Annotated in this window: 57 protein-coding genes and 1 tRNA gene (1 of these 58 running past the window's edge); 28 read left to right on the top strand and 30 right to left on the bottom strand. The window is 51.2% G+C overall.

All coding sequences use genetic code 11. The features are described from left to right. On the bottom strand, positions 1–137 hold the 5' end (the start) of the coding sequence (locus NAZ64_RS20685; protein ID WP_001118902.1) for a copper resistance protein. It extends 226 nt beyond the left edge of the window; the window shows 137 of its 363 coding nt (coding positions 1–137); its start codon is at positions 135–137; its stop codon lies off the left edge, out of view. Between the two features lie 235 nt (positions 138–372). Between NAZ64_RS20685 and cbpA the strand changes: the two genes are divergently transcribed. From cbpA to NAZ64_RS20670, 3 genes are all read left to right on the top strand, one after another. Next, positions 373–1,293: a curved DNA-binding protein gene (cbpA, locus tag NAZ64_RS20680; RefSeq protein ID WP_000420603.1), complete on the top strand. Its 921-nt coding sequence runs from the start codon at positions 373–375 to the stop codon at positions 1,291–1,293. Continuing rightward, a complete protein-coding gene (cbpM, locus tag NAZ64_RS20675; protein ID WP_001284251.1) occupies positions 1,293–1,598 on the top strand; it encodes a chaperone modulator CbpM in 306 nt (101 codons plus the stop codon). Before cbpA ends, cbpM begins: the two co-directional genes overlap by 1 nt. A 653-nt stretch (positions 1,599–2,251) precedes the next feature. Continuing rightward, on the top strand, positions 2,252–2,614 hold the full coding sequence (locus NAZ64_RS20670) for an anti-adapter protein IraM (RefSeq protein WP_001542612.1): 363 nt from the start codon (positions 2,252–2,254) through the stop codon (positions 2,612–2,614). A gap of 407 nt (positions 2,615–3,021) precedes the next feature. Here NAZ64_RS20670 and NAZ64_RS20665 read toward each other — a convergent pair whose 3' ends face one another. The 9 genes from NAZ64_RS20665 to hpaG all read right to left on the bottom strand — a co-directional run bounded on the left by NAZ64_RS20665 (position 3,022) and on the right by hpaG (position 12,073). Continuing rightward, complete coding sequence (locus NAZ64_RS20665; RefSeq protein ID WP_000976558.1) at positions 3,022–3,960, bottom strand: MBL fold metallo-hydrolase; 939 nt, start codon at positions 3,958–3,960, stop codon at positions 3,022–3,024. A gap of 13 nt (positions 3,961–3,973) precedes the next feature. Next, positions 3,974–4,870, bottom strand: coding sequence for a 4-hydroxyphenylacetate catabolism regulatory protein HpaA (gene hpaA, locus NAZ64_RS20660; RefSeq protein ID WP_000336602.1), 897 nt, complete (start codon positions 4,868–4,870; stop codon positions 3,974–3,976). Positions 4,871–4,879: 9 nt separating this feature from the next. After that, positions 4,880–6,256 (bottom strand): 4-hydroxyphenylacetate permease, encoded by a 1,377-nt coding sequence (gene hpaX / locus NAZ64_RS20655; RefSeq protein WP_001285795.1) that lies wholly within the window; start codon positions 6,254–6,256, stop codon positions 4,880–4,882. Positions 6,257–6,328: 72 nt separating this feature from the next. Beyond that, positions 6,329–7,120, bottom strand: coding sequence for a 4-hydroxy-2-oxoheptanedioate aldolase (hpaI, locus tag NAZ64_RS20650; RefSeq protein WP_023232797.1), 792 nt, complete (start codon positions 7,118–7,120; stop codon positions 6,329–6,331). A gap of 10 nt (positions 7,121–7,130) precedes the next feature. Further along, positions 7,131–7,934 carry a 2-oxo-hept-4-ene-1,7-dioate hydratase gene (gene hpaH, locus NAZ64_RS20645; protein ID WP_000884795.1) on the bottom strand — a complete coding sequence of 268 codons (804 nt, stop codon included), beginning with the start codon at positions 7,932–7,934 and terminating at the stop codon, positions 7,131–7,133. Between the two features lie 143 nt (positions 7,935–8,077). Then, positions 8,078–8,458 carry a 5-carboxymethyl-2-hydroxymuconate Delta-isomerase gene (locus tag NAZ64_RS20640; RefSeq protein ID WP_001119857.1) on the bottom strand — a complete coding sequence of 127 codons (381 nt, stop codon included), beginning with the start codon at positions 8,456–8,458 and terminating at the stop codon, positions 8,078–8,080. Positions 8,459–8,467: 9 nt separating this feature from the next. Continuing rightward, the gene (hpaD, locus tag NAZ64_RS20635; protein ID WP_000516978.1) at positions 8,468–9,319 is read right to left on the bottom strand and encodes a 3,4-dihydroxyphenylacetate 2,3-dioxygenase; all 852 of its coding nucleotides are present in this window, start codon (positions 9,317–9,319) and stop codon (positions 8,468–8,470) included. A 1-nt stretch (position 9,320) separates the two neighbouring features. Further along, positions 9,321–10,787 carry a 5-carboxymethyl-2-hydroxymuconate semialdehyde dehydrogenase gene (hpaE, locus tag NAZ64_RS20630; RefSeq protein WP_000723522.1) on the bottom strand — a complete coding sequence of 489 codons (1,467 nt, stop codon included), beginning with the start codon at positions 10,785–10,787 and terminating at the stop codon, positions 9,321–9,323. Then, entirely contained in the window at positions 10,784–12,073 is a 1,290-nt protein-coding gene (gene hpaG / locus NAZ64_RS20625; RefSeq protein WP_220569275.1) for a 4-hydroxyphenylacetate degradation bifunctional isomerase/decarboxylase, read from the bottom strand. The genes hpaE and hpaG overlap by 4 nt, the downstream gene beginning before the upstream one ends. Before the next feature lie 274 nt (positions 12,074–12,347). Between hpaG and hpaR the strand changes: the two genes are divergently transcribed. The 3 genes from hpaR (at position 12,348) to NAZ64_RS20610 (ending at position 15,098) form a co-directional block, all read left to right on the top strand. After that, positions 12,348–12,788, top strand: a complete 441-nt coding sequence (gene hpaR / locus NAZ64_RS20620; RefSeq protein ID WP_000543922.1) for a homoprotocatechuate degradation operon regulator HpaR — start codon at positions 12,348–12,350, stop codon at positions 12,786–12,788. Positions 12,789–13,005: 217 nt separating this feature from the next. Then, positions 13,006–14,568 (top strand): 4-hydroxyphenylacetate 3-monooxygenase, oxygenase component, encoded by a 1,563-nt coding sequence (gene hpaB / locus NAZ64_RS20615; RefSeq protein ID WP_000801496.1) that lies wholly within the window; start codon positions 13,006–13,008, stop codon positions 14,566–14,568. 17 nt (positions 14,569–14,585) lie between these two features. Continuing rightward, positions 14,586–15,098 carry a 4-hydroxyphenylacetate 3-monooxygenase reductase subunit gene (locus NAZ64_RS20610; RefSeq protein WP_001195556.1) on the top strand — a complete coding sequence of 171 codons (513 nt, stop codon included), beginning with the start codon at positions 14,586–14,588 and terminating at the stop codon, positions 15,096–15,098. A 332-nt stretch (positions 15,099–15,430) separates the two neighbouring features. Here the strand turns inward: NAZ64_RS20610 and hiuH are convergent, their stop codons facing one another. Beyond that, on the bottom strand, positions 15,431–15,841 hold the full coding sequence (gene hiuH / locus NAZ64_RS20605; protein WP_000833182.1) for a hydroxyisourate hydrolase: 411 nt from the start codon (positions 15,839–15,841) through the stop codon (positions 15,431–15,433). A gap of 135 nt (positions 15,842–15,976) precedes the next feature. Between hiuH and hprR the strand changes: the two genes are divergently transcribed. The 4 genes from hprR to NAZ64_RS20585 all read left to right on the top strand — a co-directional run bounded on the left by hprR (position 15,977) and on the right by NAZ64_RS20585 (position 19,875). Next, entirely contained in the window at positions 15,977–16,657 is a 681-nt protein-coding gene (gene hprR, locus NAZ64_RS20600; RefSeq protein ID WP_000698207.1) for a response regulator transcription factor HprR, read from the top strand. Beyond that, the gene (locus NAZ64_RS20595; RefSeq protein ID WP_115286132.1) at positions 16,650–18,014 is read left to right on the top strand and encodes a heavy metal sensor histidine kinase; all 1,365 of its coding nucleotides are present in this window, start codon (positions 16,650–16,652) and stop codon (positions 18,012–18,014) included. The genes hprR and NAZ64_RS20595 overlap by 8 nt, the downstream gene beginning before the upstream one ends. 172 nt (positions 18,015–18,186) lie before the next feature. After that, the gene (locus tag NAZ64_RS20590) at positions 18,187–19,656 is read left to right on the top strand and encodes a C69 family dipeptidase (protein ID WP_220569276.1); all 1,470 of its coding nucleotides are present in this window, start codon (positions 18,187–18,189) and stop codon (positions 19,654–19,656) included. 108 nt (positions 19,657–19,764) lie between these two features. After that, positions 19,765–19,875, top strand: coding sequence for a hypothetical protein (locus NAZ64_RS20585; RefSeq protein ID WP_000174815.1), 111 nt, complete (start codon positions 19,765–19,767; stop codon positions 19,873–19,875). On the opposite strand, the gene NAZ64_RS20580 is transcribed toward NAZ64_RS20585, so the two are convergent. Further along, positions 19,876–20,046 carry a YlcI/YnfO family protein gene (locus NAZ64_RS20580; RefSeq protein WP_001111006.1) on the bottom strand — a complete coding sequence of 57 codons (171 nt, stop codon included), beginning with the start codon at positions 20,044–20,046 and terminating at the stop codon, positions 19,876–19,878. 331 nt (positions 20,047–20,377) lie between these two features. On the opposite strand from NAZ64_RS20580, the gene sopB reads away from it, so the two are divergent. Beyond that, the gene (gene sopB / locus NAZ64_RS20575; protein WP_483641025.1) at positions 20,378–22,063 is read left to right on the top strand and encodes an SPI-1 type III secretion system effector inositol phosphate phosphatase SopB; all 1,686 of its coding nucleotides are present in this window, start codon (positions 20,378–20,380) and stop codon (positions 22,061–22,063) included. Between the two features lie 16 nt (positions 22,064–22,079). Then, positions 22,080–22,421 (top strand): type III secretion system chaperone SigE, encoded by a 342-nt coding sequence (gene sigE, locus NAZ64_RS20570; protein WP_000444724.1) that lies wholly within the window; start codon positions 22,080–22,082, stop codon positions 22,419–22,421. A gap of 9 nt (positions 22,422–22,430) precedes the next feature. Here sigE and NAZ64_RS20565 read toward each other — a convergent pair whose 3' ends face one another. Continuing rightward, positions 22,431–22,751: a hypothetical protein gene (locus NAZ64_RS20565; RefSeq protein ID WP_483641024.1), complete on the bottom strand. Its 321-nt coding sequence runs from the start codon at positions 22,749–22,751 to the stop codon at positions 22,431–22,433. A gap of 217 nt (positions 22,752–22,968) precedes the next feature. Between NAZ64_RS20565 and pipB the strand changes: the two genes are divergently transcribed. Both pipB and pipA read left to right on the top strand, forming a co-directional pair. Then, entirely contained in the window at positions 22,969–23,844 is an 876-nt protein-coding gene (gene pipB, locus NAZ64_RS20560; protein WP_483641023.1) for an SPI-2 type III secretion system effector PipB, read from the top strand. A gap of 222 nt (positions 23,845–24,066) precedes the next feature. Beyond that, positions 24,067–24,747 carry a type III secretion system effector protease PipA gene (pipA, locus tag NAZ64_RS20555; protein WP_220569278.1) on the top strand — a complete coding sequence of 227 codons (681 nt, stop codon included), beginning with the start codon at positions 24,067–24,069 and terminating at the stop codon, positions 24,745–24,747. A gap of 136 nt (positions 24,748–24,883) precedes the next feature. On the opposite strand, the gene NAZ64_RS20550 is transcribed toward pipA, so the two are convergent. Then, a tRNA-Ser gene (locus tag NAZ64_RS20550) sits at positions 24,884–24,971 on the bottom strand. A gap of 393 nt (positions 24,972–25,364) precedes the next feature. Here NAZ64_RS20550 and yccA point away from each other — a divergent pair. Together yccA and tusE are read left to right on the top strand one after the other, a co-directional pair. Then, positions 25,365–26,024, top strand: a complete 660-nt coding sequence (gene yccA / locus NAZ64_RS20545; RefSeq protein ID WP_000374046.1) for an FtsH protease modulator YccA — start codon at positions 25,365–25,367, stop codon at positions 26,022–26,024. Positions 26,025–26,110: 86 nt separating this feature from the next. Continuing rightward, the gene (gene tusE / locus NAZ64_RS20540; RefSeq protein ID WP_000904446.1) at positions 26,111–26,440 is read left to right on the top strand and encodes a sulfurtransferase TusE; all 330 of its coding nucleotides are present in this window, start codon (positions 26,111–26,113) and stop codon (positions 26,438–26,440) included. On the opposite strand, the gene yccX is transcribed toward tusE, so the two are convergent. Genes yccX through NAZ64_RS20525 form a run of 3 tightly spaced genes read right to left on the bottom strand, consistent with a single transcriptional unit; the run spans position 26,437 to position 28,120 of the window. Beyond that, on the bottom strand, positions 26,437–26,718 hold the full coding sequence (yccX, locus tag NAZ64_RS20535; RefSeq protein WP_000072884.1) for an acylphosphatase: 282 nt from the start codon (positions 26,716–26,718) through the stop codon (positions 26,437–26,439). The genes tusE and yccX overlap by 4 nt on opposite strands. Before the next feature lie 48 nt (positions 26,719–26,766). After that, the gene (locus NAZ64_RS20530) at positions 26,767–27,546 is read right to left on the bottom strand and encodes a helix-turn-helix transcriptional regulator (protein ID WP_080182466.1); all 780 of its coding nucleotides are present in this window, start codon (positions 27,544–27,546) and stop codon (positions 26,767–26,769) included. Positions 27,547–27,571: 25 nt separating this feature from the next. After that, entirely contained in the window at positions 27,572–28,120 is a 549-nt protein-coding gene (locus NAZ64_RS20525; RefSeq protein WP_080182467.1) for a YbhB/YbcL family Raf kinase inhibitor-like protein, read from the bottom strand. Positions 28,121–28,334: 214 nt separating this feature from the next. Here NAZ64_RS20525 and rlmI point away from each other — a divergent pair, with 214 nt between their 5' ends. Then, a complete protein-coding gene (gene rlmI / locus NAZ64_RS20520; RefSeq protein WP_000140480.1) occupies positions 28,335–29,546 on the top strand; it encodes a 23S rRNA (cytosine(1962)-C(5))-methyltransferase RlmI in 1,212 nt (403 codons plus the stop codon). A 57-nt stretch (positions 29,547–29,603) separates the two neighbouring features. Further along, positions 29,604–29,921, top strand: a complete 318-nt coding sequence (hspQ, locus tag NAZ64_RS20515) for a heat shock protein HspQ (RefSeq protein WP_000561983.1) — start codon at positions 29,604–29,606, stop codon at positions 29,919–29,921. Positions 29,922–29,965: 44 nt separating this feature from the next. Here the strand turns inward: hspQ and NAZ64_RS20510 are convergent, their stop codons facing one another. Then, positions 29,966–30,379: a CoA-binding protein gene (locus NAZ64_RS20510; RefSeq protein ID WP_001537782.1), complete on the bottom strand. Its 414-nt coding sequence runs from the start codon at positions 30,377–30,379 to the stop codon at positions 29,966–29,968. 173 nt (positions 30,380–30,552) lie between these two features. On the opposite strand from NAZ64_RS20510, the gene NAZ64_RS20505 reads away from it, so the two are divergent. Next, positions 30,553–31,215, top strand: a complete 663-nt coding sequence (locus tag NAZ64_RS20505) for a DUF2057 family protein (protein ID WP_000847729.1) — start codon at positions 30,553–30,555, stop codon at positions 31,213–31,215. Between the two features lie 94 nt (positions 31,216–31,309). Continuing rightward, positions 31,310–31,768, top strand: coding sequence for a methylglyoxal synthase (gene mgsA, locus NAZ64_RS20500; RefSeq protein ID WP_000424187.1), 459 nt, complete (start codon positions 31,310–31,312; stop codon positions 31,766–31,768). Between the two features lie 35 nt (positions 31,769–31,803). Here the strand turns inward: mgsA and helD are convergent, their stop codons facing one another. Further along, entirely contained in the window at positions 31,804–33,858 is a 2,055-nt protein-coding gene (gene helD, locus NAZ64_RS20495; protein WP_220569290.1) for a DNA helicase IV, read from the bottom strand. Between the two features lie 123 nt (positions 33,859–33,981). Between helD and NAZ64_RS20490 the strand changes: the two genes are divergently transcribed. Beyond that, positions 33,982–34,428 (top strand): YccF domain-containing protein, encoded by a 447-nt coding sequence (locus NAZ64_RS20490; protein ID WP_220569291.1) that lies wholly within the window; start codon positions 33,982–33,984, stop codon positions 34,426–34,428. A gap of 18 nt (positions 34,429–34,446) precedes the next feature. Beyond that, a complete protein-coding gene (gene yccS / locus NAZ64_RS20485) occupies positions 34,447–36,600 on the top strand; it encodes a YccS family putative transporter (RefSeq protein WP_000950879.1) in 2,154 nt (717 codons plus the stop codon). On the opposite strand, the gene NAZ64_RS20480 is transcribed toward yccS, so the two are convergent. Then, positions 36,587–37,192: a TfoX/Sxy family DNA transformation protein gene (locus NAZ64_RS20480; protein ID WP_001202375.1), complete on the bottom strand. Its 606-nt coding sequence runs from the start codon at positions 37,190–37,192 to the stop codon at positions 36,587–36,589. The genes yccS and NAZ64_RS20480 overlap by 14 nt on opposite strands. Positions 37,193–37,408: 216 nt before the next feature. On the opposite strand from NAZ64_RS20480, the gene sulA reads away from it, so the two are divergent. Next, the gene (gene sulA / locus NAZ64_RS20475; RefSeq protein WP_000288730.1) at positions 37,409–37,918 is read left to right on the top strand and encodes an SOS-induced cell division inhibitor SulA; all 510 of its coding nucleotides are present in this window, start codon (positions 37,409–37,411) and stop codon (positions 37,916–37,918) included. A gap of 356 nt (positions 37,919–38,274) precedes the next feature. After that, the gene (gene ompA, locus NAZ64_RS20470; RefSeq protein WP_001562588.1) at positions 38,275–39,327 is read left to right on the top strand and encodes a porin OmpA; all 1,053 of its coding nucleotides are present in this window, start codon (positions 38,275–38,277) and stop codon (positions 39,325–39,327) included. 71 nt (positions 39,328–39,398) lie between these two features. On the opposite strand, the gene matP is transcribed toward ompA, so the two are convergent. Beyond that, the gene (gene matP, locus NAZ64_RS20465; protein WP_000877172.1) at positions 39,399–39,851 is read right to left on the bottom strand and encodes a macrodomain Ter protein MatP; all 453 of its coding nucleotides are present in this window, start codon (positions 39,849–39,851) and stop codon (positions 39,399–39,401) included. A 185-nt stretch (positions 39,852–40,036) separates the two neighbouring features. Here matP and NAZ64_RS20460 point away from each other — a divergent pair, with 185 nt between their 5' ends. Both NAZ64_RS20460 and fabA read left to right on the top strand, forming a co-directional pair. Next, positions 40,037–41,797 (top strand): AAA family ATPase, encoded by a 1,761-nt coding sequence (locus tag NAZ64_RS20460; protein ID WP_000156458.1) that lies wholly within the window; start codon positions 40,037–40,039, stop codon positions 41,795–41,797. 68 nt (positions 41,798–41,865) lie between these two features. Next, positions 41,866–42,384: a bifunctional 3-hydroxydecanoyl-ACP dehydratase/trans-2-decenoyl-ACP isomerase gene (fabA, locus tag NAZ64_RS20455; RefSeq protein WP_000227928.1), complete on the top strand. Its 519-nt coding sequence runs from the start codon at positions 41,866–41,868 to the stop codon at positions 42,382–42,384. 100 nt (positions 42,385–42,484) lie between these two features. Here the strand turns inward: fabA and rmf are convergent, their stop codons facing one another. The 6 genes from rmf to rlmKL form a co-directional block, all read right to left on the bottom strand. Then, positions 42,485–42,652: a ribosome modulation factor gene (rmf, locus tag NAZ64_RS20450; protein WP_001537784.1), complete on the bottom strand. Its 168-nt coding sequence runs from the start codon at positions 42,650–42,652 to the stop codon at positions 42,485–42,487. Positions 42,653–42,908: 256 nt separating this feature from the next. Continuing rightward, a complete protein-coding gene (gene pqiC, locus NAZ64_RS20445) occupies positions 42,909–43,472 on the bottom strand; it encodes a membrane integrity-associated transporter subunit PqiC (protein WP_000759136.1) in 564 nt (187 codons plus the stop codon). Continuing rightward, positions 43,469–45,109 (bottom strand): intermembrane transport protein PqiB, encoded by a 1,641-nt coding sequence (gene pqiB, locus NAZ64_RS20440; RefSeq protein WP_000433412.1) that lies wholly within the window; start codon positions 45,107–45,109, stop codon positions 43,469–43,471. Before pqiB ends, pqiC begins: the two co-directional genes overlap by 4 nt. A gap of 4 nt (positions 45,110–45,113) precedes the next feature. Then, entirely contained in the window at positions 45,114–46,367 is a 1,254-nt protein-coding gene (gene pqiA, locus NAZ64_RS20435) for a membrane integrity-associated transporter subunit PqiA (RefSeq protein ID WP_076935086.1), read from the bottom strand. Positions 46,368–46,381: 14 nt separating this feature from the next. Continuing rightward, a complete protein-coding gene (locus NAZ64_RS20430) occupies positions 46,382–48,289 on the bottom strand; it encodes an ABC transporter ATP-binding protein (protein WP_079827278.1) in 1,908 nt (635 codons plus the stop codon). A gap of 12 nt (positions 48,290–48,301) precedes the next feature. After that, entirely contained in the window at positions 48,302–50,410 is a 2,109-nt protein-coding gene (rlmKL, locus tag NAZ64_RS20425; RefSeq protein ID WP_079944633.1) for a bifunctional 23S rRNA (guanine(2069)-N(7))-methyltransferase RlmK/23S rRNA (guanine(2445)-N(2))-methyltransferase RlmL, read from the bottom strand. A 98-nt stretch (positions 50,411–50,508) separates the two neighbouring features. Between rlmKL and NAZ64_RS20420 the strand changes: the two genes are divergently transcribed. Continuing rightward, complete coding sequence (locus NAZ64_RS20420; protein WP_000224063.1) at positions 50,509–51,618, top strand: YcbX family protein; 1,110 nt, start codon at positions 50,509–50,511, stop codon at positions 51,616–51,618. Here the strand turns inward: NAZ64_RS20420 and zapC are convergent. The 3 genes from zapC to pepN form a co-directional block, all read right to left on the bottom strand. Then, entirely contained in the window at positions 51,615–52,157 is a 543-nt protein-coding gene (gene zapC / locus NAZ64_RS20415; protein WP_001220671.1) for a cell division protein ZapC, read from the bottom strand. The two genes, NAZ64_RS20420 and zapC, sit on opposite strands and share 4 nt — an antisense overlap. Before the next feature lie 165 nt (positions 52,158–52,322). Then, positions 52,323–53,333, bottom strand: a complete 1,011-nt coding sequence (gene pyrD, locus NAZ64_RS20410) for a quinone-dependent dihydroorotate dehydrogenase (protein ID WP_000291723.1) — start codon at positions 53,331–53,333, stop codon at positions 52,323–52,325. A 207-nt stretch (positions 53,334–53,540) separates the two neighbouring features. Next, positions 53,541–56,153: an aminopeptidase N gene (gene pepN / locus NAZ64_RS20405; protein WP_220569293.1), complete on the bottom strand. Its 2,613-nt coding sequence runs from the start codon at positions 56,151–56,153 to the stop codon at positions 53,541–53,543. A gap of 426 nt (positions 56,154–56,579) precedes the next feature. Between pepN and NAZ64_RS20400 the strand changes: the two genes are divergently transcribed. Beyond that, positions 56,580–56,786: a DinI-like family protein gene (locus NAZ64_RS20400; RefSeq protein WP_000497440.1), complete on the top strand. Its 207-nt coding sequence runs from the start codon at positions 56,580–56,582 to the stop codon at positions 56,784–56,786. Positions 56,787–57,017 lie beyond the last annotated feature (231 nt).

Genomic DNA, 57,017 nt, shown 5'->3' with positions numbered 1-57,017 from the left:
GCGCTGACCACCGCAGCAGAGGCCGTCGCCTGCATCTGCAAGGCGTGCAGGCCCGCCATGCGTTGCGCGGTACAAACCATTACCACGACACATGCAAGGCAAAGAAACCACCAGCCCATCCGTTGTTGTTTCGCCATTGCGCCCTCACTGTTTAACGCGAGTTATCTTAGCCACTGGCGCGGTTTTGGCAACCTTTCCCCTGTAAAGTTATGTCGGCGCGCTGCGCAACCTTCTGATAGTCGAACAACGTAATTTATTCTTACTAATGATATAACTGGTGTTTTCATACGCACTTTTCAGGTTTACCCTACACTTAGTGGAGAAACCTTTTTGGGGTCCCTTCTGTATGTATTGATTTAGCGAGATGATGCTATGGAACTTAAGGATTATTACGCCATTATGGGCGTGAAACCGACGGACGATCTCAAGACGATTAAGACCGCCTATCGCCGACTGGCCCGCAAGTACCATCCAGATGTCAGCAAAGAACCCGATGCCGAAGCCCGTTTCAAAGAGGTTGCTGAAGCATGGGAAGTGCTGAGTGATGAGCAACGGCGCGCCGAGTATGACCAGTTATGGCAACACCGTAACGATCCACAATTTAATCGCCAGTTCCAGCAACACGAAGGCCAACCGTATAACGCCGAAGATTTTGATGATATTTTCTCGTCTATTTTTGGTCAGCACGGTCGCCATTCGCACCACCGCCACGCCGCACGCGGTCATGATATCGAAATTGAAGTGGCGGTATTCCTGGAAGAAACGCTGGAAGAGCACCAGCGTACGATTAGCTATTCCGTCCCCGTTTATAACGCGTTCGGTCTGGTGGAGCGGGAAATTCCCAAAACATTGAATGTGAAAATCCCGGCTGGCGTCAGCAACGGGCAACGAATCAGACTGAAAGGCCAGGGCACGCCGGGGGAAAACGGCGGACCTAATGGCGATTTATGGCTCGTTATCCATATTGCCCCGCATCCGCTCTTTGATATCGTCAATCAGGATCTGGAAGTCGTCCTTCCGCTTGCCCCATGGGAGGCGGCGCTCGGCGCGAAGGTGTCTGTGCCAACGCTTAAAGAGCGTATTTTGCTGACCATTCCCCCCGGCAGCCAGGCAGGTCAGCGGCTGCGTATCAAAGGAAAAGGATTAGCCAGTAAAAAGCACACTGGCGATCTCTATGCCATCATCAAAATCGTTATGCCGCCGAAACCTGACGAGAAAACAGCTGCCCTGTGGCAACAACTGGCGGACGCGCAGTCGTCCTTTGACCCACGCCAGCAATGGGGGAAAGCATAATGGCTAACATCACTGTCACCTTTACCATCACCGAATTTTGTTTGCACACCGGCGTGACGGAAGAGGAGCTAAACGAAATCGTCGGACTTGGGGTAATTGAGCCTTACGAAGACGATAACGCCGACTGGCAATTCGACGATCGCGCAGCGAGCGTGGTACAACGCGCGCTACGCTTACGCGAGGAGCTGGCGCTCGACTGGCCTGGGATCGCGGTCGCGTTAACGCTGCTGGAAGAGAATTCACGGCTGCGCGAAGAAAACCGGTTACTGCTGCAACGCCTTTCTCGCTTTATCTCGCATCCCTAATCCACGATAAAGGCAATAAACCGAGGGTGGGCTTTCTGCCCACCCCGGATTTACATGCACCCGGTATAATACCAGAATGCCTCTGACATACTTCCCCCAACGGAAGAAATATAGCCTTTCACCGCGCACAACCCGATCAACGAACCGCCAATGTCAGCCATTAATGCGCCATTGCGAAGATCATCGTTTAAATAAAGACCAGCCACAAGTTCACATTTTTTAGATACGTCGGTTATTTTTACACGTTAGCGATCATTTATTGCCTGAAGAATATATTCTTTCACTGTTTTGTACTCTCTGGTTGATACGTACCTTCTCCCTGTCAATGCCGGGTAAAATGAACCGCTGCGCTTACAGGTTGCAGTATTTATAAATAAGAAATACAACAGTCACTTACAGTTTAATAATTGAGCGTTATAACATCCACTGCCGCCCAATATTTACACCACGTATAAAATACAAAAATGTAATAGAATGTAAACAAAATAAGAGCATAAAATAAATAACTTATTAAAAAATCAATATAAATAGAGTGGTCAATAAAAAACGATCGTTTTCAACGAGTTATGTTTCTCAGATTTTCATCTATCCTGAATAGGCTTGCGGAAAATGTAATTTACACCATTGACTATTTCACTTAAAAGGTTTCTGTAATGGAATGGAAGGTCGTTGATACAGTTATAAGTCCCTCTACCGGAGTATCGTTCTCATGCATACATAGCCTAAAAAATCTTAGATTGACCTTATGGTATCAGGCAGATGTTTACATGCCTCCAGGTAGCATTATCATCCCCTTTAATAAGGGGGTCTTAATAAACGATAAACTTTATCCCGTTACTGTTTACAACGTTACCAGGTTTAATCCTGCTCTATGGAAATCGCTTAAAGAAAATAGCCACTGTCCTGGTAACTGCAATCCTAAACCAGAAGCCTGCAGTTATCCTTTCGAGTGTCTGGTATCCGTTTGTCCATTTGGTTTAACCAGAAATATTCAAATAGATAATAAGAAAGTTTAGGAAATAAAGTATGCATTAGCCATACTACTGATTAAGTGTATTCGCGCACGTTTGCAGTATTTTGCAGTTAAATATGTTTGATATAAAAATTGTACAGTTCGGATATTTTTTGATTCGTTTAATCTAACCTTCACTTTGGCAACGAGGAGCCGGTACAGAGGATATTACTGATGGCCGGCAGACAAAGAAACGCATTGCTTTTAACACTGTATAAATTCCATCCGTGACATTCTTATTTAGTAATATTTCACCAGAGCAATCATCTTACCTTTATTGTGCATAAAAATCAGCAAGTAGTGTTTAGAAAAAATAATGTTTTAGACAAAAGCTCTGCGCGTCATGCTGATCGCCAAAAGCATAACGGGCTGACATCATGTCAGCCCGTGGGTTTACCCCTGCCCTGATACTTACGGTACGCTTATCGTCATATTGTCATGACCGACAATGACAGGGCCCGGGTAATTTTTCATGGCTTCCTGTTGCCAGACGTCATCCGCAACCGTCGCAGGCACCAGATGACTTAACACCAGTTTTTTCACGTGGGCCTCGCGAGCAATCTTACCGACATCTTCAATCGTGGTGTGATGCGACGCAATCGCTTCAGCCAGCGTTTTTCCGTTGCCAATACTATTAGCCAGTTTTGCTACCGAAGGGACATGTACCGCCTCATGTACCAGGATATCCGCCCCTTGGGCAAACGTTGCAAGCGGCGGAAACCAGGACGTATCGCCAGAGAAGACGATTCGCTTACCCTGGGTATCAAAACGGTAAGCAAACGCTTCACCGTCCGGGAAAGGGGAATGAGGCACTTTCAGCGCGCTTATTGTAACCAGTTCATCTTTATAGATGACGCCCTGGCTAATATCGGTCGCCTTAACCAGGTTGCGCGGATCGGGTTTCCCCTCTTCTTCCATGCGTAGCGTGATATCCCTGTCAAAGACCTTCCAGCTAGCCTTCGTCATCGCCTGGGTTCCCGGCGGGCCATACACCTGTATGGTATGGTCTTTCAGACCACTTGCCCAGGCATTCATCAGCAAGGAAGGATAATCCAGTATGTGGTCGCTGTGCAGATGGGTGAGCAAAATAGTATTGATGTTGCGCAGTGGAATGCCGTTTTTCACCAGTTGCAGACTGGCGCCGTAGCCGGCATCTATCAGCCATATTTTATCGCCGATAGTGAGCGCCGTCGCTTGCGGTAGTCTGGCTGTATTGAGCAAAGAAGGCCCGCCTTTGGTGCCCAGTAAAACAATGTTGATCTCTTGAGGCGCAGGAGCACCAGCAGCAATAGCAAGGTGGCTTTGCGCCAGCATACAAACCGCCAGCATAGCGACGCTTTTTTTCATCATGTTTTTACTCTTCTTAGTTGAGAAAAGAGGGAACTTCACGTTGGCGAAACTGCGAAGGAGAACAGCCAGCAAGGCGGTTAAAGAAACGGGCGAAATAAGCCGGATCTTTAAAACCTAATTGCCAAGCGATCTCGTTGACAGCATTGTCGGAAAAAAGCAGCAGTCGTTTCGCCTCGCGTAATTGCCGATCAAAAATCAGGCGTTTAGGCGGGCGATTAGCAAAACGTCGGCAAATATCGGTCAAACGAGATTCGGTAATATGCAACTCGCAGGCATAATCGGGCACCGTCCAGTGCTGATGGAAGTGGTTGTCAATTAACAGGGTAAAGCGCTGAAAAAGTTTCAGTTCACCGCGCATCCCGGTTGCGGCGTGATCGTCCAGCTTCGCATTACGCAACAGCAAGGTAAATACCGCCTGCGCCAGTAGCACCAGGGTATGTTCGCAGCCAGCCAGTTGTTCCGTGGACTCCCGCTCAATTAGCTGCCAGTAATGTTTGAGCGCCGCCAGCTCGTTGGGTTTATCCGCCAGCGACAGACAGATCCCCGGCAAGCCGAAGGCCTCTCTGGTGCCGGGATAAAGCACTTCCAGCAGCGGCCAAACCAGCTCTTCGCGTACCGTCAGAACATGGCCATCGCTATCCGATTCGGTAATAAAAGCATGCGGCACCGAGGGCGGCGTAAGCACAAATAGCGGTGCCTGCACCGAATAGCGATGATCGTCGAGCTGTAGCTCAATCTGCCCGGTATCAAGAAAGTGCATTTGAAAAAACTGGTCGTGGCGATGCGCCTGCATATCACGACCAAAGAAATCCGCCATACGAGCAAACGACTGATAATGCACATCGTTACTGCCCATGCTTTCGTCATACTCTTTGCTGATATCAATATTGGCGATCGCACGTTGGCACATAGTTTCTCCTCAAGGGGTGGCGCGCGGACGCGATGCTTTCATGGGAATAAGCCAGATAATGGCGGCGCCGACGACTAACAGAGAAGCGACAAACCAGAGTCCGCTATTGAAGCTACCGGTGATATCTTTTAGCCAGCCAATCATAAACGGGCTGAGCGCGGAGCCAATATTGCCGGTGGCATTGATGACCGCAATGCCTATCGCCCTGGCGCGTAAACTGATCGACTGATCCGGCGTGGTCCAGAAGATCGCCATCGCGCTAAAGGAACCCGTGGATGCCATCACGATCCCCAAGAGCTGGATCAGGTTATGGTCGGTCGCCGACGCCAGCAGCCAGCCCGCGGCGGCAAACAGAAATGGCAACGCCGTGTGATGTTTACGCTCCTGATGTTTGTCCGAATGGCGGCTCCAGTAAATCATGCCCAGAATAGTACAAATCTGCGGGATCGCCGCCAGCAGGCCGATGGTGATATTGCTGCTGCCTTCATTAAAACTTTTCAGGATTTGCGGCGTCCAGATACTAATGGCGCTAAGCGTATTGGTAAGGCAAAAATAGGCCAGCGTATACATCAGTACAATTGGCGTGAATACTTCGCGCCACAGACTACGCTGCTGCATGGCGTTATGGCTGATGGCCCCCTCCGGCTGAACCAGCGTCAGGCGGTCATTATCCATCATCTCCTGCAAACATTTTTTATCCTCTGCCGTCAGCCATTTGGCTTTTGCCGGGGTATCATCCAGGTAAAACCAGACCATAATGCCTAACAAAACTGACGGAAATCCCTCCAGCAGGAATAACCACTGCCATCCATGCAGATTGAATATGCCGTCCAGCGATAAAATATAGCCGGAGACAATCGACCCCAACGCGGTAGTGGCCGGCATAGCAATCATAAATAATGCGTTGGCGCGGGCGCGGAAAAACGCCGGAAACCAGTAAGTTAAATAGAGCAATATTCCTGGCAAAAAGCCCGCTTCGGTAATGCCCACCAGCATTCGCAGCACATACAGGCTTTTCGGTCCCACCGCGAACATCGTAGCGGTAGATGCAATGCCCCATAGCACCATAATGGTCGCAATCCAGCGGCGGGCGCCGACGATGCTCAACATCACGTTGCTGGGAATGCCGAAAATGACGTAGGTGGCGTAAAACAGCGTCGTGGCAAGGCCAAACATGGTGGCGCTTAACCCCAGATCCTGCCCCATCGTCAACCCGGCAAAACCGATGTTGATACGGTCTAAAAACGAGAAGATAAACAACACGAATAAAAATACGATCAGTCGGCGGAACAGTTTATTTATGACGGTTTGTTGACCCGTGCTGAGCGCGTTGTGCGAACGGACAGACTCGGGGCTTTCCGGAAGTGCAGATGATGTGTCGCTCATTTTTTTTCCTCTGATGGGAATTTTTGTAGGGTACTACGGTTGCCCGGTAGCGCTGCGCTTACCGGGCCAGGCTTAATAGACGCCGGACGCACCGGACAGCTTTTTTTCTGCGCCAAAGCGCGCCGCCAGCGCCTCCGCGCCGCGCGCCAGCAGCGTGGTGTCAACGCCGACGGCGACAAATAGCGCCCCCAGTTCCAGATAACGTTTCGCCAGTGCTTCATTGGCCATCAGAATCCCCGGCGCTTTCCCCGCCGCGCGTATCTGCACGATGGCGTTCTCAATCGCCGCCTGCACTTCCGGGTGCTGCGGATTGCCGGCAAAGCCCATATCGGCGCTGAGATCCGCCGGGCCAATAAACACGCCATCAATGCCATCCACGTCGAGAATTGACGCCAGATTGCTCATCGCCTCACGCGTTTCAATCTGCACCAGTACGCACATGGCGTCGTTGGCCTGGTGGAGATAGTCCGGAATGCGATTCCAGCGCGATGCCCGCGCCAGCGCGCTGCCCACGCCGCGAATACCGGCAGGCGGATAACGCGTAGCCGCCACGGCGTTTCGCGCTTCATCGGCATTCTGCACCATCGGTATCAGCAGCGTTTGCGCGCCGACGTCGAGCAGTTGCTTAATCTGTACCGGATCGTTCCATGACGGACGCACCACCGGCTGGCTGGGATAAGGCGCAATCGCCTGCAACTGGGTCAACACCGTCTGCACATTGTTTGGCGCGTGTTCACCGTCAATCAGTAGCCAGTCGAAGCCGGCGCCCGCTAACAGTTCAGCGCTGTAACTGTTGGCAAGCCCCAGCCACAAACCGATTTGCGGACGCCCCACTTTTAACGCGTCTTTGAAAGCATTTTTCATCGTTTTTTCCTTACACAAACCGGCAACTGATCGCGCCCATGTTGCCGTAATCGACATGGAAAGTGTCGCCCTTGCGCGCCGGCACCGGGCGGGTGAACGAGCCGCCGAGGATGATCTGCCCGGCTTCAAGCTGGACATCGTAGGGGGCAAGCTTGTTCGCCAGCCACGCCACGCCGTTGGCCGGATGATTCAGCACACCTGCGGCGACGCCGGTTTCTTCGATCACGCCGTTGCGATAGAGCAGCGCGGAGATCCAGCGCAGATCCAGCTCGTCTGGTTTGATGGGACGACCACCGAGGATCACCCCGGCGTTGGCGGCGTTGTCGGAAATGGTGTCGAACACTTTGCGCGGGCGCTGGGTTTCCGGGTCGATGTTGTGGCTGCGGGCGTCAATCAGTTCCAGCGCCGGAATCACATAATCCGTGGCATTGTAGACGTCGAACAGCGTGCAGTGAGGGCCGCGCAGCGGTTTCGCCAGCACGAACGCCAGCTCCACTTCAATACGCGGGACGATAAAACGGTCGGTGGGGATATCGCCGCCGTCATGGAAGAACATATCGTCAAGCAGCGCGCCGTAATCCGGTTCGCTGATTTGCGAGCTGGCCTGCATCGCTTTTGAGGTCAGGCCGATTTTGTGGCCTTTGAGCGTGCGCCCTTCGGCAATTTTGATATTGACCCATTCGCGCTGTACGGCATAGGCATCTTCAATAGTGATGTTGGGATAATCCAGCGACACTGCGCGAATCTGTTCACGCTGTTTTTCAGCCTGATTAAGTCGCTGGGCGATCAGGGTATGGGTCTGTTTATCGAGCATAGTTGCTTCCTGTTACGTCATGCGGTGCTGCTGCGCCGGGTGGCGACGCGGGTGCGTCTTACCCGGCCTACGGTTCGGTATTGCTTCGTGCATCGTTTTTTTGTAGGCCCGGTCAGCGCAGCGCCACCGGGCGAAACAGTGTGCTATTTAAATAACGCGTGTACGTTGTTTTGTTTGTAATTGAGCGTCGGATGTAGCTCGGCAATCTCAAACGACAGCGCCAGATAGCGGTTCTCCATCAGGTCGGCGAAGTGGGCTTTAATCAGCCCAAACAGCATTTCGCCAACTTCCTGACGGCTCTCCAGGCTGCGCCCGGCACCGATTTTCAGCGTCATATGCACAAACGCGTAATCATGCTTACCGTCAGCCATCTGCCAGGTATCCAGCCAGTGGGCGCGACTGCGGATACCGCCGATGGGGAAAATCCCGCTGGCGGCCAGCGCCTCGTTTACTTTGCTGAACAGGCTTGGTAAATCAGCCTGCTCGCGAATATTTTCAGTACATTCAGCAATAAAGTGCGGCATAAACACCCCTTACGCAGGCAGCGGGAAAACAGCGTTCACCTGGCCAGTACCGGAGCTGGCGAACAGATCGGTGATGAACTCCACCTTGCCGTCGTATTTGTCCCAACCCAGCATTCCCAGCAGCATGACCGTGTCGTGCATGTTGCCTTCGCCGTAGCAGTAGTCGGCGTACTCCGGCAACATGGTGCAAAACTCCTTGAATTTGCCTTCGCGCCACAGCTTGACCACGCGCTCGTCCATCTGATGATCGAACTCGCGGGTGTAGCTGTTCATCCCCTCTTCCGCCCGTTGGTCATCAATAAAACGGTGCGACAGAGAACCACTGGCGAATACCGCTACGGTACCGTCATATTTCTCAATCGCCTTGAGAATGGCTTCGCCCAGTCTGCGGCTGTCGGCAAAATCATGCACAGTGCAGAACGCCGAGATGGAGACCACTTTGAAGTGCTTGTCGCTGTTCATGTAGCGCATCGGCACCAACGTACCATACTCCAGCTTCAGGCTTGGGATGTTATGCGCTTTAGCGCGCACGCCCAGTTTGACTGCCTCGTCGGCGATCAGGTGGCCGAGCTCCGGATTGCCGTCATAGTCATAGGTCATGTCGCGAATAAAGTGTGGCAATTCGTTGCTGGTATAGACGCCCTGGAAATGGTCGGCACAATTAATGTGGTAAGCGCTATTCACCAGCCAGTGGGTGTCGAATACGATAATGGTGTCAACGCCCATTTCGCGGCAACGCTTGCCAATTTCAATATGCCCATCAATGGCTGCCTGACGACAACCGTGATTTTTTCCCGGCAGTTCAGAAAGATACATCGACGGCACGTGGGTAATTTTTGCTGCTAACGCTAACTTGCCCATATCAAACTCCCCATTTTGGGATAGGATGGTCGCCCATTGAGATGCAGACGTTTTTCATTTCCGCAAACACTTCGAAGCTATATTCGCCGCCTTCGCGCCCGGTACCGGAGGCTTTCACGCCGCCGAACGGCTGGCGCAGGTCGCGGACGTTCTGGGTGTTAACGAAGACCATGCCGGCTTCAATCCCACGCGCCAGGCGTAACACTTTGCTCACGTCCTGGGTCCAGATATAAGAGGCCAGACCGTATTCCACGTCGTTCGCCAGGCGTAACCCTTCCGCCTCGTCTTTGAATGGCAGCAGGCAGGCGACCGGCCCAAAGATCTCTTCCTGCGCAACGCGCATACGGTTGTCGACATCGGCCAGCACGGTTGGGCGCAGGAAGTTACCGCCTTTCAGATGCGCAGGCAGGTCAGTGGGTTTTTCCGCACCGCCCGCCAGCAGCATTGCGCCCTCTTCAATGCCGAGGCGGATATAACCGGAGACTTTTTCCCAGTGCTGTTGGCTAATCAGCGCGCCGACCTGAGTGTTCGGGTCGGTCGGATCGCCGACACGCAGGCGATTCGCGCGTTCGGCAAAGCGCTTCACGAACTCAGGGTAAATGCTCTGCTGGATAAAGATGCGCGACCCGGCGGTGCAGCGTTCGCCGTTGATCGAGAAGATGGTGAACAGCGCGGCGTCCAGCGCGCGCTCAATGTCGGCATCTTCAAAAATCAGCACCGGCGATTTGCCGCCCAGCTCCATCGAGTATTTTTTCAGGCCGGCATTTTTCATGATATTGCGACCGGTGGCGGTACCGCCGGTAAACGACACCGCACGCACGTCATGGTGGCGTACCAGCGCATCGCCAGCAGTGGCGCCATAGCCCTGCACCACGTTCAGTACCCCTGCCGGAATTCCTGCTTCCAGCGCCAGCTCGCCCAGCCTGTCGGCAGTCAGCGGCGACAGCTCGGACATTTTGAGCACCGCCGTGTTACCCAGCGCCAGGCACGGCGCGACTTTCCAGGTCGCGGTCATAAACGGCACGTTCCACGGCGACACCAGCGCGCAGACGCCGACGGGCTGCACCAGCGTATAATTGAGCATTTTATCGTCAACCGGATAGGTCTTGCCGTTCATCTGCTGGCACACTTCGGCGAAGAATTCGAAGTTATGCGAGGCGCGCGGGATCAGCACGTTTTTAGTCTGGTGAATAGGCAGGCCGGTGTCGGCGGTTTCCATCGCCGCGATTTCCGGCACATGCTGGTCAATCAGGTCGCCAAGGCGGCGCATCAGGCGCGCGCGCTCTTTCATCGGCAGGTTGGCCCACTTCGGGAACGCCTCTTTGGCCGCCGCGACAGCCTGGTTCACTTCTGCTTCACCGCCGGAGGCCACTTCTGCCAGCACGTCACCGGTCGCCGGGTTAGTGGTCTGGAAGTAGTCGTTACCTGCAACATTTTTGCCGTTAATCCAATGATTTATTTTCTTCATTTTGCGCTCTCCTCACTGACGATTCGGTTAACCAGGCGACCCACGCCTTCTACTTCCACGACAACTTCATCCCCCGGCACCACATCGGACAGCCCTTTCGGCGTACCGGTGGCAATCATGTCGCCCGGTTGCAACGTCATAAATTCGCTCAGATAAGAAATCAGGAACGGAATGCTGAAGATCAGATCGGCGGTCGTCCCTTCCTGGCGCAGCTCACCGTTGACAAAGGTGCGTAACGTCAGGTTGTGCGGATCAGAAACCGCCTCTTTATCCACAATCCACGGGCCTATCGGCGTCAGGCCGTCGCGGCTTTTTACCCGCAGATTCGGACGGTAGTAGTTTTCCAGATAGTCGCGGATCGCGTAGTCGTTACAGACGGTGTAACCGGCCACATACTCCATGGCTTCGGCTTCGCTCACCTTACGCGCCGTTTTGCCAATCACCACGACCAGTTCGGCTTCATAGTGCATATATTCGACGTTGTTCGGGCGCACCGACGTTTGATGATGTTCGGTAAAGGTGTTTGGCGCTTTGATAAATACCAGCGGCTCTTTCGGCGGCGTAAATGCCAGCTCGCTGGCGTGATCGGCGTAGTTCAACCCCAGCGCAAATAACGTTCCCGTCGCTGACAGCGGCCACGTAAACGTCTGGTGGCGGGCGAATTCATCTTCTGCGACAACCGGATTTTCCAGCGCGGGTAAACCTTTCGCCAGAATACGCACCCGATCGCCGGGACGCAGCGCAACGCGATTCTGCGGCGTACCAAATAAGATCGCATCGCCAGGGTTAAGCGTAGCGAACTCACTTAACGCGCTAAGCAGCTGTGCGGCGCTACGCTGTAAATCGGCAGTATTCCAGTGGTCCGCTTCTCGTCCGTTGATTTCAGTGATAATGGTGAGGTTATCCACATCACTCAGCGGCGCCATTTCACCCAGAGGGCAAAAGCCATCGCGACATTTCGCTTTAATCGCCGGGCGATAAAAGCTCTCTTCCGGCAGGCTGACCTCGTTAGCCAGCGCATACCCGGCGATATAGTCCGCCGCCGCTTCAGGGCGTATCCGGCTGGCGGTTTTCCCCACAATGAGCGCCACTGTCGCGCCGCTCAGTACCTTTTCTCCCTGCGGATAAGGAATGGGTTCGCCGTGACGAATCACCGTATTACGCGGCTTGATGAACCACACTGCGGTTTTAGGCGGCGCATTATAGGGAGGCTGAGAGAAAGCCTCTTGCCAGGCATCAAGCTGGCTGCGATGGTTTAACGCAACGGCGAAAACAGTACCCTTCATACATAAACTCCTCAGGCCGATTTAACGGGCTGTGATTTCATTAATATATTAATGATTAGATTTATGCTTTCGCTGTACATTTAGCAAGCTGAAGTAAAGTATTTGTGATGTGATTAACAATATTTTCACAAATTTATTATCAAATACATATATATCAAAGAGTTAAATAAAACCCCTTGTTTCTGTTAAACTTTGGACATAAAACAGATGTCATAGCTCACATCGGTAAACACGATTATTCAGGTATTAATAATTCTGCAAAAGAGAAACGCTTATGCATGATTCATTAACCATCGCCTTGCTTCAGGCGCGCGAAGCGGCAATGACCTATTTCCGCCCCATCGTTAAAAGCCACAATCTGACCGACCAGCAATGGCGCATTGTGCGAATCCTGGCCGATAGCCCCTCTATGGATTTTCACGAGCTGGCCTTTCGTACCTGCATTTTGCGTCCAAGTCTGACCGGAATATTGACGCGCATGGAGCGAGACGGACTGGTGTTACGACTCAAGCCGGTTAACGATCAGCGTAAGTTATATGTCATGTTGACGGAGCAGGGACAAACGTTGTACGCCCGTGCCCGGAGCCAGGTAGAAGAGGCTTATCGAAAAATTGAGGCCGATTTCACGCCCGAAAAAACACAGCAATTGATGCTGCTGCTGGACGATCTTATTGCCCTGGGACGCCAGCATCCTGATAGCGAAGCGGAAGCATAGTATTCTTTCCTTCCCACGCCGCCGACACGGGAATCCCCTCCCGCTTACAACGTTGACGGCGATCGCATTTTACTCTTCTTCTTCGACGTTCATCTGAAAAGTACCCGCCGTTGTCCTGAAAGTCTCTTCACAGTTTACGCTTCTGCCTATTCAATTAAACAACAAATAAGAAACATATTATTAACAAAACATTCCGATTAACGAGGAAGAGGCCGCAATGAAACCTGAAGATTTTCGTACTGATAACAAGCGTCCGTTAACGGGCGAAGAGTATTTAAAAAGCCTGCAGGACGGGCGGGAAATTTATATTTACGGCGAACGCGTTAAAGATGTTACGACACATCCGGCATTCCGCAATGCCGCAGCCTCTGTCGCACAACTGTATGACGCATTACATAAACCGTCGATGCAAGATACCCTGTGCTGGAATACCGATACCGGCAGCGGCGGTTATACGCATAAATTTTTCCGCGTGGCGAAAAGCGCAGACGATCTGCGCCAACAGCGTGATGCTATCGCCGAGTGGTCACGCCTGAGTTACGGCTGGATGGGACGCACACCGGATTACAAAGCCGCCTTTGGCTGCGCTCTGGGCGCTAACCCAGCCTTCTACGGCCAGTTTGAGCAGAACGCCCGCAACTGGTACACCCGTATTCAGGAGACCGGCCTGTACTTTAACCATGCTATCGTCAACCCGCCTATCGACCGCCACAAACCTGCCGACGAAGTGAAAGACGTCTATATCAAGCTGGAGAAAGAGACGGACGCCGGGATTATTGTCAGCGGGGCGAAAGTCGTCGCCACTAACTCTGCCCTGACTCACTACAACATGATTGGTTTCGGCTCAGCCCAGGTGATGGGCGAAAACCCGGATTTTGCGCTGATGTTTGTCGCGCCAATGGATGCCGAAGGCGTAAAACTTATTTCGCGCGCCTCGTATGAAATGGTCGCGGGCGCGACGGGCTCGCCGTTTGATTATCCACTCTCCAGCCGCTTTGATGAAAACGATGCCATTCTGGTGATGGACAAGGTGCTGATCCCGTGGGAAAACGTCTTGATTTACCGTGATTTCGATCGTTGCCGTCGCTGGACGATGGAAGGCGGCTTTGCCCGTATGTATCCACTGCAAGCCTGTGTTCGTCTGGCGGTTAAACTTGATTTCATTACCGCGCTGCTGAAAAAATCGCTCGAATGTACGGGTACCGTAGAGTTCCGTGGCGTGCAGGCCGATCTCGGCGAAGTCGTGGCCTGGCGCAATATGTTCTGGGCATTGAGCGATTCTATGTGTTCTGAAGCAACCCCGTGGGTAAACGGCGCCTGGCTACCGGACCACGCCGCGCTGCAAACCTATCGTGTGATGGCCCCAATGGCCTACGCGAAAATTAAAAATATTATTGAACGTAACGTTACCAGCGGCCTGATTTACCTGCCTTCCAGCGCCCGCGATCTGAATAATCCGCAAATCGACCAGTACCTGGCGAAATACGTACGCGGCTCTAACGGAATGGACCATGTTGAACGTATCAAAATTCTTAAATTGATGTGGGATGCCATCGGCAGCGAGTTCGGCGGTCGCCATGAGCTGTACGAGATTAACTACTCGGGCAGCCAGGATGAAATTCGTCTGCAGTGCCTGCGTCAGGCCCAGAGCTCCGGCAATATGGATAAGATGATGGCAATGGTCGATCGCTGCCTCTCCGAATACGATCAGAATGGCTGGACGGTTTCGCATTTGCACAATAACGACGACATCAATCAACTGGATAAGCTGCTGAAATAACGCGGCAGGAGGTTCTCATGCAAGTAGATGAACAACGTCTGCGTTTTCGCGATGCGATGGCAAGTCTGGCGGCAGCGGTCAACATCGTAACCACGGCGGGTCACGCCGGACGCTGCGGTATCACCGCAACAGCGGTCTGCTCCGTCACCGATACGCCGCCCTCTGTGATGGTATGTATTAATGCCAATAGCGCCATGAACCCCGTTTTTCAGGGCAACGGCAGGCTGTGCATTAATGTACTTAACCATGAGCAGGAGCTGATGGCGCGCCACTTTGCCGGTATGACGGGGATGGCGATGGAAGAGCGGTTTCACCAGCCATGTTGGCAAAACGGGCCGCTGGGCCAGCCGGTACTTAACGGCGCGCTGGCCGGTCTTGAAGGCGAGATCAGCGAGGTACAAACCATTGGCACGCATCTGGTGTATCTGGTGGCGATCAAAAATATTATTCTTAGCCAGGATGGGCATGGTCTGATTTATTTCAAACGCCGTTTTCATCCGGTCAGACTTGAGATGGAAGCGCCTGTTTAACCGTCACTCATGCCCACAAGCGGGATAACCACCGCTTGTGGGAGAAGAGTCGATACGCTGAAGATTTTTATTCCCGCCGCGATGTTTGCTCGCCATAAATCGCGGCGATTAATACAATCTAAGAGCCTGTCCCACCAGGCGTTATTGGCGCAGCCAGTTTGGACACGGACAGCACGCAAAAACCGGAGCGTACACGTAGTACGTGAGGTTTGACTCGCTACGCTCGCCCTTCGGGCCGCCGCTAGCGGCGTTCAAAACGCTAACGCGTTTTGGCGAGCACTGCCCAGGTCCAAAATGGCAAGTAAAATAGCCCTAATGGGATAGGCTCTAAATTAGCTCCCGCGATAGGTTGAATAACCATACTGACTTAATAACAGCGGCACATGATAGTGCTCATTCGTTTTGCTGATATGAAACTCGACGGGAATCTCCGGGAAAAACGTATCCAGTTTTTTACTTTCAAAATACTGGCCGGTTTTAAAAATAACGCGATAATCCCCCGGCGCGGCAGCTTTTTCGGGCCACAGAGCTTTAATACGTCCATCCTGGTCGGTATGCCCGGTGTTTAATTGCGTCCATCCGTTATCCTTTTTCTGCTCCAGTACCACCTCCACGCCGGGCGCCGGTTTGCCTGTTTGCTGATCGAGAATATGTACGCTGAGAATATTGTTGCCAGCGGCCAGCGCCATTGCCGGGGCTGCAACAAGAGATGCTATCGCGGTAGCCAGTATATATCGTTTCATGCTTCACTCCTTTACGGTATTGATGCAGGAAAATATATCTGGCGCGTCCAGGATTAACCTTACACGGACATGACAATTATGTCATCTTGTTGGAGATTTACAGATTCGCTAACAAGCCTATGGCATACTGCGTCGATGAAGATTTTATTGATTGAAGATAACCAGAAAACCATTGAGTGGGTACGTCAGGGACTCACGGAGGCAGGCTATGTGGTTGATTATGCCTGTGATGGACGAGACGGATTGCACCTGGCGCTTCAGGAACATTATTCATTGATTATTCTTGATATTATGCTGCCGGGGCTTGATGGATGGCAGGTTTTACGCGCGTTACGCACTGCGCATCAGTCCCCTGTTATTTGCCTGACGGCGCGCGACTCGGTTGAGGATCGCGTCAAAGGTCTTGAGGCGGGCGCTAATGATTACCTTGTTAAGCCTTTTTCCTTCGCCGAACTGCTGGCCCGGGTGAGAGCTCAACTCAGACAGCATGTCCCTGTCTTTACCCGACTGACGATCAATGGTCTGGACATGGATGCCACAAAGCAATCGGTGTCACGAAATGGCAAACCGATTTCCCTGACCCGTAAAGAATTCCTGCTCCTCTGGTTACTGGCGTCCCGGGCAGGAGAAATCGTGCCCCGAACCGCGATCGCCAGCGAAGTTTGGGGAATTAACTTTGATAGTGAAACCAACACCGTTGATGTCGCGATTCGTCGGCTGCGCGCCAAAGTAGACGATCCATTTGAAAAGAAGCTCATTATGACCGTCCGGGGGATGGGTTATCGATTACAGGCGGAAACGTCGCAGAATGGTTAAGTTATCAATGACGCTGCGCCTGACAATTTCTTTTATCGCCATACTTATCCTCGCCTGTACCGGCATTAGCTGGACGCTCTATAACGCGCTGAGCAAAGAATTAACGTATCGGGATGATATGACGCTAATAAATCGGGCGGCGCAAATGCAGCAACTGTTACTGGATGGCGCCAGGCCGGAAAATCTGCCGCTCTACTTCAATCGGATGGTGGATACGAAGCAGGATATCTTATTGATCCATTCTGCAACAGGCCACAATGTTGCGATTAATCATAGCGGCATCCCCGACCAACGCTTTAACGAGATTCCGCTGGCTAAAAACATCACCCGCGAAACCTTATTTCGCCAGGCGGTACAAGGCACGGAGCTGACCGCGGTACGAGTAAACGCCAGAAGCGGCGATGACCCACTGACCCTTACTATCGCCAGGCTGGCGACGGAAAGGCGGCAAATGCTGGCGCAATATCGCCGCAACAGTTTGCTGATTAGCCTTATCGCGATCCTCGTCTGTTCGGCGCTCAGTCCATTAGTCATCAGAAACGGGCTGCGGGCCATTACGTCGCTCAGCCGACTCACCGCGGCGACAGATAGCGGCACACTTCGCCAGCCGTTGGCGGAACAGGCGTTACCCGTCGAGCTCAGACCGCTTGGACAAGCGCTAAATACCATGCGCCAGAAGCTTTCCGACGATTTTGAACGCCTGAACCAATTTGCCGACGATCTGGCGCATGAGCTGCGCACGCCGGTTAATATTTTACTGGGGAAAAACCAGGTGATGCTGAGTCAGGAACGCAGCGCCGAAGAGTATCAACAAGCCCTTGTCGATAATATTGAAGAGCTGGAGGGACTGTCGCGACTGACAGAAAATATTCTCTTTCTGGCACGCGCGGAGCACCAGAATATAGCGGTAAAAAAACAGCCTGTTTCGCTCAATGCGCTGGTCGAAAATATGCTGGATTATCTTAGCCCCCTTGCCGAGGAGAAGCGCATCTGTTTTATAAATCAATGTCAGGGAACGGTATGGGCTGACGAAATATTATTACAAAGAGTGCTCTCAAACCTGCTGACGAATGCCATCCGTTATTCTGATGAAAACGCCGTGATACGTATTGAAAGCGCTTATGATGATAACGTTGCAGAAATTCGGGTCGCTAATCCGGGCAGCCACCCCGCCGATGCGGATAAGCTTTTCCGGCGTTTTTGGCGAGGAGATAATGCCCGCCACACTGCCGGTTTCGGCCTGGGGCTATCGTTGGTTAACGCGATTGCTCTATTACACGGTGGTTCGGCATCTTACCGCTATGCCGATGAACATAATATCTTTTCGGTTCGTCTGCCCGATAGCAGTGATAGCTAAGGTCAGTACAGGTTCTGTTTCCCTTCCCTGCCACAGAGCTGTGGTTATCAATACAACCTCAATAAAAAGAAAATAAAGGATGCCGGCAAAGAATATTGCTGGCTCGATCACTTTCTCGGTTTCCAATCCAGGGTCAATTCATCCCATAACGCGTTATTCAGTGGGAACCTTTATGAAAAAGTATCTTGCATTCGCCGTTACGCTGCTGGGTATGGGTAAAGCCATCGCCTGTACTACCCTTTTGGTAGGCAATCAGGCTTCGGCTGATGGCTCCTTTATTATCGCGCGCAACGAGGATGGCTCGGCAAATAACGCCAAGCATAAGGTTATTCATCCCGTCGCGTTTCATCAACAAGGCGAGTATAAAGCACATCGGAACAATTTTAGCTGGCCGCTTCCGGAGACAGCGATGCGCTATACGGCGATTCATGACTTTGATACTAACGATAACGCCATGGGTGAAGCCGGTTTCAATTCGGCGGGCGTCGGAATGAGCGCAACGGAAACCATTTATAACGGCAGAGCGGCGCTGGCTGCCGATCCTTACGTGACAAAAACGGGAATCACGGAAGACGCCATTGAGTCCGTGATCCTGCCAGTGGCGCAATCGGCGCGTCAGGGCGCCAAATTACTGGGAGACATTATTGAACAAAAAGGCGCGGGCGAAGGTTTCGGCGTCGCGTTTATTGATAGCAAAGAGATATGGTATCTGGAGACGGGAAGCGGTCATCAATGGCTGGCAGTACGACTTCCGGCAGATAGCTATTTCGTTTCCGCCAATCAGGGACGTTTACGCCATTACGATCCGAATGATAACGCGAATTATATGGCGTCACCAACGTTAGTAAGCTTTGCGAAAAAGCAGGGATTATATGATCCGGCCCGCGGCGAATTCGACTTCCATCAAGCCTATTCGCAGGATAACAAAAACGATACCACCTATAATTATCCGCGCGTCTGGACGCTACAACACCAGTTTAATCCGCATCTGGATACGGCCGTTAGCGAAGGGGAAACATTTCCTGTTTTTTTAACGCCAATAACGAAGATCAGCGTGGCGGCAGTAAAAAACGCGTTACGCAATCACTATCAGGGTACGTCGCACGACCCTTATGCCAATCATAATCCACAAGAACCATGGCGACCTATATCCGTTTTTCGTACCCAGGAGTCACATATTTTACAGGTCAGACCGAAATTACCGCAGGCTATCGGCAACGTAGAATACATCGCCTATGGAATGCCATCTCTTAGCGTCTATCTCCCCTATTATCAGGGGATGCGTCATTATCAACCCGGAGATGATAAAGGAACCGATCGGGCGAGCAACGACTCTACCTACTGGACATTCCGCACGCTGCAAACGCTGGTTATGCAGGACTACAATGCGTTTGCGCCAGATGTGCAACACGCCTGGAAAACATTTGAACAGCAAACAGCTAAGCAGCAGTATAAGATGGAACAGAGCTATCTGAGATTATATGCGTCGCATCCGAAAGAAGCGCAACGCTTACTGCAAAATTTTGAAGATAAAACGATGCAAAATGCGCAGACGCTCGCCCGTCGCCTGACCAATAATATTATTACGACAATGACTTACCGCACAGATATGAAATATCACTTTTCAAGTACGCAACCATAAATTTAATGACAATCTATTAGCCACTCATACACAATAAGATAAAGCGGCACCAGAATTAGCCAGATATAAAAGACAATAATTATTATGGATTCATAGAGAGGATAGTTTATGACACTCCAGGCAAATATCAGCAGAGAGACAAAAGCGGCAAAAACCCAGGAGGTATATAAGCACGTTGTTCTTTTCAAAATGGCCGCCTCCTCTCGCATAAAACGATAACTACAACTTATGTCCCGTGTTACATAACTTTTCCCGACAGGCCTCTTTTACCCACGCTGAAAAATTCCGCGTCTTTTCAGATTTCAACGCGAATTCTATCTGTTCAAGCATGGAATAGGAAAAACGAATATTCTTCGTCACGGTCTTACTTGTCCGGGGCTTTGCTGGCATACACACACCTGTATAACATTTGATGTAACGCCGTTACTTTACGCAGGAGTAAATCGGTGAATTTGATCTGAGTCAAGAAGGTGGGTTTTCAATAAAAGTTGTGCCCTAAATTGTGAAGTTTGTAGATTTTATGAACATTTGATGCGCCGTTCCCCCCCATGATCGCCACTACGTATGCACGTCAGGACACCTCCCCGCCTGATCAGAAGCGTTTCCTCATTAAAAAGGACATTTTTTTAAAGTTCCTGGCGCATAAAAGTCACATTCTTTTAAAGGGTTGTTAACCCTGTTGAATGTTCCCACTCCCCTATTCAGGAATATTAAAAACGCTATGCAAATACAGAGCTTCTATCACTCAGCTTCACTAAAAACCCAGGAGGCTTTTAAAAGCCTACAAAAAACCTTATACAACGGAATGCAGATTCTCTCAGGCCAGGGCAAAGCGCCGGCTAAAGCGCCCGACGTTCGCCCGGAAATTATTGTCCTGCGAGAACCCGGCGCGACATGGGGGAATTATCTACAGCATCAGAAGACGTCTAACCACTCGCTGCATAACCTCTATAACTTACAGCGCGATCTTCTTACCGTCGCGGCAACCGTTCTGGGTAAACAAGACCCGGTCCTGGCGTCAATGGCAAACCAAATGGAGTTAGCCAAAGTTAAAGCGGACCGGCCAGCAACAAAACAAGAAGAAGCCGCGGCAAAAGCATTGAAGAAAAATCTTATCGAACTTATTGCAGCACGCACTCAGCAGCAAAATGGCCTACCTGCAAAAGAAGCTCATCGCTTTGCGGCAGTAGCGTTTAGAGATGCTCAGGTCAAGCAGCTTAATAACCAGCCCTGGCAAACCATAAAAAATACACTCACGCATAACGGGCATCACTATACCAACACGCAGCTCCCTGCCGCAGAGATGAAAATTGGCGCAAAAGATATCTTTCCCAGTGCTTATCAGGGAAAGGGCGTATGCAGTTGGGATACCAGGAATATTCATCACGCCAATAATTTGTGGATGTCCACGGTGAGTGTGCATGAGGACGGTAAAGATAAAACGCTTTTTTGCGGGATACGTCATGGCGTGCTTTCCCCCTATCATGAAAAAGATCCGCTTCTGCGTCAGGTCGGCGCTGAAAACAAAGCCAAAGAAGTATTAACTGCGGCACTTTTTAGTAAACCTGAGTTGCTTAATAGAGCCTTAGCGGGCGAAGCGGTAAGCCTGAAACTGGTATCCGTCGGGTTACTCACTGCGTCGAATATTTTCGGCAAAGAGGGAACGATGGTCGAGGATCAAATGCGCGCATGGCAATCGTTGACCCAGCCGGGAAAAATGATTCATTTAAAAATCCGCAATAAAGATGGCGATCTGCAGACGGTAAAAATAAAACCGGATGTCGCCGCATTTAATGTGGGTGTTAATGAGCTGGCACTCAAGCTCGGCTTTGGCCTTAAGGCATCTGATAGCTATAATGCCGAAGCGCTACATCAGTTATTAGGCAATGATTTACGCCCTGAAGCCAGACCAGGTGGCTGGGTTGGCGAATGGCTGGCGCAATACCCGGATAATTATGAGGTCGTAAATACATTAGCGCGCCAGATTAAGGATATCTGGAAAAATAACCAACATCATAAAGATGGCGGCGAACCCTATAAACTCGCACAACGCCTTGCCATGTTAGCCCATGAAATTGGCGCGGTACCCGCCTGGAATTGTAAAAGCGGCAAAGATCGTACAGGGATGATGGATTCAGAAATCAAGCGAGAGCTCATTTCTTTCCATCAGACCCATATGTTAAGTGCGCCTGGTAGTCTTCCGGATAGCGGTGGACAGAAAATTTTCCAAAAAGTATTACTGAATAGCGGTAACCTGGAGATTCAGAAACAAAATACGGGCGGGGCGGGAAACAAAGTAATGAAAAATTTATCACCAGAGGTGCTCAATCTTTCCTATCAAAAACGAGTTGGGGATGAAAATATTTGGCAGTCAGTAAAAGGCATTTCTTCATTAATCACATCTTGAGTCTTGAGGTAACTATATGGAAAGTCTATTAAATCGTTTATATGACGCGTTAGGCCTGGATGCGCCAGAAGATGAGCCACTGCTTATCATTGATGATGGGATACAGGTTTATTTTAATGAATCCGATCATACACTGGAAATGTGCTGTCCCTTTATGCCATTGCCTGACGACATCCTGACTTTGCAGCATTTTTTACGTCTTAACTACACCAGCGCCGTCACTATCGGCGCTGACGCAGACAATACTGCTTTAGTGGCGCTTTATCGCTTGCCGCAAACCAGTACCGAAGAAGAGGCGCTCACTGGTTTTGAATTATTCATTTCAAACGTGAAGCAATTGAAAGAGCATTATGCATAATTTAATACGTCAACATACTTTCTTAATGAGATAAAACGCGATACGTATGCCCTTTACAAGAGACAAAACCAGAATCTTTGGTGGAAATGTAAGGGGCAAACATTCCTCTTTCTCATTTTGCTCTGTTTGCAGGAGCATTTTTAGTGTGTAAGTATTCCTGCTCATCAGGTTTTTACGCCATCTACGCACATTTATTCTGCTATAAGTTGAAATGCTGCAAAAAATATTGGTACTTATTATTTTTTCTTTAGGTAAATTTTCGCTCAACAAACTTAATTGTTTATTCAATGATGATGAAGCGTAAGCTATGCTGGAAATGAAGGAAGTCAATAGCAAGGATAATCTTATTATTCACGGGTGATATTACTTCTGCTTCACCGTTATGGCAGATATCATCGCCTCTTGTCAGATGCCAGACACCTACTCATACTCAACCAAAGCTCTAAATACAAAAATCACCTTATATCTTTTTTTATTATTCCTTGTATAAATGTGACTTGACTCACACCTATAAGGAGTCGGCTCACTTCCATAAGAAGGAATCAAAATGCCAATAACTAACGCGTCCCCAGAAAATATATTAAGATATTTGCATGCGGCCGGTACCGGTACGAAAGAAGCAATGAAAAGTGCAACTTCACCACGCGGTATACTGGAATGGTTTGTCAATTTTTTTACCTGTGGTGGAGTAAGAAGAAGCAATGAAAGATGCTTTCAGAAGGTAATTGGAAAACTGACCACATCATTATTATATGTAAATAAAGATGTTTTCCTTGATGGTAATAAAATATTTCTGGAGGACGTCAACGGGTGTGCTATATGTCTGTCATGTGGAGCAGCATCCGAAAATACGGATCCCATGGTCATTATTGAAGTGAACAAAAATGGAAAAACTGTAACGGATAACGTTGATAGCGAGAGATTTTGGAATGTATGTCGAATGTTAAAACTAATGAGTAAACATAATATACAACAGCCTGATTCACTTATAACCGAGGATGGTTTTCTGAACCTGCGCGGAGTAAACCTGGCTCATAAAGATTTCCAGGGGGAAGATTTGTCAAAAATAGATGCTTCTAATGCAGATTTCCGTGAAACAAATCTTTCTAATGTAAATTTAGTCGGTGCAATTTTGTGTTGTGCAAATCTACACGCTGTAAATCTAATGGGTTCAAACATGACTAAAGCAAACCTGACTCACGCAGACCTGACTTGCGCTAACATGTCCGGTGTAAACTTAACCGCTGCAATTCTATTCGGCTCAGACTTAACTGACACCAAACTAAATGGTGCGAAATTAGATAAGATAGCTCTAACTTTAGCGAAATCATTAACAGGAGCCGATCTGACAGGTAGTCAACATACCCCTACTCCACTCCCGGATTACAATGATAAAACGCTTTTTCCCCATCCGATATTTTAGTCGAGATAAAGGGATTTTATAAACAAGGAGTATTCAAACAGAAGCCCCCCTTGTTTTATTACATAAACCCCGCCCCTAAGTTTCATTATAAATAACATTTTCAGCGTATTACTTGTTGGCTTTGTCTGAATCATAGCGTTATCTGTATGTGGCACATTAACTAAAAACACTATTATTGTTTAATTTAAATAATTCATAATTGTAGTCAGGAAATAAGAAGTTATGCTTCCGGTCACCTACAGATTAATACCTCAAAGTGGAGTATCCACATATGGATTAAATACCGCAGATACACCTGTTTTCCCCGATATTCCCGAACATGCACCAAACCCCTCACGGCTACGCCTTGCTCATGACAGCCTTGCCATAAACAGTGAATTCCGTCTGGAGCCAGAGTGTGTGGTGGAGTACCTTATCTCAGGCGCGGGTGGAATAGACCCTGATACAGAAATTGATGACGACACTTATGACGAATGCTACGATGAACTATCCTCCGTACTTCAAAATGCGTATACCCAAAGCGAAACATTCCGCAGACTGATGAATTACGCATATGAAAAAGAACTACATGATGTGGAGCAGCGCTGGCTACTGGGGGCAGGCGAAGCCTTTGAAACTACCGTGGCTCAGGAACACTTCAAACTTTCAGAAGGCAGGAAAGTTATTTGTCTCAATCTGGACGATTCTGATGATTCATATACCGAACATTATGAAAGTAACGAAGGAAGACAACTTTTTGACACAAAACGTTCATTTATTCATGAAGTTGTACATGCACTGAGCCATCTTCAGGATAAAGAAGAAAATCATCCAAGAGGCCCTGTTGTCGAATATACCAACATTATTCTGAAAGAGATGGGGCATCCTTCACCTCCCAGAATGGTCTACATCTTCAATAAATAGACACATCAGGAAACGAAAAGAAACTAAAAACCCACGTAGTCCGTTTTTTCGGGAAATGTTCTAGCAGTATTTTCTAACTATATTCTAAGCGCCCAAAAAACAAAGGGGTTACCTTTCGGTAACCCCTTGTTTAATCTGGCGGAAGCGCAGAGATTCGAACTCTGGAACCCTTTCGGGTCGCCGGTTTTCAAGACCGGTGCCTTCAACCGCTCGGCCACACTTCCGGAATGAGGCGCACTATAAACATCCCGGTGCGTCATGTAAAGACCGAATGTGTTCGTTTGCGTGAAAAACAGGCAAAATTTCGTTAATTGCCTGAAATAGCGGCACATTGACCATTTCTTCAACACAAAAACTGGCTTAATACGTGTTGATCGTCCCCACTGTTTTACCTCTGTGATTATCAATTTTTTATCGGTAGCGCGTAGTTGGCGCTGCCGCCTGTTTTATGGCGTAGCGCCAGGCATGAGCAGACCGTTTTAACGACGGTAATCACCTGAAATCTCTTAAGGAAACTAAACGTAAACGAATGCGTAAAGATGGGTAAAACCACTGGGTGACAGTGACTGTTTTTATTATTCTCCTTTATTAATTACATCTGTCATAAGAGAGTGACTATGGATCGTATCATTACATCATCGCGTGATCGTAGCTCGCTACTGAGTACGCACAAAGTACTACGCAACACCTATTTTCTGTTGAGCCTGACGCTGGCTTTCTCCGCAATTACCGCGACAGCCAGTACGGTACTGATGCTGCCCTCCCCCGGCCTGATTCTGACGCTGGTCGGTATGTATGGGCTGATGTTCCTGACCTATAAAACCGCCAATAAGCCGGTCGGTATCCTGTCTGCTTTTGCGTTTACCGGCTTCCTCGGCTATATCCTGGGCCCGATTCTTAACGCCTATCTGTCAGCAGGCATGGGCGATGTCATTGGCCTTGCGCTGGGTGGTACCGCGTTAGTGTTTTTCTGCTGCTCCGCTTACGTTCTGACTACCCGTAAGGATATGTCTTTCCTGGGCGGTATGTTAATGGCCGGGATCGTCGTCGTGCTGATTGGTATGGTGGCGAATATTTTCCTGCAACTGCCTGCATTGCACCTGGCGATTAGCGCGGTGTTTATCCTGATTTCCTCGGGCGCTATCCTGTATGAAACCAGTAACATCATTCACGGCGGTGAAACCAACTATATTCGTGCGACCGTCAGTCTGTACGTTTCGCTGTACAACATCTTTGTCAGCCTGCTCAGCATTCTGGGCTTCGCCAGCCGCGACTAATCGACATTCCCCTCTTCCAGCCCTGCTTATGCAGGGCTTTATTTTTTGCTACACTGCCGTCCGTGTTGATTACGCAGTGAAACGTTATGTTGATCTTTGAAGGTAAAGAAATCAGTACTGATAGCGAAGGCTATCTGAAAGAGACGACGCAGTGGAGTGAAGCGCTGGCAGTCGCTATCGCCGCCAATGAAGGCATTGAGCTCTCTGCGGAACACTGGGAAGTCGTGCGCTTCGTGCGCGAATTTTACCTGGAGTTTAACACCTCTCCCGCCATCCGAATGCTGGTAAAGGCGATGGCGAATAAGTTCGGCGAAGAAAAAGGCAACAGCCGCTATCTGTATCGTCTGTTCCCGAAAGGCCCGGCAAAGCAAGCGACCAAAATCGCCGGTCTGCCCAAGCCGGTAAAGTGTATTTAATACCGAATACTGAAGCCTGTTAACGTCTCGCGAGGGCTGTGCGGTTCAGTGAGGATTTTGTCCACACGAGCAGAGCGCGGCCCGCCCTCTTTCAGCCACTTGATGAGTTTTTCCACCTGCGCCGCGTCGCCACAGGCCACTACTTCTACGCTTCCGTCATCCATATTCTTCGCATAGCCGGTTAACCCCAGCCGCTGCGCCTCATGCTGCGTGGTATAGCGAAACCCGACTCCCTGAACGCGACCATAAACCCAGGCGATAATGCAGACGTTCGACATGATGGTTCTCCTTTCATAATCAGTGGTGGAGGCTCATACAGGACATACTTAACGTACCTGACTGGGCAGACACCCATAATGCTGGCGGAATCTGGCCGTAAATCGCGACCCCGACAGGTAGCCGCACCGTAGCGCTATTTCGCCGATCGGCAGCGTCGTCGATTGCAGTTGAGAAAGCGCGCAGGACATGCGCACCTCTTCAACAATTTGTCGATAACTCTGCGATTCGCGCTGCAAACGTCGACGCAGCGTCGATGTTCCCATAGCAAGGCGGCGGGCTATCTCCTGGGCTGTCCATAGCTTAGCAGGTGAGAGCATAATCAGTTGCCGCACCTGCTCCGTGAGGGTGTAACGCCGTTCAATAAGCAGCGGTCCCGCCGCGCCATCATGTAAAAGCGCTAACAGTAACCCCATCGCCTGATGTTCCTGTAGCCCAACGGGTAAACCCTGGCGCACAGCATCCAACACGTTCTCCCACATAAATGTCAGGCTACGGCTCATCGGGGTACACAGCGATGTCAGGTTTGCCGGTGGATAATCCTGAACGTACATCGTTTTAAAGCGAGCAATAATCTCCGGTGAAAGTAACAACAGGTCGGAGCGAAAACCGCTCTGCGCAGGCTGATTAATAATCTCCAGCGGCGTGTTCGCCGGAATAATAATCAACTCGCCCGACCCGGCGACAAGGCGGCTATCATCCTGAATGATGACTTTACTGCCCTGCGTAATATGGCAGATAGCGGCGGAAAAAAGCGTAACACGATGCAAACGGTGCAGATGACTGGAACGCACCTCTGCCGTCGTAAGATCCTGATGTCGAATATGCATCTCCTGCACCGTGCCGTCCTCTGTTTTATCTTCCGTATGTGGCCGTGAATTGTGCTTTCGCAATCGCATGCGCGTTCAGCATAAACCCTACCAACGCGCCACTCGATTCACTGTCGAGCGGCAGTGTTGCCGTATTCAGCGCCCACACAGTAAACTGATAGCGATGAGGCTTATCGCCCGGCGGCGGACAGGCGCCGCCAAAGCCAGCATAACCGAAATCATTCCGTCCCTGCACCACTCCAGCGGGTAACGTTTTTTTATCAGCCCCCGTCGGCAGGTCGTGAATCTGCGCAGGAATATTCACCATCGTCCAGTGCCACCAGCCGCTTCCGGTGGGCGCATCAGGATCGAAGACGGTAATAGCGTAGCTTTTGGTTCCGGCAGGCGGATTGCGCCAGCTCAGCTGCGGCGAAATATTTTCTCCGCTACAACCAAATCCTTTAAAGATATGCTGTTGCGTTAAACGAAAATCCGCCGGAATATCCGCACTACTGAGGCTAAACGCCGACGCGGCAGATACGCCGCCACTCAATGCCATCATTGCGGCTGCGGTCAAAGAGAAGACTGTTTTCATTGTATTTCCTTCTTCATGTAAAGAAATAACACTATAAAAAGCGTCCGCTGAAGAAACTGTGCCTTTACGATTCTATTTTGTGCAGAAACGCTCACCGCCATACGCTGGTGATTGCCTCTCTCATCTGTGCTACCCTACGCGCCATTTCGTTTTCACGGTCCCTGGCTGGAGCTATCATCCGGCTCGCGTCACTGTTTGTGAGAGGTTACTCCGCATGACTGAATCTACATTTCCGCAATATCCCCGTTTAGTCCTCAGCAAAGGGCGAGAAAAATCTTTACTCCGCCGCCACCCATGGGTCTTTTCCGGCGCCGTCTCCCGTCTGGAAGGCAAAGCCAACCTCGGTGAAACTATCGATATCGTCGACCATCAGGGAAAGTGGTTAGCACGCGGCGCCTGGTCGCCAGCATCCCAGATCCGCGCGCGCGTCTGGACATTTGATAAAGCAGAATCCATTGATATTGCGTTTTTCACCCGCCGCCTGCGCCAGGCGCAGCAGTGGCGCGACTGGCTGGCGAAAAAAGACGGCCTGGATAGCTATCGTCTGATCGCCGGTGAGTCCGATGGCCTGCCTGGCGTCACTATCGATCGTTTTGGTCATTTTTTGGTGCTGCAACTGCTCAGCGCCGGGGCGGAATATCAACGCGCCGCATTAATTAGCGCTCTGCAAACATGCTATCCGGATTGCGCTATTTACGATCGCAGCGACGTCGCCGTGCGGAAAAAAGAAGGGATGGCGCTGACGCAAGGCCCGGTCACTGGCGAACTGCCGCCTGCGCTTCTGCCAATTGAAGAACACGGTATGAAATTGCTGGTCGATATCCAGGGCGGCCACAAAACCGGTTATTATCTTGATCAGCGCGACAGTCGTCTGGCGACGCGCCGCTACGTGGAAAATCAGCGGGTACTGAACTGCTTCTCTTATACCGGCGGTTTTGCCGTGTCGGCATTAATGGGCGGTTGTCGCCAGGTTGTCAGCGTGGATACCTCACAGGATGCGCTGGATATCGCCAGGCAAAACGTTGAACTGAACCAACTGGACTTGAGCAAAGCCGAATTCGTGCGCGATGACGTGTTTAAGTTGCTGCGCGCTTACCGTGAACACGGCGAAAAATTCGACGTCATCATCATGGACCCGCCCAAATTCGTCGAAAATAAAAGCCAGTTAATGGGTGCCTGTCGGGGCTATAAAGACATTAACATGTTAGCGATTCAACTGCTCAATCCGGGCGGCATACTGCTGACATTCTCTTGCTCCGGACTGATGACCAGCGATTTATTTCAGAAAATCATTGCCGATGCCGCAATAGATGCCGGTCGTGATGTACAATTTATAGAGCAGTTCCGTCAGGCCGCCGATCACCCGGTGATCGCCACCTACCCGGAAGGGCTGTATCTGAAAGGGTTTGCCTGTCGCGTCATGTAACTTGAAAAGTGGAATAGTATCCTCATATAAAGGGTATCTATTTCCCGGGAGGTGACTATGATAGCCAGCAAATTCGGTATCGGCCAACAGGTCCGCCATTCCCTGTTAGGTTACCTCGGAGTGGTCGTCGATATCGACCCGGAATATTCGCTTGATGAACCGTCGCCTGATGAACTGGCGGTTAACGACGAACTTCGCGCCGCTCCGTGGTACCACGTGGTAATGGAAGATGATGATGGTCAGCCAGTGCATACTTATCTGGCCGAGGCCCAGTTGCGAAGCGAAATGCGGGACGAGCATCCAGAACAGCCATCGATGGATGAACTGGCGCGTACCATTCGCAAGCAGCTTCAGGCGCCGCGACTACGTAACTGATTGTATGTAAAAGGCCGGAGAGCGATATCCGGCCATTTAAACTTTTATTTCGCCAGCCCCAGGCGAGGGATCTCAATCGCCGGGCAGCGATCCATCACCACGGTCATGCCTGCATCCCGCGCCAGTACCGCCGCCTGTTCGTTGATCACGCCAAGCTGTAGCCACAGCGTTTTTGCGCCGATGGCGATAGCTTCCTGCGCGACGCCCCATGCAGCTTCAGAGTTGCGAAAAACATCCACCATATCGACTTTTTCGGGAATATCCGCCAGCGTGGCATACCCCTGTTGCCCCAGCAATGTCTTACCCGCGACTTTTGGCGCAACCGGAATCACATGGTAGCCCTGTTCAAGCAGGTATTTCATTACCCGATAACTTGGACGATCGGGTTTATCGCTCGCACCTACCAGCGCGATAGTGCGAGTGGACGTCAATACATCAGCAATATCGGTCTCTTTCATCATCTTTCTCCTGGCTGTTTTGCAAAGTGTACGACAAACCTGACATAGCAACCATTCATCCCATACCGATGTATGAGAGCAAAACGCCAAAATATGTCTATATGTTAGTAAACATGATCTAAGAAAAATTTCGATACATTATTAGCCAGACGGCCTTTGGACAGGAGAACCTTATGAAAACCGGCGCGCTAACCACCTTCCTTGCTCTCTGTTTGCCGGTGACTGTTTTTGCCACAACGCTCCGTTTGTCGAATGAGGTTGATCTGCTGGTGCTGGACGGTAAAAAGGTGTCCAGCTCTTTATTACGCGGCGCAGAGAGCATTGAACTGGAAAACGGGCCGCATCAACTCGTTTTCCGGGTGGAAAAAACCATCCGCCTGCCCGGTAATGAAGAGCGGCTTTATATTTCTCCGCCGCTGGTGATAAGTTTCGATACCCAACTGATAAATCAGGTCAATTTCCAGCTCCCACGGCTGGAAAACGAGCGCGAAGCCTCGCATTTTAACGCGGCGCCGCGTCTGGCGCTTTTGGACGGCGACGCCATGCCCATTCCGGTAAAACTCGATATTCTGGCCATTACTTCTACGGCTAAAGTGGTCGATTATGAAATAGAGACCGAGCGTTATAATAAATCGGCGAAACGCGCCTCGCTTCCTCAGTTCGCCACGATGATGGCAGACGACAGCACATTACTTTCCGACGTCTCAGAGCTTGATACCGTACCGCCGCAATCACAAACTCTGACAGAACAGCGGCTGAAATATTGGTTCCGACTGGCCGACCCGCAGACACGCCATCATTTTCTGCAATGGGCGGAAAAACAGCCGCCCTCTTGATATGAGTTGCCCCAGCGCGCAATTTTTTTGTCTTTCTCTTGCAGCATCAAGCGCTTCCAGTAATCTGTAGACAGGTTAACTACGGAATCGAATTATGGAACTGACGACTCGCACCTTGCCGACGCGCAAACATATCGCGTTGGTTGCTCACGACCACTGCAAACAGATGTTAATGAACTGGGTGGAACGCCATCAGCCGTTGCTGGAAAAACACGTTCTTTATGCAACCGGCACCACGGGGAATCTGATCCAGCGCGCAACCGGTATGGACGTTAATGCGATGCTGAGCGGCCCGATGGGCGGCGACCAGCAGGTTGGCGCGCTCATTTCAGAAGGGAAAATCGACGTGTTGATTTTCTTCTGGGACCCGCTTAACGCGGTACCGCACGACCCCGATGTCAAAGCGCTACTGCGTCTGGCCACCGTATGGAATATCCCTGTCGCCACTAACGTCTCAACGGCGGACTTTATCATCCAGTCCCCGCATTTTAATGACGCTGTAGATATTCTTATTCCGGATTATGCGCGTTATCTGGCCGAGCGCCTGAAATAACCGCTACGCGGGCGGGATGCTGTACCGCCCGCGCTTTAGGGCTTCCTCGCCACCGACACATCCAGCTGTTTAAGCGCCTCCACAAAGCGCGAGGGATTATCTTTATTAAAAAGCAGCCAGACCCGCGCACGCGCGCGCGTCAACGCCACATATAACAACCGCCGCTCTTCAGCGTCCGGAAAATCCTCAACCTGAGGAAGAAGCGCACTTTCCATAATGGACTCTCGCGCCGGGGCGGGGAAACCGTCGTTACCCTCCTGCAATCCGACAAGAATCACGTAATCGGCCTGTTGGCCTTTGCTGGCATGGATAGTCATGAAATCTATCTGTAACTTTGGCCAGCGAGTCGCCGCTTTTTGTAGACTCGCGGGTTTCAGATGGTGATAGCGCGCCAGCACCAGGATACGTTCATCCTCCTTCGCATAGCCGGATAATTTATCCAGTAACGCGTCCAACTGGCTTTCATCCAATAACGTCACCGCTTTTTTATCGCCTGGGGTCAGGCTATTTAACGGTTTTTTAAGCTGGTGCGGATTCTGCTGTACAAAGCGATTGGCAATATCGCCAATCCGACTGTTAAAGCGGTACGTGGTGTCCAGGTGGCAATGCTCGCCCTCGCCGAACGTCTGATGAAACGCCGTCGTTAAGGAGAGCTGCGCCCCGCTAAAACGGTAAATCGCCTGCCAGTCATCGCCAACGGCAAACAGCGTAGTCTGGCTATTCTGCTTGCGCAGCGCCTCTAACAGCGCCGCCCGTTGTGGGGAAATATCCTGAAATTCATCGACCAGAATATGCTTCCACGGGCTGATAAAACGCCCTTTTTCGAGAATCACCATTGCCTGATGGATCAGCCCGGAGAAATCAACGGCATTTTCCGCTTTCAACGCGCTTTTCCAGGCCTTTAGCAGCGGCGCCATCAGCTTAATGCGTTTGCCAAACAGCTCGCGGCACTCCTCTGGCGCGCCAGCAATCATTTCTGCCTGCCCGCCGCCGTGCATACGCATCAAACTGACCCAACGATCCAGGCGGGGGGCCAGACGCCGCTGCAATGTCTCATCGTCCCAGAAATTACCTTCCGACACCGCCCACTGCATCTCCTCTTCCAGCCACTGACGCCAGCCTTTGGCCTGCGCTTTTTTCTCGCTACACTGCTGACGCCAGGTGTGCAGAAATAGCTGATGCCGCGCGGTGGCGTCACTTTCCAGCTTACTGACAACCGGCGCTTTTTTACTGCCTTGCTGAATAATATACAGCGCCAGCGAATGGAACGTACGGGCAGTAATCTCTTCCGTATGTAAGCGCTCGCGGATACGCTCATCCATCTCCTCTGCCGCCTTGCGACCAAACGCCAGTAAAAGAATTTGCCCCGCATCTGCTTGTCCGCGCGCCAACAACCAACCCGCGCGCGCCACCAGCACCGAGGTCTTGCCGCTTCCCGCCCCCGCCAGTACCAGTAACGATGATTCGCCGTTAACCACCGCCCTGGCCTGGGAAGGATTAAGCGGAGAGGATTCTATCTGCGTAAAAAAGTCGGCATGCGCTTCCAGCATGGCATCAGCATACGCCTGATTATGCTGCTGCCGACTTCCCTCGCTATCCTGTAACCAGGCCAGACACTTACGCCATATCTCGCGACAGTGAGCAAACTCCTCCAGACGTGAGACCGGCAGCGGCAAGGCGGCAAACGTCTGGCGAATTTCATGTTCCAGCCCCCGAACGCGTTCACGGGTAAGCCATTGGTTTTCGCCCGTTCGCTCACTAATACGCGCCCATTGCTCCTGTAATGCCTGCGCGGCGACATCACTCATCTCCTGGCTCCAGCGACGCCAGTGCGCGTCCAGATAGCGATGGAATTGCTGGGTTTCCGACCACTCGGTACCGTGCAAACGCACGACTTTATCCTCCGGGAGGACAAACTCCAGCTCGCCCCATACCAGCCCACGTTTGCAGTGAATCGCCAATAACTGATTGAATGGAATAAGATATTCATGCCTGTCGCCAGACACTTTCACCCCAGCGTTGAGGATCACGGCACGATCATACGGGTGTTGCGCCAGACGTTTTCCAAGAGAAGTTGCTTTCAGTTCCATGACTCAGCGAATCCAGACGTAAAGATGTGCTTATCAGTGTAACCGCCAGAGAAAACGTGCTCCAGTCTAAAAAAACGTTACAATTGCCCGCAGTGATAGAAAACCGGAATGAACTGAGGGTTTATGCGTACCGTTCTGAATATTTTAAACTTTGTACTGGGCGGCTTTGCCACTACGCTGGCCTGGCTGCTGGCGACGCTGGTCAGTATTGTGCTTATTTTTACCCTGCCGCTGACCCGCTCCTGCTGGGAGATAACCAAACTGTCCCTGTTCCCTTACGGTAATGAAGCCATTCACGTTGACGAACTTAATCCGGCGGCGAAAAGCGTATTAATGAATACTGGCGGTACCTTGCTGAATATTTTCTGGTTACTTTTTTTCGGCTGGTGGCTATGCCTGATGCACATTGCCTCCGGTATCGCGCAGTGTGTCACTATCATCGGGATACCTGTCGGTATTGCGAACTTTAAAATTGCCGCGATTGCGCTTTGGCCTGTCGGTCGCCGCGTCGTCTCTATAGAAACCGCTCGCGCCGCGCGAGAAGCTAACGCGCGCCGCCGTTTTGAATGATCGGGACAAATAGCCTTTATGTTAAGTCCGTTGATTCGCCGTTATACCTGGAACAGTACCTGGCTGTATTACATCCGCATTTTTATCGCTCTGTGCGGCACCACTGCCCTGCCCTGGTGGCTGGGCGACGTCAAACTTACCATCCCGCTCACGCTCGGTATGGTTGCCGCGGCGCTAACCGATCTCGACGACCGCCTTGCCGGACGCTTGCGTAATTTAATCATTACCTTAATTTGCTTTTTTATCGCATCGGCTTCTGTGGAGCTGCTCTTTCCCTGGCCGTGGCTATTTGCGTTGGGCTTAACGTTATCCACCAGCGGATTTATTCTGTTGGGAGGATTAGGGCAACGCTATGCCACCATCGCGTTCGGCGCGTTACTCATTGCCATCTATACGATGCTGGGTACCTCTTTATACGATCACTGGTATCAGCAACCTCTACTCCTGCTGGCAGGCGCAGTATGGTATAACCTACTGACGCTAACCGGGCATCTGCTATTTCCGATCCGTCCGTTGCAGGATAATCTGGCACGCAGTTACGAACAGTTAGCGCACTATCTGGAACTGAAATCACGTCTGTTTGATCCTGATATTGAAGATGAAAGCCAGGCGCCGCTCTATGATTTAGCGTTAGCGAACGGGCAGTTAATGGCGACGCTGAACCAAACGAAAGTGTCGTTGTTGACTCGCCTGCGCGGCGATCGCGGTCAACGCGGTACGCGCCGCACCCTCCATTACTATTTTGTGGCGCAGGATATTCATGAACGCGCCAGTTCTTCGCATATTCAATACCAGACGCTGCGCGATTATTTTCGCCATAGCGACGTCATGTTCCGCTTTCAGCGTCTGATGTCGATGCAGGCGCAGGCCTGTACGCAGCTGGCGCGCTGTATCTTACTGCGTACGCCGTACCAGCATGATCCGCGTTTTGAACGCGCCTTTACCCACATTGACGCCGCGCTTGAACGTATGCGCGCCAGCGGCGCTTCTTTAGAGCTGTTAAATACGCTTGGGTTCTTATTAACCAACCTACGCGCCATTGATGCGCAACTGGCGACGATCGAGTCGGAGCAGGCCCAGGCAATGCCGCGCAATGAGTCAGAAAACCAGTTGGCTGATGATAGCCTGCACGGGTTTAGCGACATCTGGCTACGTCTGAGCCGTAATTTTACCCCGGAGTCCGCTCTCTTTCGCCATGCGGTACGCATGTCGCTGGTATTGTGCATCGGTTATGCTCTCATCCAAATTACCGGGATGCGCCACGGATACTGGATATTGCTCACCAGCCTGTTTGTTTGCCAGCCTAACTATAACGCGACCCGCCATCGCCTTGCGCTCCGGATTATCGGTACGTTGGTAGGCGTTGCGATCGGCCTGCCGATTTTATGGTTTGTCCCTTCGCTTGAAGGACAGTTAGTTCTGCTGGTGATTACCGGCGTGCTTTTCTTCGCATTCCGTAATGTGCAGTATGCCCATGCGACGATGTTCATCACCCTGCTGGTATTACTCTGCTTTAACCTCCTGGGCGAAGGCTTTGAGGTAGCGTTACCGCGCGTCGTCGACACGTTAATTGGCTGCGCTATCGCCTGGGCTGCGGTCAGCTTTATTTGGCCGGACTGGCGCTTTCGCAACCTTCCCCGGGTACTCCAGCGCGCCACCGATGCTAATTGCCGCTACCTTGATGCGATCCTTGAGCAATATCACCAGGGACGGGATAACCGCCTGGCCTATCGCATTGCCAGACGCGACGCGCACAACCGCGATGCAGAACTGGCATCCGTGGTTTCTAATATGTCGAGCGAACCCGACGTCACGGCCGAAACCCGGGAGGCGGCGTTCAGGCTGCTTTGCCTCAATCACACTTTTACCAGCTATATCTCCGCCCTCGGCGCGCACCGCGAAAAGCTCAGTAATCCGGACGTGTTGGGGCTTCTGGATGACGCGGTCTGCTACGTTGATGATGCGCTTCATCATCAACCTGAAGACGAACAGCGCGTACACCAGGCGCTGGAGGGTTTAAAGCAGCGAGTTCAGTCGCTGGAAACACGTCCGGACAGCAAAGAACCTCTGGTTGTTCAACAAATTGGTTTGCTCATTGCCTTACTGCCCGAGATTGGACGCTTGCAACGGCAAATTTCACCGCCGACTTCTACATTAATTACCCAGCCGTAAGCGAATGAGCCCAGTCGGCAAGCTCCTGGCGACGACTCGCCGGGAGCGCCGCTTCATGTACGCCGACAATTGCGCCTTCCAGGGCATACAAAACTTTCACCGTCAGCAAGGGATTGCTTTGTCGCAACCTTAGCCAGCACATTTTCGCGCCCAGTATGCGTAACATATTTTCGTCCTTTATCCCTGACTCATTGAGCAATGTTTCCAGATGGAAGGTCATATTGGGGAGATCTTTGAGCCTGTGTTGTAAAATACGGCTGTGTTTTTCCTTCATTGCCGCGTCAAGCGAATACTTCGATAAACGTACCAGCTGCTGCTGATCGCGCCACAGGCTTTCATCCACCCGGTAATAGTTGAGCATAACGGGACGTCCACACTTCATAAACATGAGCCAGGCGGGAGGATGCTTCACACAGTAGGGTACGCTTTCTTCACAGGCGCGGAGATAAAGCTCGCCATTAGCCACCATCGCAAAGACGGTATCCTCCACGGTCAGACTATAGCTACCGAATAAAGATCGATACTGGATCGTCCCCAAAGAGGCCAAATATTCTTGCGATTTATAGATCCTGTCATAAGAGAGTGCTCTCATAAAATTCCTTTTAAATCATAAAGTAAAAGAATGATTTGCAGTAACGGATCCGTTAATGACGAAAATAGGCAACTTATACTCCGCGAGCAAGATGATTTTTATTTTTGACGCCACTAAGAATAAAAATTGCGAGACAGTTTCCGAAAATAGAGTTGATCTTTCATCGCCACAGGGGTACTGTATGAATATACAGTAACTCACAGGGCTGGATTGATTATGTACACTTCAGGTTATGCAAATCGTTCTTCGTCATTTCCTACCACTACCCACAACGCTGCGCGCACCGCTACGGAAAATGCCGCGGCAGGACTGGTCAGTGAAGTTGTCTACCACGAAGACCAGCCCATGATGGCGCAACTCCTGCTTTTGCCTTTACTCCGTCAGTTAGGCCAACAATCACGCTGGCAGCTCTGGCTCACGCCGCAGCAAAAGCTCAGCCGTGAATGGGTACAGTCTTCAGGTTTGCCATTAACGAAAGTGATGCAAATTAGCCAGCTTGCGCCTCGTCATACGCTGGAGTCGATGATCCGCGCTTTGCGTACAGGAAATTACAGCGTGGTAATTGGTTGGTTGACTGAAGAACTGACAGAAGAAGAACATGCCAGCCTGGTTGAAGCAGCGAAGGTAGGTAATGCGGTAGGGTTTATCATGCGCCCTGTACGTGCGCACGCTTTACCCAGGAGACAACATTCCGGGCTAAAAATTCACTCTAATTTGTATCATTAAGTAAAATTAGGATTTATCCTGGACTTTTTTTTACGCGAACGCATCTCCTTTGAGTGGTAACGTTTTTTTTGCGAGAAAGCTTGCCAGAAGCGGTTTCCGCAATTTTTGCTGTACGATTTATCATCTGAAACTGTTAAATGATGTGTATATCCAGCATGTTTTTTTCACATGTCTGACGGAGTTCACACTTGTAAGTTTCCAACTACGTTGTAGACTTTACATCGCCAGGGGTGCTCAGCATAAGCCGTAGATATCGGTAGAGTAACTATTGAGCAGATCCCCCGGTGAAGGATTTAACCGTGTTATCTCGTTGGAGATATTCATGGCGTATTTTGGATGATAACGAGGCGCAAAAAATGAAAAAGACAGCTATCGCGATTGCAGTGGCACTGGCTGGTTTCGCTACCGTAGCGCAGGCCGCTCCGAAAGATAACACCTGGTACGCTGGTGCTAAACTGGGCTGGTCTCAGTACCATGACACCGGCTTCATTAACAATGATGGCCCGACTCATGAAAACCAACTGGGCGCAGGTGCTTTTGGTGGTTACCAGGTTAACCCGTACGTTGGCTTTGAAATGGGCTACGACTGGTTAGGCCGTATGCCGTACAAAGGCGACAACATCAATGGCGCTTATAAAGCTCAGGGCGTTCAGTTGACCGCTAAACTGGGTTATCCAATCACTGACGATCTGGACGTTTATACCCGTCTGGGTGGTATGGTATGGCGTGCAGACACCAAGTCTAACGTCCCTGGCGGCGCGTCTACTAAAGACCACGACACCGGCGTTTCCCCGGTATTCGCGGGCGGTATCGAGTATGCCATCACCCCTGAAATCGCAACCCGTCTGGAATACCAGTGGACTAACAACATCGGTGATGCCAACACCATCGGCACCCGTCCGGACAACGGCCTGCTGAGCGTAGGTGTTTCCTACCGTTTCGGCCAGCAAGAAGCTGCTCCGGTAGTAGCTCCGGCACCGGCACCGGCTCCGGAAGTACAGACCAAGCACTTCACTCTGAAGTCTGACGTACTGTTCAACTTCAACAAAGCAACTCTGAAACCAGAAGGCCAGCAGGCTCTGGATCAGCTGTACAGCCAGCTGAGCAACCTGGATCCGAAAGACGGTTCCGTCGTCGTTCTGGGCTTCACTGACCGTATCGGTTCTGACGCTTACAACCAGGGTCTGTCCGAGAAACGTGCTCAGTCTGTTGTTGATTACCTGATCTCCAAAGGTATTCCGTCTGACAAAATCTCCGCACGTGGTATGGGCGAATCTAACCCGGTTACCGGCAACACCTGTGACAACGTGAAACCTCGCGCTGCCCTGATCGATTGCCTGGCTCCGGATCGTCGCGTAGAGATCGAAGTTAAAGGCGTTAAAGACGTGGTAACTCAGCCGCAGGCTTAAGTTTCCGTCTGATAAAAAACCCCGCGTCGCGGGGTTTTTTGCTCTGGTCTGGGTGACAACGCCTTTCAGCGTTACTTCTTGCCTAATAACGCCTGTAAATCCTGCTTTAACGTGGTCATTTGCGTGGCATATTTCTCTTTATGCTCCGCGTCTTCTATCAGTTGCACAATCGTTTCGGATAATGTTTTACCGCGTCGCTGCGCAAGGCCCGCCAGACGCTGCCAGACCATAAACTCTAAATCGATAGATTTTTTGCGCGTATGCTGATGTTCCGCATTGAAGTGTCGTTTGCGTCTTGCCCGAATGGTTTGTTTCATCCGATTAAGCAAGGCAGGATTCATATGCCTGTCTATCCAGACATTTACCCGCACCGGTTCATTTTCGAGGGCCAACAACAAATTGACGGCTTCCTGGGCAGCACTGGCTTCCACGTAGCGGGTGATCAACTCCCCTTCGCGGTGCTTTTTCACCAGATATTTCCATTTCCAACCGCTTTCAAGATTTTCAAGTTGTTGATATTTCATTGTGATCCCAATGTTACCGTGTAACTGTTATCAGAATATCAGTTTTTTAGCCATCTGAAGAAAAGAATCTCGAACCTGTGAATGGTTACACGTCTTCATATTACTTTGCATTCGCTTTCCGCGTGTGCAGCGTGACGGGTTAGGCTATAATCCCCCCTTTTACAACAGACTAAAAAACCTCAACTTTGACCATTACGAAACTTGCATGGCGTGATCTGGTTCCGGATAGCGAAAGCTATCAGGAGATATTTGCACAGCCACACGCGACTGATGAAAACGACACCTTACTCAGTGATACTCAGCCACGGCTGCAATTTGCGCTTGAGCAACTTATTCAGCCGTGGAGCTCATCCTCTTTTATGCTGACTAAAGCGCCTGAAGAGCAAGAGTATCTCACTTTACTTTCAGATGCCGTCCGCGCTCTGCAAACCGATGCCGGACAATTAACCGGCGGACATTATGACGTTTCCGGGCATACTGTTCATTACCGCGCCGCGCAGAATGCGCAAGACAACTTTGCCACCGTCACACAAGTCGTCAGCGCGGACTGGGTCGAAGCCGAACAGCTCTTTGGTTGCCTGCGGCAGTATAACGGCGACATTACCCTGCAGCCGGGACTGGTTCATCAGGCGAACGGCGGCGTGCTGATTATTTCTTTACGAACCCTTCTGGCGCAGCCGTTGCTATGGATGCGTCTGAAAGCCATCGTTAGCCGCGAGCGTTTTGACTGGGTGGCGTTTGACGAGTCGCGTCCATTACCGGTCTCCGTGCCATCAATGCCGCTCAAACTGAAGGTGATTCTGGTTGGCGAACGTGAATCACTGGCTGATTTTCAGGAAATGGAACCGGAGCTCGCGGAACAGGCTATCTACAGTGAATTTGAAGACAATTTACAGATAGCGGACGCAGAAGCTATGACCCTGTGGTGTCAATGGGTGACGCGTATCGCTTTACGCGATAATTTGCCCCCTCCGGCACCGGACGCCTGGCCCGTCCTGATACGCGAGGCTGTGCGCTATACCGGCGAACAGGATACGCTGCCTCTTTGCCCACTGTGGATAGCCCGCCAGTTTAAGGAGGCGTCGCCTTTATGCGAAGGCGATACCTGCGGCGCAGAAGCGCTCAGCCTGATGCTTGCCCGACGCGAATGGCGAGAAGGCTTTCTGGCGGAGCGGATGCAGGATGAGATTCTGCAAGAGCAGATCCTGATTGAAACCGAAGGCGAACGTGTTGGACAAATCAATGCGCTTTCCGTCATTGAGTTTCCCGGACATCCACGCGCCTTTGGCGAACCGTCGCGAATTAGCTGTGTTGTGCATATCGGCGATGGCGAATTTAACGATATTGAGCGCAAGGCCGAACTTGGCGGAAATATCCACGCTAAGGGAATGATGATTATGCAGGCCTTCCTGATGTCGGAGTTGCAGCTGGAGCAACAAATTCCCTTCTCTGCCTCGTTAACCTTTGAGCAGTCCTACAGCGAAGTGGATGGCGATAGCGCCTCTATGGCGGAATTATGTGCGCTCATCAGCGCGCTGGCCAATGTGCCAGTGAATCAAAACATTGCGATTACCGGCTCGGTCGATCAGTTTGGTCGCGCTCAACCGGTGGGTGGGCTAAACGAAAAAATTGAAGGTTTCTTCGCCATCTGCGAGCAGCGGGAATTAAACGGTAAACAGGGCGTGATTATCCCTGCCGCCAATGTCCGCCATCTCAGTCTTAAATCTGAACTGCTGCAAGCGGTTAAAGAAGAGAAGTTCACTATCTGGGCGGTAGACGACGTGACCGACGCCTTACCGCTACTGTTAAATCTGGTGTGGGATGGCGAAGGTCAAACGACGTTGATGCAGACTATCCAGGAGCGTATCGCGCAGGCGACGCAACAGGAAGGCCGTCATCGTTTCCCGTGGCCATTACGTTGGCTGAACGCTTTTATTCCGAACTGATCGGACTTGTTCAGCGTACACGTGTTAGCTATCCTGCGTGCTTCAATAAAATAAGGTTTACATAAAACATGGTAGATAAACGCGAATCCTATACAAAAGAAGACCTTCTTGCCTCTGGTCGTGGTGAACTGTTTGGCGCTAAAGGGCCGCAACTCCCTGCGCCGAACATGCTGATGATGGACCGCGTCGTTAAGATGACCGAAACGGGCGGCAATTTCGACAAAGGCTATGTCGAAGCCGAGCTGGATATCAATCCTGATCTATGGTTCTTCGGATGCCACTTTATCGGCGATCCGGTGATGCCCGGTTGCCTGGGTCTGGATGCTATGTGGCAATTGGTAGGATTCTACCTGGGCTGGTTGGGCGGCGAAGGCAAAGGCCGCGCTCTGGGCGTGGGCGAAGTGAAATTTACCGGTCAGGTTCTGCCGACAGCCAGGAAAGTCACCTATCGCATTCATTTCAAACGTATCGTAAACCGTCGCCTGATCATGGGCCTGGCGGACGGTGAGGTTCTGGTGGATGGTCGTCTAATCTATACCGCACACGATTTGAAAGTCGGTTTGTTCCAGGATACTTCCGCGTTCTAAGTGTTGAATTGATATTCCGCGCTATCGGTATCATGCTTGCAAAGCCAATAAAGGCGAAACCTCCGCACTGCGGAGGTTTCTTTTTTCTAAAGAGACAGAATCAGGCCATTACCGCCCTGTCCTCCATGGCTTGTCGCCAACCTCCCAACCAGTATGACCGTTGATTCAGCGTCTGATAGGGACACATTTCTTTTGATCGTCCGGCGATGCCGGCCTGATATCCGCGTTGATGTGCCCGTTCCAGGCGATCTCGTTTTTGTCTCTTCATGCCTCGTTTCCCTCATATTTGTATCTGGTGGAAAAGAAAACAGTGATTACAAAATGTGCAATCACACTACACGAATACCTCTAAATGGATCGCCCGTCAATGCGCAAAATTCACACCAATGTCATATTTGTGAGCTATACGGTAAATCATTTGTACAAAAAATGTGAGCCATAACAACTATTTTTCCGGCGTCAAAAATAAAAAAAACCGCCTCAGGCGCACGACCTGAAGCGGTTAAATTTACATTACTTTTATCTCAGGGAAGGCGCTTTATCTCATCTGCGATAGCGGCTGCTTCCTGACTCCATGCGCTTGCCAGTACTTTGACCATCTCATCATAGCCATCTTTCTGCTGGCTGGCTTCGATATGGAAAGGCCGCTTAATCAGTTGTCCGTTGTGGTTTAATAGCCACTCCCCGCTGACGATAACCTTACCATCGTAACGTCCATGGAATCCGGTTACGGTAACGTTCAACGTATCCTGGGTGGTTCCCAACGGCTGGGAAGCGACGACCCAGCCAGGAAGCCGGGCGCTAAGATTCGCCACCAGCGTGTTACGTAATTGCTGGTCCAGCGGGCTGGCCCACAGATTGTTATTGGCAATCACATACTGGACATCACTGGTTTGATACACCACGCCGTTACCTGCCAGATAGTCAGGTACGGAAACCTGCTCTACCCATAAGAGACGGTTGCCCTGGCTTGCGGTGCTTTGCACACCGCTTTGCGCTATCGGGAGCTGATAATAGCTTTTATTCTCTCCGCCGGAGCTACATGACGCCAGCCAGAACGCCATTATCACGACTAGCCATTTTTTCATTGTTTCGCCCTCTTAGGCTCAGGATCTTTTTTATCCTTCGCTTCAAATACCAGCGCGTTGCTCTTCTCGTTCAGAGTTTTCAACACCGGTTGTAACTCACGAAGCACCTGATCGAGACGCTGCATATCCGCCACCATTTTGTTATACGCCGCCGATCCAGGCTGGAAGCCTTGCATACTGCGGTTAAGTTCGCGTAACGTCGTTTGCATATCCGCCGGAAGCTGCTGCATCGACTGACTGGAGGTAATCTTGTTCATATTATCCAGCGTGGTTTGCAGCCGACGCATAGTACGCTGGCTTTCAGACAGCGTATTGGTCGCTTGTTCAATCATCGGATTCAGCGGCAGGTTGTTGATCTTATCCAACGTTTCCACCAGTCGCTGTTGAATTTGCGCCAGGCCGCTGCTGACGGTGGGAATAATTTCATAACCATCAAATTCGCGTAGCCCGGTAATCGGCGGCTCCTTAGGATAAAAGTCCAGATCGACATACAGCGCCCCGGTCACCAGGTTACCGGTTTTGAGCGATGCACGCAGACCGCGCTTAAGCAGCTCCGCCAAATGCGCGGCAACATCCGCATTTTCTCCCAGTTGCGCTTTCAGACGCTCCGGTTCAATGCGCACCAGCACAGGAATACGGTAATCATCGTTAAATACCTGGCGCATTTTAGACGCAAAGAAAGGCACTTTGCTTACCGTCCCCAGACGAATACCGCGGAACTCCAGCGGCGCGCCAGGTTGTAATCCGCGCACCGAATCTTTAAAGAACATCAGGTAATCGATATGATCGGTGTACAGCGAATCCTGAATACTTTTTTGATCGTCGTAGAGATTAAACGCCGTTTTTTCGGCGACGGGTTGCCCCTGCTCAAGTCCTTCCGGCACATCAAAACTCACGCCGCCGCCAAACAACGTCGTCAACGATCCCATTTCCACGCGCATTCCCGCCGATGTCAGATCCACAGCGATACCGCTATCTTTCCAGAATCGGACATTACTGGTGACCAATCGATCGTTTGGCGCCTTAATGAACAACTGATAACTCATTGTCCGTTTTTGCGGATCGAAAGAGCTGGTTTCAACGGATCCTACCCGATAGCCCCGGAACAGAACGGGATCGCCAGGACTGAGCTGACCGGCCTTTTTGCTGTCCAGAATCACACGAATACCTTTGGCATCGGGCGGTGCCAACGGCGGTGAGTCAAGAAGCTGATAGCTTTCCGGCTGACTGCCCTTACTTCCTGGTTGTAGTTCAATATACGCGCCTGATAGCAGCGTCCCAAGCCCGCTGATGCCTTCACGCCCCACCTGCGGTTTTACGACCCAAAATACCGAGTCTTTATGCAGCAACTTCTCCATACCGGAATGAAGCCGCGCTTTGATTTGTACATGGGTCAGATCGTCAGTCAGCGTCGCGCTTTCAACCACGCCGACATCCACGCTGCGACTTTTGATCGTCGTTTTTCCGCCTTCAATACCTTCCGCATTGGTGGTAATTAAGGTAACTTCTGGTCCCTGGTGGCTGTAGTGATAAAACAGAATCCAGGCTCCGATAAGCGCAGTAACAATCGGGAATATCCAGACAGGCGACCAATTTTTCACCTTTTGTACTTTGGCTTCCCCTTTTTTAGGTTCCATGCTATCAGGACTCCTCATGGCCTGGTTCGTATTCACGATCCCACGACAGACGCGGATCAAAGGTCATCGCAGAAAACATTGTCATTATGACGACTAAAGCAAACATCAACGCACCCATCGCAGGATAAATATTCATTAACCCTCCCATGCGCACCAGCGCAGAGAGTACGGCAATGACAAAGACATCAATCATTGACCAGCGTCCCACAAACTCCACTACTTCATAAATAAAATGCATCCGTTCACTGTCGCGCTTACCGTGGCCTTTCGCATCCCAACAAAGCCAGGCAATGGCGATCATTTTTAGCGTCGGCACCATAATACTGGCGAGAAAGATAACCGCCGCCACCGGATAAGACCCCTCGCTCCACAGCAAAATCACGCCAGCCAGAATGGTCGACGGCATTTTCGAGCCCAGTAAGTCGGTAATCATAATCGGCAAAATATTGGCGGGCAGATAAAGCATGATCGAGGTAAATAATAACGCCAGCGTCCACTGCAAACTGTTTTTACGCCGGACATAGCCTTTCGTATGGCAACGCGGACAGACGAGACTCTCCGCAGGCAGGATCGCCGTGCAGCAGGCGCAAGAACGCAAAGACTGCCGGATACCGGTAATCCCCGGCGTTAACTGCTGCGCCAGTGCAGGCTGCGGGGCGATATCATCCCACAGCCAGCGGCGATCGACACACTGGAACGCCCGCAGTTGAACGAGACAAAATAAGCACCAGGGAATAAAACTGCTGCCGATGCCGATATCGCCGTAGGCCATCAGCTTAACAAAACTAACCAACACCCCGGCGAGAAATATTTCCGCCATTCCCCACGATTTGAGGAGGAAAAAGATCCTTGCCAGCGTTTTTTTTACCGACAACGGCAGATTGGCGCGGTTGACAAGTAATAGAATGGTCACCAGGCAAAATGCCGGCACCAGTTGGACAAATAATAAAAAGAACGTGCCGAGGCTGGCGTAATCTTCAGAAAACATGACGCCGGGGATTTCCAGAAGCGTGACTTCGCTGGTGACGCCCGCGACATTCATATTCACGAAGGGAAAAAGGTTAGAAAGCAGCAACATAAATAGTGCCGCTAACGCATAGGCGGTAGGACGCTGCCGGGGCGCGTCCCACTCGGTCGTTAACGTTGCGCCGCATCGTGGACATGCTGCTTTTTGCCCATGCGAGAGGCGGGGTAAAGCCACCAGCATGTCGCATTGCGAGCACAATATGTGCTTCGCAGCATGGTGATGTTCACACATAGGCGCTCCTTTCGTTATGCCCCGTTTTTCAGGCCTTCAAGATACTCCCAACGTTCGAAGGCTTGCTCAAGTTCTTGCTCCGCCTGACTTAAATCGGCCAGAACTTTCTGCGTTTGCTCATGGGGTTGGCTAAAAAAGGCCGCATCCGCAACCTGCGCCTGTAGCGCTTCCAGCTTCGCTTCCAGGTCTTCAAGCTGACCGGGTAACTGCTCCAGCTCGCGCTGCAGTTTATAGCTTAGTTTGCTACTGCCACGTTTTACAATTTCTGCTTTAGGGGCAATAACTTCCTCATTTTTTTTCGCCATCGGCTGTTTCGTCGCCAGATGCTGCTCTTGCTGCGCACGCGCATCCTGGTAGCCGCCGATATAACGTCCGATTTTGCCGCCGCCCTCGAAAATCCAGCATTCCGTCACGGTATTATCGACAAATTGCCGATCGTGGCTGACCAGTAGTACCGTGCCCTGATAGCCATCAATTAATTCTTCTAATAGTTCCAGCGTTTCGACGTCAAGATCGTTCGTTGGTTCATCGAGAATTAAAAGATTGCTCGGCTTGAGGAACAGTCGCGCCAGCAGCAGACGGTTACGTTCGCCGCCGGAAAGCGCGCGAACGGGCGTCATCGCCCGTTTGGGATGAAACAGGAAGTCCTGCAAATAGCCCAGTACATGGCGCGGCTTACCGTTTACCATCACCTCTTGCTTGCCTTCCGCAAGGTTATCCATCACGGTTTTTTCCGGATCCAGTTCGGCGCGATGCTGATCGAAGTAGGCGACTTCCAGCTTCGTTCCTACGTGGATGCGCCCGCTGTCAGCCTGAAGCTGTCCCAGCATCAGTTTCAGTAGCGTGGTTTTACCGCAGCCGTTCGGGCCAATTAACGCAATCTTGTCGCCGCGCTGCACCTGAGCGGAGAAATCTTTTACCAGTTGTTTTCCTTCTACCTGGTAATCGACATTCTCCATCTCAAAAACGATTTTACCGGAGCGCGTCGCCTCTTCGACCTGCATCTTCGCCGTGCCCATCACTTCCCGGCGCTCGCTGCGTTCACGACGCATCGCTTTTAACGCCCGCACGCGCCCTTCATTACGGGTGCGGCGCGCCTTGATACCCTGGCGAATCCAGACTTCTTCCTGCGCCAGTTTGCGATCAAATTCCGCGTTTTGTAATTCTTCTACGCGCAGCGCTTCTTCTTTCTCCAGCAGGTATTGATCGTAATTTCCCGGATAGGTGACCAGTTTGCCACGATCGAGATCGACAATGCGGGTTGCCATATTGCGAATAAACGAACGATCGTGAGAGATAAAAATAATCGTTCCGTTAAAGGTTTTCAGAAACCCTTCCAGCCAGTCGATAGTTTCGATATCCAGATGGTTAGTCGGTTCATCCAGTAACAATACGCGCGGATTGCTGACCAGCGCCCGACCCAGCGCGGCTTTACGCAGCCAGCCGCCGGAGAGCGACGACAGCGCGGCGTTAGGATCGAGTCCAAGCTGCGCCAGCACTTCATTAATACGGTTTTCCAGCTGCCACAGATTATGATGATCGAGCTGTTCCTGTACGCGCGCCATTTCATTGAGGTTTTTCTCGCTGGGATCGGTCATCACCAGACGGGAAATCTCATGATAACGCTTGAGGTATTCCGCTTGTTCTTCGATACCTTCGGCGACAAAGTCATAGACGCTGCCCGCAATATTACGGGGCGGGTCCTGTTGCAGACGCGCGACGATCAGATCCTGCTCATAAATAATACGCCCATCGTCCAGACCCTGTTCGCGGTTAAGAATCTTCATCAAGGTGGATTTCCCGGCGCCGTTACGCCCCACCAGACAGACGCGTTCGTTATCTTCGATATGCAACTCTGCGTTATCGAGAAGCGGCGCGTCGCTGAACGACAGCCATGCGCCATGCATACTGATTAATGACATTTACTTTTCCTTTCAGGCGGCGCGGATCAGCCAGCAGTTATGAATCTGACGGTTACGGGCAAAATCCGGGGAAAGCGTTTTTTGCGTAATTTCTTGTGCGGTAAGCCCCAGCTCAGCCAACCCTTCCAGATCCATACGGAATCCGCGCTTATTATTTGAGAACATGATGGTGCCGCCTTTACGCAGCAGGCGTTTTAAATCTTTCATTAACGCGACATGATCGCGCTGAACATCAAACGACTCTTCCATACGTTTTGAGTTAGAGAACGTCGGCGGATCGATAAAGATCAAATCGAACTGTTCATTCGCCTCGCGCAGCCAGCCCAGGCAGTCGGCCTGAATCAGGCGATGCGCGCGGCCGCTCAGTCCGTTCAGACGCAAATTACGTTCGGCCCACTCCAGATAGGTACGGGACATATCCACCGTTGTGGTGCTGCGCGCGCCGCCCAGACCCGCATGTACGCTGGCGCTGCCGGTATAAGAAAAGAGATTCAGGAAATCTTTGCCTTTGCTCATTTCTCCCAGCATTCTGCGGGCAATACGGTGATCGAGGAACAGACCGGTGTCGAGATAATCCGTCAGATTTACCCATAAGCGCGCATTATATTCGCTGACCTCAAGGAACTCGCCCTTCTCGCTCATTTTCTGATACTGGTTTTTTCCTTTTTGCCGTTCACGGGTTTTTAACACCAGTTTATTCGGCGGAATACCGAGCACTGACAAAGTTGCCGCAATAATATCGAACAGACGTTGCCGCGCTTTTTGCGCATCCACCGTTTTCGGCGGCGCATATTCCTGAATCACCGCCCAGTCGCCGTAACGGTCTACCGCCACGTTATATTCCGGCAGGTCGGCATCATACAAGCGATAGCATTCAATCCCTTCCTGGCGCGCCCATTTCTCCAGCTTTTTAAGATTTTTACGCAGGCGATTAGCGTAATCTTCCGCCACCGTCGCCGGTTTACTGTCCGCCGCGGTTTCCGCAATATGATAGTTTTTCTGCACACAGTCCAGCGGGCCATTCTTGGCTTTAAACTGTTTGTCGGCACGTAATTGCAGGCTGCCCAGCAGATCGGGCGAAGCGCTGAACAGCGACAGGTTCCAGCCGCCAAACTGATTTTTCATGGTACGGCCCAGCAGGCTGTGCAACGCAATCAGCGCCGGTTCGCTGTCCAGACGTTCGCCGTAAGGCGGGTTACTGATCACCGTACCATACGGGCCTTTCGGCAATGGATTACTCAGTTGCGCCACATCTTTCACTTCAAAGGTGATAAGCTCCCCGATACCGGCGCGACGGGCGTTGCTGCGCGCCCGCTCAATGACGCGCGCATCGCTGTCGGAACCGTAGAAATGAGAGGAATACTCCGCCAGCCCCTTACGCGCCCGGGTCTGCGCTTCGGCTTTCACTTCCTGCCAGATAGTCTCGTCATGCTGCGCCCAGCCGCTAAATCCCCAGTGACCACGGTGCAGTCCCGGCGCGCGATCGGTCGTCCACATCGCGGCCTCAATCAACAGTGTCCCCGAACCACACATAGGGTCGAGCAGCGGCGTACCTGGTTGCCAGCCGGAACGCATAACAATCGCTGCCGCCAGCGTCTCTTTAATTGGCGCCAGCCCGGTGCGATCGCGATAACCGCGCAGGTGCAGGCCATCACCACTGAGATCCAGCGCAATGCTGGCAGTTTCTTTATTCAGCCAGACGTTAATACGGAGGTCCGGCGATTCGCGGTCCACATTTGGACGCGGAAGATTTTTCCGCGTAAACGCATCGACAATCGCGTCTTTAACTTTCATCGCGCCATACTGACTATTACGGATGGTGTCGTTCAGGCCGCTGAAATGCACCGCAAACGTCGCGCCAGGATTAAAAATCTCTGTCCAGTTTATCGCCTGAACGCCGAGGTAAAGATCGAGATCGCTGTAGACCTTGCACTCACCCATCGGCAGGATAATACGCGAGGCCAGGCGGCTCCACATCAGGCTCTGGTAAATAAGCCGCGTGTCGCCCTGAAAATGGACCCCACCCTGAACAACCTGACACCCTACGGCGCCCAGTTTTTCCAGTTCAGTTTTTAACAGCTCTTCCAGCCCGCGGGCCGTACTGGCAAACAGAGAATTCATATTGTCACTTTTACGCTAAGAAAATTGTTGCGCATTATAGCTAATCTCACGCCCATGTCATAAAGTTGAAGGCTTATTTTCATTTGAGGGACTGTACGGTGGCGACGTTATCACGGCTCTTTATTCATCCGGTCAAATCCATGCGCGGCATTGGTCTGACTCATGCGCTGGCAGATATCAGCGGCCTGGCTTTTGATCGCATCTTCATGATAACCGAGCCTGACGGCACATTTATCACCGCCCGCCAGTTTCCACAAATGGTACGTTTTACCCCCTCCCCCTTACACGACGGCCTTCATTTGACCGCGCCAGACGGCAGTAGCGCGCTGGTTCGCTTTACGGATTTCACCCCGCAAGATGCGCCGACCGAGGTCTGGGGAAACCATTTTACCGCTCGCGTCGCCCCGACGGCGATTAATCAATGGTTGAGCGGCTTTTTCTCCCGCGATGTCCAGTTGCGCTGGGTTGGGCCGCAGTTGACGCGCCGGGTTAAACGGCATAACGCGGTGCCGCTGGGATTTGCCGATGGCTACCCGTATTTATTGACCAACGAAGCCTCGCTGCGCGATCTGCAACAGCGTTGTCCGGCAGGCGTACAAATGGAACAATTCCGCCCAAACTTAGTGGTTTCCGGCGTAGCGGCCTGGGAGGAAGATAGCTGGAAAGTGCTTCGCATTGGCGATGTGATTTTTGACGTCGTGAAACCCTGTAGCCGCTGTATTTTTACGACCGTCAGCCCTGAAAAGGGGCAAAAACATCCTTCCGGAGAACCGCTGGCGACACTGCAAGCTTTTCGTACCGCCCAGGACAATGGCGATGTGGATTTCGGTCAGAATCTGATTGCCCGCAATAGCGGCGTCATTCGCGTCGGCGATGAAGTGGAGATTCTGGCGACAGCCCCAGCAAAAGCTTATGGCGCCACAACGGTCGACGACAGCGTTACGCCAGAGAAACACCCGGACGCGAGTGTAACCATCGACTGGCAGGGGCAAACCTTCTGCGGGAATAATCAACAGGTACTACTGGAACAGTTGGAGAATCAGGGGATTCGTATTCCGTATTCTTGCCGGGCTGGTATCTGTGGTTGCTGCCGGATACGTTTGCTGGAAGGCGAAGTAAGTCCGCTGAAAAAATCGGCTATGGGTGACGATGGTACGATTCTGAGCTGTAGCTGCGTGCCTAAGACCGCGTTACGACTGGAGAATTAAACCGCTTGTTCAAGGCTGAAACTGTGACAGTGAACCTGCGGTTTCAGCCTGTCGTTCATAATTTTAATCGCATCGCCAAGCTGCATGGTTCGGCCTGCTATCACCACGCCCGGCTGGGCCAGCAGACACAACGCGGCATTTTCTCCCGGCTCAACGACCAGCAAATTAACCTGTTCCGCCGTATCGCTTAACCAGACGCTTGCGGCATCGCCCGTTCCCGGGGTCCACATTTCGCCATGCGCCACAAAATGCCAGCTTTTTGGCATCTGCGGTTTGAGATAGCGAATCGCCACCAGCGCATTCAACACCAGCTCCGCGCGTTGCTCTTTAGTTAATTCGAAATCCCGGCATTTTTCTTCAAAGGAAAAATAGAGCGCGGCATCATCCACACAAAAACCGGTCGGGCAAAACGCGTCCGGCGTAAGCATTTTACGAGAGAAGCGCGAGCGAAAAAGCATACCATTGGCGAGATCGAGCATCATACGATCGTGCTCTTCATCATAATACCAGCGCCAGTTATCGTCAGGTTTAATTCGCATTACCTCTCTCCCGCTTTTAAGCAACTCGTAACAGCATTGTCCTTTCGCCGCTTCGTTTATTACCCTAATAATAAAAGCCTAAAATGTCTAAATAAGCAACAGTGGAGAAATATAAAACAACCAGCGCCGGAAATAAAGCCCTGGTTGTCTGATAAAGGGTAAAGTTTAGATGTGCGTTACGATTTCTTTAATCAATGGCGGGCCTTTAAAAATAAAGCCGGAATAAATTTGTACCAGCGTAGCTCCTGCCGCTATCTTCTCGCGCGCGGCGATAACTGAGTCAATGCCGCCGACGCCGATAATAGGCAATTGTCCTTTTAACTCCTGGGATAAACGGCGAATAATTTCTGTGCTTTTTAATTGTAATGGCCGGCCACTTAATCCCCCCGTTTGCTGGCAATTTTTCATTCCTTGTACCAGAGAACGATCGAGGGTGGTATTTGTCGCAATCACCCCATCAATATTATGACGAAGCAGGCTATCGGCAACCTGGATCAATTCTTCTTCACAAAGATCCGGCGCGATCTTTACTGCCACCGGCACATATTTATGGTGGATCGCCTGAAGATCGTTTTGCTTATTTTTAATGGCAGTTAACAGATCGTCCAGCGCATCGCCATACTGGAGCGTACGTAGCCCTGGCGTATTCGGCGAAGAAATATTAATGGCGATATAACCCGCATAAGCATAGACTTTTTCCATACAAATCAGGTAGTCATCTTTGCCATTTTCGACAGGCGTATCTTTATTTTTACCGATGTTAATTCCCAGAATACCATCAAAATGGGCTTTTTTAACATTCTCGACCAGGTTATCGACGCCCAGATTATTAAAGCCCATCCGATTGATCAGACCTTCAGCATCCACCAGACGAAAAAGACGCGGCTTATCGTTACCCGGCTGTGGGCGCGGCGTCACGGTGCCGATTTCCAGGGAGCCAAACCCCATCGCGCCTAACGCGTCGATGCACTCCCCGTCTTTATCCAGACCGGCAGCCAGCCCCAGTGGATTTTTAAAGGTAAGTCCCATGCAGGTAACCGGCTTTGTCGGTACTTTCTGGCGCACCAGCGCTTCCAGCGGCGTACCTGTAATGCGGCGTAATTGTTGAAATGTAAATTCATGAGCGCGCTCTGGATCGAGCTGGAAAAGGGCTTTACGAACGAAGGGATAGTACATGAACTCTCCTGGATTCCCGGTGTGCAAACCGGGGGCGTATTATGGGCGATAACAAGGCAAAAGGGAATTGACCTACGGCAATAAATAGCAATCGTTTTCCTTCATTCTCACTTCACGTTTCGCCAGCGAGCGTCATCGTCCGGCAAAAAAATGCCCGGCAGCGCTAACGCTTACCGGGCATGTCTTACCTCTTTATAACGGATACTGTCAGGCTAACGCTTTAGTTATCTTCTCGTACAGATCGCCGGAAAGATTCTCCAGCCCTTTTAACTGCTCCAGCGCCGCGCGCATTTTCTCCTGACGCTTATCATCATAACGTTTCAGACGAATCAGCGGTTCAATGAGGCGAGATGCTACCTGCGGGTTACGGCTATTCAGATCGGTCAGCATTTCGACCAGGAACTGGTATCCGCTACCATCTTGCGCATGGAACGCCGCCGGGTTGCTGCCAGCAAACGCGCCAATTAATGAACGGATGCGGTTCGGGTTGCTCATACTGAAAGAACGGTGTTTGAGCAGGCCGCGTACGGTTTCCAGTACATTTTCCGCCGGGCTTGTGGATTGCAGGATAAACCATTTATCCATCACCAGGCCGTCCTGATGCCACTTATCGTCATACTCCTGCATCAGCGTATCGCGGCACGGCAACTGCGCCGCCACCGCAGCAGACAGGGCCGCCAGCGCATCGGTCATATTATTGGCGTCGCGATACTGTTTGCTGACCAGCGTATTAGCCAGCTCCGTCTCGCCAAACGCCAGGAAGCGCAGGCAAGCATTGCGCAGCGTGCGCTTACCGATATCGCCGTGATCAACACGATACTCATCCAGATGATTGGCGTTATAGATAGCCAGGAACTCATCCGCCAGTTCTGCCGCCAGCGTACGCGTTAGCGCTTCACGAACTTGCGCAATGGCGATCGGGTCAATGACCTCAAACAGCTCTGCAATTTCATTGGCCGAAGGCAGCGTTAAAATTTCTGCGGCCAACGCCGGATCGATTTTCTCATCCAACAGTACTGCGCGGAACGCATCAGCGACATGCACCGGAAGCGATAGCGGTTGCCCCTGCTGATGACGCGCCACATTCAGTTTAATGTATGTGGCCAGCAGGCTTTGCGCCGCATCCCAACGGGAGAAATCATTGCGCGCATGGCGCATCAGGAACGTCAACTGCTGATCGCTCCATTTATATTCCAGTTTCACCGGCGCTGAAAACTCGCACAGCAAGGCCGGAACAGGCTGGAAGTAGACATTATCGAAGGTAAATGTCTGCTCCGCCTGCGTGACGTTCAGTACGGCATTGACCGGGTGACCGCCTTTTTGCAACGGAATGACGTTGCCTTCGTTATCGTACAGTTCGATGGCGAATGGAATATGCAGCGGCTGCTTCTCCGCCTGATCCGCCGTCGCCGGAGTGCGCTGGCTGATGGTCAACGTGTACTGCTCGGTTTCCGGATTATAATCATCTTTTACCGTTACAATCGGCGTGCCGGACTGACTGTACCAGCGGCGGAAATGGGACAAATCGACATTAGAAGCATCTTCCATCGCCTGTACGAAGTCATCACACGTCGCGGCGCTGCCGTCATGGCGCTCAAAATAAAGCTGCATCCCCTTCTGGAAATTTTCCTCACCCAGCAACGTGTGGATCATGCGAATGACTTCCGCACCCTTTTCATAAACGGTGAGGGTGTAGAAGTTATTCATTTCGATTACTTTATCCGGGCGGATAGGATGCGCCATCGGGCTGGCGTCTTCCGCGAATTGTAAACCGCGCATGGTACGCACGTTACTGATGCGGTTCACCGCGCGTGACCCCAAATCAGAGCTAAACTCCTGATCGCGGAACACGGTTAGCCCCTCTTTCAGGCTCAACTGGAACCAGTCGCGGCAGGTGACGCGGTTGCCGGTCCAGTTGTGGAAATACTCATGACCTATCACGCGCTCAATATCGAGATAATCTTTATCCGTCGCGGTATCGGTTCGCGCCAGCACGTATTTGGAGTTAAAGATATTAAGACCTTTATTCTCCATCGCGCCCATATTAAAGAAATCCACCGCGACAATCATATAGATGTCGAGGTCATATTCGAGCCCAAAACGCGTTTCATCCCATTTCATGGAATTTTTCAGCGAGGTCATTGCCCACGGCGCGCGATCCAGATTGCCACGGTCAACGTACAGTTCTAACGCGACGTCACGCCGGGAGCGGGTGGTAAAGGTATCGCGCAGCACGTCAAAATCACCGGCCACCAGCGCAAACAGATAACACGGTTTCGGGAACGGATCTTGCCACTGAACCCAGTGACGGCCATTCTCCAGTTCACCCTGCGCAACACGGTTGCCATTGGAAAGCAGGAACGGATATTTGCTTTTATCGGCAATAATTTTGGTGGTAAATCGCGCCAGTACGTCCGGGCGGTCAAGATACCAGGTAATATGGCGGAAGCCCTCCGCTTCACACTGGGTACAGAGCGCATCGCCGGACTGGTACAATCCTTCCAGAGCCGTATTCGCCGCCGGACTTATCTCGTTGACAATGCGTAACGTAAAACGCTCTGGCAGGTCGCTGATGATAAGCGCGCCCTCTTCTTCCTTATATGCTGTCCACGGCGCATCGTTGACGTGGATAGATACCAGCGTTAAATCTTCCCCATCAAGGCGAAGAGGCGCATCAGGCGCGCCATGACGAACAGCCTGGCTTATTGCGGTGACCACGGTTTTTTCGGCATCGAGGTCAAAGGTCAAGTCAATATCAGTAATCTGGTAATCCGGCGCGCGATAGTCATGGCGGTATTTGGCTTGTGGCTGTTGTGTCATAAAAAACCTTTCGCATCTTTGTGTAGAGTGTCGACTCCAGTCTATTCCTGTTGCGCAAATCGCGCTACGCAGAATGTTCATCTTTTCAGGCACAAACGGCCTATTTGCTACATTTTTATAATATGTACTCATAGTTTTTAAAATCGATAAAGATCGTCCAGGAGCGCTTTAAACAAGGGATGAGCGAGATCGAGATGAAGCTTGATTAACGAACTTTAACGAACTTCACAGACCACTTTTGCCCCATCCATGCCCCACACATAATTTTAGTCAACGCCAGACCCCATCAGCCCTGCAGGGAAAATCGATAACAAACACGCCCGCAGTATGTTCCCCAAAATTTAAAAACAAGTGGTTCATGCCTTGACAGACAAAACCGCCAAAGCAAAAATACTGTATATACAAACAGTTATTAGCGAAACACGTATGTTCGTAGAACTGGTTTATGACAAGCGTAATGTTGAAGGACTCGAAGGGGCCAGCGAGATCATTCTGGCCGAACTGACGAAGCAGGTGCACCAGATTTTCCCTGATGCCGAAGTGAGGGTGAAGCCGATGCAGGCAAACTGCTTGAATAGTGATGCCAACAAAAGCGATCACGAAAAGTTGAACAGATGCCTGGTTTCAGATTAAACACATTGATTAGCCATTCTTAACCAGTAGAATCCGCCGCGACTGGCAACCATTCAATATTCGCACTATCGAACGATCGCCAGTTTGCCGCAGGCCGTTCCTGCATACGACGTGGCTGCGGCACCGATCATACCGGGCAGTCGTCAAACCTCCAGGATCGCGCATCGTCAACGATGCAGGTGATCGTGAACAAGATATAGTTTTCCACAGTTCGTACAGGATAGGCCTCCT

The organism is Salmonella sp. A1325 (genome assembly GCF_056991255.1).
Note: the sequence above shows the minus strand (reverse complement) of the source record. Positions and strands in the feature narration are given on the sequence as shown.

Coding starts and splice junctions, on each gene's coding strand:
- cbpA (WP_000420603.1), top strand. CDS start 373: ATGGAACTTAAGGATTATTACGCCATTATGGGCGTGAAACCGACGGAC.
- cbpM (WP_001284251.1), top strand. CDS start 1,293: ATGGCTAACATCACTGTCACCTTTACCATCACCGAATTTTGTTTGCAC.
- NAZ64_RS20670 (WP_001542612.1), top strand. CDS start 2,252: ATGGAATGGAAGGTCGTTGATACAGTTATAAGTCCCTCTACCGGAGTA.
- NAZ64_RS20665 (WP_000976558.1), bottom strand. CDS start 3,960: ATGATGAAAAAAAGCGTCGCTATGCTGGCGGTTTGTATGCTGGCGCAA.
- hpaA (WP_000336602.1), bottom strand. CDS start 4,870: ATGTGCCAACGTGCGATCGCCAATATTGATATCAGCAAAGAGTATGAC.
- hpaX (WP_001285795.1), bottom strand. CDS start 6,256: ATGAGCGACACATCATCTGCACTTCCGGAAAGCCCCGAGTCTGTCCGT.
- hpaI (WP_023232797.1), bottom strand. CDS start 7,120: ATGAAAAATGCTTTCAAAGACGCGTTAAAAGTGGGGCGTCCGCAAATC.
- hpaH (WP_000884795.1), bottom strand. CDS start 7,934: ATGCTCGATAAACAGACCCATACCCTGATCGCCCAGCGACTTAATCAG.
- NAZ64_RS20640 (WP_001119857.1), bottom strand. CDS start 8,458: ATGCCGCACTTTATTGCTGAATGTACTGAAAATATTCGCGAGCAGGCT.
- hpaD (WP_000516978.1), bottom strand. CDS start 9,319: ATGGGCAAGTTAGCGTTAGCAGCAAAAATTACCCACGTGCCGTCGATG.
- hpaE (WP_000723522.1), bottom strand. CDS start 10,787: ATGAAGAAAATAAATCATTGGATTAACGGCAAAAATGTTGCAGGTAAC.
- hpaG (WP_220569275.1), bottom strand. CDS start 12,073: ATGAAGGGTACTGTTTTCGCCGTTGCGTTAAACCATCGCAGCCAGCTT.
- hpaR (WP_000543922.1), top strand. CDS start 12,348: ATGCATGATTCATTAACCATCGCCTTGCTTCAGGCGCGCGAAGCGGCA.
- hpaB (WP_000801496.1), top strand. CDS start 13,006: ATGAAACCTGAAGATTTTCGTACTGATAACAAGCGTCCGTTAACGGGC.
- NAZ64_RS20610 (WP_001195556.1), top strand. CDS start 14,586: ATGCAAGTAGATGAACAACGTCTGCGTTTTCGCGATGCGATGGCAAGT.
- hiuH (WP_000833182.1), bottom strand. CDS start 15,841: ATGAAACGATATATACTGGCTACCGCGATAGCATCTCTTGTTGCAGCC.
- hprR (WP_000698207.1), top strand. CDS start 15,977: ATGAAGATTTTATTGATTGAAGATAACCAGAAAACCATTGAGTGGGTA.
- NAZ64_RS20595 (WP_115286132.1), top strand. CDS start 16,650: ATGGTTAAGTTATCAATGACGCTGCGCCTGACAATTTCTTTTATCGCC.
- NAZ64_RS20590 (WP_220569276.1), top strand. CDS start 18,187: ATGAAAAAGTATCTTGCATTCGCCGTTACGCTGCTGGGTATGGGTAAA.
- NAZ64_RS20585 (WP_000174815.1), top strand. CDS start 19,765: ATGACACTCCAGGCAAATATCAGCAGAGAGACAAAAGCGGCAAAAACC.
- NAZ64_RS20580 (WP_001111006.1), bottom strand. CDS start 20,046: ATGCCAGCAAAGCCCCGGACAAGTAAGACCGTGACGAAGAATATTCGT.
- sopB (WP_483641025.1), top strand. CDS start 20,378: ATGCAAATACAGAGCTTCTATCACTCAGCTTCACTAAAAACCCAGGAG.
- sigE (WP_000444724.1), top strand. CDS start 22,080: ATGGAAAGTCTATTAAATCGTTTATATGACGCGTTAGGCCTGGATGCG.
- pipB (WP_483641023.1), top strand. CDS start 22,969: ATGCCAATAACTAACGCGTCCCCAGAAAATATATTAAGATATTTGCAT.
- pipA (WP_220569278.1), top strand. CDS start 24,067: ATGCTTCCGGTCACCTACAGATTAATACCTCAAAGTGGAGTATCCACA.
- yccA (WP_000374046.1), top strand. CDS start 25,365: ATGGATCGTATCATTACATCATCGCGTGATCGTAGCTCGCTACTGAGT.
- tusE (WP_000904446.1), top strand. CDS start 26,111: ATGTTGATCTTTGAAGGTAAAGAAATCAGTACTGATAGCGAAGGCTAT.
- yccX (WP_000072884.1), bottom strand. CDS start 26,718: ATGTCGAACGTCTGCATTATCGCCTGGGTTTATGGTCGCGTTCAGGGA.
- NAZ64_RS20530 (WP_080182466.1), bottom strand. CDS start 27,546: ATGCATATTCGACATCAGGATCTTACGACGGCAGAGGTGCGTTCCAGT.
- NAZ64_RS20525 (WP_080182467.1), bottom strand. CDS start 28,120: ATGAAAACAGTCTTCTCTTTGACCGCAGCCGCAATGATGGCATTGAGT.
- rlmI (WP_000140480.1), top strand. CDS start 28,335: ATGACTGAATCTACATTTCCGCAATATCCCCGTTTAGTCCTCAGCAAA.
- hspQ (WP_000561983.1), top strand. CDS start 29,604: ATGATAGCCAGCAAATTCGGTATCGGCCAACAGGTCCGCCATTCCCTG.
- NAZ64_RS20510 (WP_001537782.1), bottom strand. CDS start 30,379: ATGAAAGAGACCGATATTGCTGATGTATTGACGTCCACTCGCACTATC.
- NAZ64_RS20505 (WP_000847729.1), top strand. CDS start 30,553: ATGAAAACCGGCGCGCTAACCACCTTCCTTGCTCTCTGTTTGCCGGTG.
- mgsA (WP_000424187.1), top strand. CDS start 31,310: ATGGAACTGACGACTCGCACCTTGCCGACGCGCAAACATATCGCGTTG.
- helD (WP_220569290.1), bottom strand. CDS start 33,858: ATGGAACTGAAAGCAACTTCTCTTGGAAAACGTCTGGCGCAACACCCG.
- NAZ64_RS20490 (WP_220569291.1), top strand. CDS start 33,982: ATGCGTACCGTTCTGAATATTTTAAACTTTGTACTGGGCGGCTTTGCC.
- yccS (WP_000950879.1), top strand. CDS start 34,447: ATGTTAAGTCCGTTGATTCGCCGTTATACCTGGAACAGTACCTGGCTG.
- NAZ64_RS20480 (WP_001202375.1), bottom strand. CDS start 37,192: ATGAGAGCACTCTCTTATGACAGGATCTATAAATCGCAAGAATATTTG.
- sulA (WP_000288730.1), top strand. CDS start 37,409: ATGTACACTTCAGGTTATGCAAATCGTTCTTCGTCATTTCCTACCACT.
- ompA (WP_001562588.1), top strand. CDS start 38,275: ATGAAAAAGACAGCTATCGCGATTGCAGTGGCACTGGCTGGTTTCGCT.
- matP (WP_000877172.1), bottom strand. CDS start 39,851: ATGAAATATCAACAACTTGAAAATCTTGAAAGCGGTTGGAAATGGAAA.
- fabA (WP_000227928.1), top strand. CDS start 41,866: ATGGTAGATAAACGCGAATCCTATACAAAAGAAGACCTTCTTGCCTCT.
- rmf (WP_001537784.1), bottom strand. CDS start 42,652: ATGAAGAGACAAAAACGAGATCGCCTGGAACGGGCACATCAACGCGGA.
- pqiC (WP_000759136.1), bottom strand. CDS start 43,472: ATGAAAAAATGGCTAGTCGTGATAATGGCGTTCTGGCTGGCGTCATGT.
- pqiB (WP_000433412.1), bottom strand. CDS start 45,109: ATGGAACCTAAAAAAGGGGAAGCCAAAGTACAAAAGGTGAAAAATTGG.
- pqiA (WP_076935086.1), bottom strand. CDS start 46,367: ATGTGTGAACATCACCATGCTGCGAAGCACATATTGTGCTCGCAATGC.
- NAZ64_RS20430 (WP_079827278.1), bottom strand. CDS start 48,289: ATGTCATTAATCAGTATGCATGGCGCATGGCTGTCGTTCAGCGACGCG.
- rlmKL (WP_079944633.1), bottom strand. CDS start 50,410: ATGAATTCTCTGTTTGCCAGTACGGCCCGCGGGCTGGAAGAGCTGTTA.
- zapC (WP_001220671.1), bottom strand. CDS start 52,157: ATGCGAATTAAACCTGACGATAACTGGCGCTGGTATTATGATGAAGAG.
- pyrD (WP_000291723.1), bottom strand. CDS start 53,333: ATGTACTATCCCTTCGTTCGTAAAGCCCTTTTCCAGCTCGATCCAGAG.
- pepN (WP_220569293.1), bottom strand. CDS start 56,153: ATGACACAACAGCCACAAGCCAAATACCGCCATGACTATCGCGCGCCG.
- NAZ64_RS20400 (WP_000497440.1), top strand. CDS start 56,580: ATGTTCGTAGAACTGGTTTATGACAAGCGTAATGTTGAAGGACTCGAA.